This is a genomic window from Streptomyces sp. NPDC001678 (assembly GCF_042892945.1).
Taxonomy (GTDB): Bacteria; Actinomycetota; Actinomycetes; order Streptomycetales; family Streptomycetaceae; genus Streptomyces.
The window spans coordinates 1-57,671 of record NZ_JBIAUP010000016.1 but is presented as its reverse complement, the minus strand read 5'-3'; the positions used below and the strand labels follow the sequence as shown (position 1 = coordinate 57,671).

The following is a 57,671-nucleotide window of genomic DNA, read 5'->3' as shown; positions in this document are numbered from 1 at the left end:
GCCCTGATCGACCTCGATGCCGACGCTGATCTTGTTTCCGTACTGCCCCAGCTGCCGGGGCTGCTGGCGGCAGGCGACGCCCAGTTCGTCGTGCGTGACGGCGCGGTGCGGGTGGGCCGCCTGGCCCGCGTCGCCGTCCCGGAGCCGGACGCTCCGGCAGCGGTACGCACATGGGACACGGCGGGCACGGTGCTGATCACCGGTGGCACGGGTGGCCTGGGCGGCCTGCTGGCCCGGCATTTGGTGGTCGAGCGCGGTGTGCGGCACCTGTTGCTGGCGAGCCGTCGTGGCCCGGCGGCGCCGGGGGCGACGGAACTGGTCGACGAACTGGCCGCCCTCGGCGCGGAAGTGACCGTCGAGGCGTGCGACACGGCGGACCGGGATGCCGTCGAGCGCCTGCTGGCCGGGATCCCGGCTGATCGTCCGCTGACCGCCGTGGTCCACACGGCCGGTGTCCTCGACGACGGTGTCATCACTTCCCTCACCCCGGACCGGCTCTCGGCCGTCATCCGCCCGAAGGCCGACGCGGCCTGGCACCTCCACGAGCTCACCAAGGGCCTCGACCTGGCCGCGTTCGTCCTCTTCTCGTCGGTCTCCGGCGTGATGGGCGGCGCCGGACAGGCCAACTACGCGGCGGGCAACGTTTTCCTGGACGCCCTCGCCCACCACCGCCGTCTTCTCGGTCTTCCCGCCCAGTCCCTCGCGTGGGGCGCGTGGGCGCAGTCGAGCGGTATGACGGGCGCGCTGTCGCAGGCCGACATGCAGCGCATCGCGGCCTCCGGAGTGCCCCCGCTGACGGTCGAACAGGGCCTGGCGCTGTTCGACGCCGCCGTCGGCCTCGACGAGCCGTACGTCGTCCCGATCGGCCCCGCCCGCCGCGACGGGCGCGCCCCGGGCGTCGTACCCCCGCTGCTGCGCGGCCTGGTCCGAGGCGGCCGGCGAACGGCCGCGACGGCGGCGGGCGGCGCCGGTACGGCGGCCGCCCTCAGCCTCCGGCTGTCCGGGCTGGGGGAGGCGGACGCGCTCCGCTCGATGACCGACCTCGTACGGACCGAGGCGGCCGCCGTCCTCGGGCACACCTCGGCACGGCAGGTCGAGGCGGGCCGGGAGTTCCGCGAGCTCGGCTTCGACTCCCTGACGGCGGTGGAGCTCCGCAACCGGCTCACCACCGCCACCGGCCTGCGGCTCACCGCGACCCTGATCTTCGACTACCCCACCCCGGCCACCCTCGCCAGCCACCTCATGGCCGAGCTGCTCGACCAGCACGAGGACAGCGGCGCCGGCATCCCTGCCACGGCCCCCGCCGTCGCCGACGACCCCATCGCCATCGTCGGCATGGCCTGCCGGATGCCCGGAGGCGTCCGGTCGCCCGAGGACCTGTGGCGGATGCTCGCCGAAGGCCGCGACGGCATCGCCGGCTTCCCCACCGACCGTGGCTGGGACCTCAAGGCGCTCTTCGGCACGGACCCGGAGAACCGGGGCGGCAGCGCGACCCGGCGCGGCGGATTCCTCCAGGACGTCGCCGACTTCGACGCCGGGTTCTTCGGCATCTCGCCGCGCGAGGCCCTGGCCATGGACCCGCAGCAGCGGCTGCTGCTGGAGACGTCCTGGGAGGCGTTCGAACGGGCCGGTATCGACGCGACGGCCCTGCGCGGCAGCCGGACGGGCGTCTTCGTCGGCACCACGGGCCAGGACTACGCCACGCTCGTCATGAACTCCCGCGAGGACGTCGAGGGCCACGCCAGCACAGGCCTCGCCACCAGCGTCATCTCCGGCCGGATCTCGTACACCTTCGGGCTGGAGGGCCCGGCGGTGACGGTCGACACGGCCTGCTCGTCGTCGCTCGTCGCTCTCCACCTCGCCGCCCAGTCCCTCCGCAGCGGCGAGAGCTCCCTCGCCCTCGCCGGCGGTGTGACGGTCCTGTCGACGCCGATGACCTTCTCGGGCTTCAGCCGCCAGGGCGGCCTGGCGACGGACGGCTACTGCAAGGCGTTCGCGGACGCGGCCGACGGCACTGGCTGGTCCGAGGGCGCGGGCGTGCTGGTGCTGGAGCGGCTGTCGGACGCGAAGCGTCTCGGTCACCGGGTGCTGGCCGTGGTGCGGGGTTCGGCGGTGAACCAGGACGGCGCGTCGAACGGTCTGACGGCGCCGAACGGTCCGTCGCAGCAGCGGGTGATCCGCCAGGCGCTGGCGAGCGCCGGCCTGTCGGCGACTGATGTGGACGCGGTGGAGGCGCACGGTACGGGTACGACGCTGGGTGACCCGATCGAGGCGCAGGCGTTGCTGGCGACGTACGGTCGTGAGCGGGACGCGGACCGGCCGTTGTGGCTGGGTTCGGTGAAGTCCAACATCGGCCACACGCAGGCCGCCGCCGGTGTCGCCGGGATCATCAAGATGGTCATGTCGATGCGGCACGGTGTCCTGCCGAAGAGCCTGCACATCGACGAGCCGTCGTCGCATGTGGACTGGTCGGCGGGTGCGGTGGAGCTGCTGACGGAGGCGCGGGCGTGGCCGGAGGTGGGGCGTCCGTGGCGTGCGGGTGTGTCGTCGTTCGGCCTCAGCGGCACGAACGCGCACATCATCGTCGAGCAGGCTCCCGAGTCCGTTGCCGAGCGTGATGCTTCGCCGGGTGGCCCGGTGCCGTGGGTGGTGTCGGCCAAGTCGGAGGAGGCGCTGGCGGAGCAGCTGCAGCGCCTGACGTCCTCAGCGGCCGACGATGCCGTTGACGTCGGTTTTTCGCTGGCAACGGGAAGGGCGGTCCTCGACCACCGCGCGGTCCTGCTGGCAGGGGACGAGGTGGCTCGCGGGGTCGCCGCGGACCGGTCCCTGGCGTTCCTGTTCTCGGGTCAGGGGTCGCAGCGGCTGGGGATGGGGCGGGAGTTGTACGCCCGGTTCCCGGTGTTCGCGGGGGCGCTGGACGAGGTGGTGGCTCGTTTCGACGGGTTGCGTGAGGTGATGTTCGGTGAGGATGCCGAGGCGCTGAACGGGACGGGTTTCACTCAGCCGGCGCTTTTCGCACTTGAAGTGGCGTTGTTCCGGCTGGTGGAGTCGTGGGGAGTGCGGCCGGACTTCGTGGCGGGGCATTCGATCGGTGAGATCGCTGCCGCGCACGTCGCCGGTGTGTTCTCTCTTGAGGACGCGTGTTCCCTCGTCGCGGCGCGGGCCCGCTTGATGAACGCGCTGCCTTCCGGTGGTGCGATGGTGGCTGTGCAGGCGTCCGAGGACGAGGTCACTCCTCGTCTCACCGCCGGTGTCTCGATCGCTGCCGTCAATGGCCCGGACGCTGTCGTCGTCGCGGGTGAGGAGTCGGCTGTTCTGCGGATCGCGGAGGGCCTGGCGGCCGAGGGTCGTAAGACCCAGCGGCTGTCGGTGAGCCATGCGTTCCATTCGCCGCTGATGGATCCGGTGCTGGAGGACTTCCGCCGGGCCATTGAGGGGCTGTCCTTCCAGGCCCCGACTATTCCTCTTATCTCCAATGTGACGGGTGAGCTCGCTGTGGCCGAGCTCGTCGCCACCGCCGACTACTGGGTGCGGCATGTCCGCGAGGCCGTGCGTTTCGCCGACGGTGTCCGTGCGTTGAGTGAGGCGGGCGCTACCGCCTTCCTCGAGCTCGGCCCCGACGGTGTCCTCACCGCCCTCGCCCAGCACACGCTCGACGCCACCGAGGCGACTGTCTCCGTCCCGGCCCTCCGCAAGGACCGCCCCGAGGAGACCGCCCTCCTCACCGCCCTCGCCCGGCTCCATGTGTCCGGCGTCGACGTCGCGTGGGCCGAGCTGTTCGCGGGGACCGGCGCCCGGCGCGTCGATCTGCCCACGTACGCCTTCCAGCACGAGCGCTTCTGGCCCCGCCCCGCCGCACTCACCGGCGACGTCTCGTCCGTCGGCCTGGTGCCCGCACGGCATCCGCTCCTGGGCGCCGCGGTGCCGCTGGCCGACTCCGACGGGGTGCTGTTCACGAGCCGGCTCTCCCCGGAGACCACCGACTTCCCCGTATCGGCCTTCCTGGAGCTGGCCGTTCGCGTCGGCGACGAAGTGGACTGCGACCGCGTCACCTCTCTGACCGTCCACACGCCCCTGGCCCTCACCGGTGAGTCCGCGCTGGCGCTCCAGGTGTGGACGGGCGCGCCGGACGCGACAGGGGCTCGCGCCATCCGCGTCCACTCCCGCCCCCAGGACGCCCTCGACGACCCGTGGACCGAGCACGCCTCCGGCATCCTCGACTCCGGCGAGCAGATCGTGCCCTTCGACGCGTCCATCTGGCCGCCCGCCGACGCCGTCGCCGTCGACACGGGTGACGAGTCCACCACCCTCTGGACCCGTGGCGACAAGGTCTACGTCGAGGTGAAGCTGACCGGCGAGGCCGCGTCCGACGCCCCCTACTACGGCATCCACCCCGCCCTGCTGGAATCCCTCGCTCAGGCAGCGGAATTCGCGGGCCTGGACGGCGAGGAAGAGCTGTCCCCGCTGTCGTGGTCGGGGGTCTCGCTGCACGCGGCCGGCGCCTCGGCCGTACGGGCCCGCCTCACGCGGACCGCCGGGGACTCGGTGTCGGTCGCGGCGGTGGACACCACCGGCGCTCCCGTGCTGTCGGTGGAGACGCTGACGCTCCGCCCCCGGCCGGTCGCCGACGCCCCCACCGGGGCCGGCGCGGAGCAGGGCGCCTTGCTGCGCCTGGAGTGGATCCCGGTGCCCGACGCCGCCCCCCGGCAGGCGCTTCGGTCCGTGACGCTCGGCAGCGACGGGATCGCTTCCCTGACCGACGTACCGGCCGGCACCGACCTCGTCGTGGTGCCCGTCGCAGCCGTCGGCGACGAGGACGTACCCGCCGCCGTGCACCGGCTGACGGCCCACGCCCTCCAGCTCGTTCAGGACTGGCTCGCCGACAACCGGCACGCCGCTTCCCGCCTCCTCTTCGTCACCCGGGACGCCATCTCCGCCGGCGTGGCGAATACGGACGCCGTTCGTGATCCGGCGGCCGCCGCGGTGTGGGGCCTGGTGCGCTCGGCGCAGTCGGAGCACCCCGGACGGTTCGTCCTCCTCGACCTCGACCTAGACCTCGACGAGGCCGCCGACCTCGCCCCGCTGCTGCCCGCTCTGCCGGGGCTGCTGGCGGCAGGCGACGCCCAGTTCGTCGTGCGTGACGGCGCGGTGCGGGTGGGCCGCCTGGCCCGCGTCGCCGTCCCGGAGCCGGATGCTCCGGCAGCGGTACGCACATGGGACACGGCGGGCACGGTGCTGATCACCGGTGGCACGGGTGGCCTGGGCGGCGTACTGGCCCGGCACCTGGTGGTCGAGCGCGGTGTGCGGCACCTGTTGCTGGCGAGCCGCCGTGGCCCGGCGGCGCCGGGGGCTGCGGAGCTGGTCGACGAACTGGCCGCCCTGGGCGCCGAGACGACGCTCGTCGCCTGCGACACGTCCGACCGCGCCGAGGTGAAGGGCCTGCTGGCCGGGGTCCCGTCCGCCCGTCCGCTGACCGCCGTGATCCACACGGCCGGTGTCCTCGACGACGGCATCGTCACGTCCCTGACCCCGGACCGCCTCGCGACCGTCCTGCGTCCGAAGGCCGACGCCGCCTGGCACCTCCACGAGCTCACCAAGGACCTCGACCTCGCCGCCTTCGTCCTCTACTCCTCCATCTCCGGTGTGATGGGCAGCGCGGGCCAGGCCAACTACGCGGCGGGCAATGTCTTCCTGGACGCCCTCGCCCACCACCGCCGTCTTCTCGGCCTTCCCGCCCAGTCCCTGGCGTGGGGGGCGTGGGCGCAGGGGAGTGGTATGACGGGTGCGCTGTCGCAGGCCGACATGCAGCGGATCGCGGCCTCCGGAGTGCCGCCGCTGACGGTCGCGCAGGGTCTGGCGCTGTTCGACGCGGCCGTCGGCCTCGACGAGCCGTACGTCGTCCCGATCGGCCCGGCCTCCGGAGCCCGGCGGGCCCAGGGCGAGGTGCCGCCGCTGCTGCGCGGCCTGGTGAAGGGCGGCCGACGGATGGCCTCGGCTGCCGGGGACAGTGCCGCGACGGCCGCCGGGCTCGCGCGACAGTTGAGGGAAATACGGGAAGAAGAGCGCGTACGTTTCGCCGTGGAGCTCGTCAGGGCGGAGGCGGCACGAGTGCTCGGGCACGCCTCGCCCGAGGCGATCGGGGCGAAGAAGGGGTTCCAGGACCTGGGCTTCGACTCCCTGACCGCCGTCGAGCTCCGCAACCGGCTGACGGCCTCCACGGGCCTGCGGCTGCCCGCCACCTTGACCTTCGACTACCCCACCCCCGTTTCCCTGGCCGAACACCTCGTCTCGCAGCTCGTGGGCGAGGACGGCCCCGACACCTCCTCCTCCCTCCTCGCGGAGCTCGACCGCCTCGACTCCGCCCTCGCTTCCACGGAACCTGACGCTCTCACCAGGGCGGCCGTCTCCAACCGGCTGCTGACGATGCTGGAGAAGTGGCGGGGGAGCGAGGCCGAGGCCGCCGCCACCGAGGTGGCCGAGCGGATCGGCTCCGCCAGTGAGGACGAGATCTTCGACTTCATCGACAACGAGCTCGGCCGTCTGGGCGATCGCTGATCCGGCCTCATTCTTCACACGGAAGGTTCCACGCAATGTCGAACGACAGCAAGCTCGTTGACTACCTCAAGTGGGTCACGGCAGATCTGCACCAGACCCGCCAACGGCTGCTGGAAGTCGAGGCCGGAAAGCAGGAGCCCATCGCCATCGTGGGCATGTCCTGCCGGCTGCCGGGCGGGGTGCGGTCCCCGGAGGACCTCTGGCGGATGCTGCACGAAGGACGTGACGGCATCACGCCCTTCCCGACCGACCGTGGCTGGAACCTCGACGCCCTGACGGGCGACGGCGGTGACGGTGGCGCCAGCGTCACCGCCGAGGGCGGTTTCGTCGACGCGGCCGGCTTCGACGCCGACTTCTTCGGCATATCGCCGCGCGAGGCCGTGACGATGGACCCGCAGCAGCGGCTGCTGCTGGAGAGCTCCTGGGAGGCGCTCGAGCGTGCGGGCATCGCCCCGGCCTCCCTCCAGGGCAGCAAGACGGGCGTCTTCGTCGGCACCAACGGCGTGGACTACGCGGGCGTCGTGATGAACTCGCAGGAGGACGTGGAGGGCCACGGCGGCACCAGCCTGGCCGGCAGTGTCCTCTCCGGACGCGTCTCGTACACCTTCGGGCTGGAGGGTCCGGCGGTGACGGTCGACACGGCGTGCTCGTCGTCGCTCGTCGCCCTCCACCTCGCCTCCCACGCGCTGCGCAACGAAGAGTGCTCGCTGGCGCTCGCCGGCGGTGTGACGGTCCTGTCGACGCCCATGGGCTTCTCGGGCTTCAGCCGCCAGGGCGGTCTGGCGACGGACGGCCGCTGCAAGGCCTTCGCGGACGCCGCCGACGGCACGGGCTGGTCGGAGGGCGTCGGCGTGCTCGTCCTGGAGCGCCTGTCGGACGCGAAGCGCAACGGGCACCGGATCCTGGGCGTGATACGCGGATCGGCGGTGAACCAGGACGGCGCGTCGAGCGGCCTGACGGCGCCGAACGGTCCGTCGCAGCAGCGGGTGATCCGCCAGGCGCTGGCGAGCGCCGGGTTGTCGATGGCCGATGTGGACGCGGTGGAGGCGCACGGCACGGGCACCACTCTGGGTGACCCGATCGAGGCGCAGGCGTTGCTGGCGACGTACGGTCGTGAGCGTGACGCGGACCGGCCGCTGTGGCTGGGTTCGGTGAAGTCCAACATCGGTCACACCCAGGCCGCCGCCGGTGTCGCCGGCATCATCAAGATGGTCATGTCGATGCGGCACGGCGTCCTGCCGAAGACGCTGCACGTCGACCAGCCCTCCACCCACGTGGACTGGTCGGCGGGTGCGGTGGAGCTGCTGACGGAGGCGCGGGCGTGGCCGGAGGTGGACCGGCCGTGGCGTGCGGGCGTGTCGTCGTTCGGCATCAGCGGCACGAACGCGCACGTCATCGTCGAGCAGGCCCCGGCGGACGAGCCCGCCGAAGAGCCGGCGTCGGCCCCGGCGGCGCCGTCGCCGACCGTGGTGCCCTGGCCGGTGTCCGGCAAGACCGAGGCCGCCCTGGCGGCGCAACTGGAGCGGATCACGGCCCTGGTGGGCACGGACTCCCCGGCGGACATCGGCCACTCGCTGGCCACCGGCCGTTCCCACCTCACCCACCGCGCCGTGCTGCTGGCGGGCGGCGACGAGGCTCATGAGGTCGCGCGCGGCGTCACCGGGGACGTCGAGGGCAAGCTGGCGTTCCTGTTCTCGGGTCAGGGGTCGCAGCGGCTGGGGATGGGGCGGGAGTTGTACGCCCGGTTCCCGGTGTTCGCAGGTGCACTGGACGAGGTGGTGGCTCGTTTCGGCGGGTTGCGTGAGGTGATGTTCGGCGATGACGCCGAGGCGCTGAACGGGACCGGCTTCACCCAGCCCGCGCTTTTCGCGCTCGAGGTGGCGTTGTTCCGGCTGGTGGAGTCGTGGGGAGTGCGGCCGGACTTCGTCGCGGGGCATTCGATCGGTGAGATCGCCGCCGCGCACGTTGCCGGTGTGTTCTCTCTTGAGGATGCGTGTTCCCTCGTCGCGGCGCGGGCTCGGCTGATGAACGCGCTGCCTTCCGGTGGTGCGATGGTCGCCGTCCAGGCGTCCGAGGACGAGGTCGTGGGGCGGCTGGTCGAGGGCGTGTCCATCGCGGCCGTCAACGGTCCGACGGCCGTCGTCATCGCCGGTGACGAGGACGCCGCCCTGGCCATCGCCGCAGGTTTCGCCGCCGAGGGCCGTAAGACCCAGCGGCTGTCGGTGAGCCACGCTTTCCACTCGCCGCTGATGGACCCGATGCTGGAGGACTTCCGCCGGGCCATTGAGGGCCTGTCCTTCCAGGCCCCGACTATTCCTCTTATCTCCAATGTGACGGGTGAGCTCGCTGCGGCCGAGCTCGTCTCGACCCCCGAGTACTGGGTGCGGCATGTCCGCGAGGCCGTGCGTTTCGCCGACGGTGTCCATGCGTTGAGCGAGGCGGGCGCTACCGCCTTCCTCGAGCTCGGCCCCGACGGTGTCCTCACCGCCCTCGCCCAGCACACCCTCGACGCCACCGAGGCGACCGTCTCCGTCCCGGCCCTCCGCAAGGACCGCCCCGAGGAGACCGCTCTCCTCACCGCCCTCGCCCGGCTCCACGTGTCCGGCGTCGAGGTCGACTGGGCGGCCTGGTACGCGGGTACGTCCGCCCGCCAGATCGACCTGCCCACCTACGCCTTCCAGCACGAGCGCTTCTGGCCCCGCCCCGCCGCCCTCACCGGCGACGTCAGCGGTGCCGGGCTGATGCCCGCCGAGCACCCCCTCCTCGGTGCCACGCTCGCCCTCGCGGACTCCGAGGAAGTGCTGTTCACCGGCAAGCTGTCGCTGCGCACCCACCCGTGGCTGGCCGATCACGCCCTGGGCGACACCTCGCTGTTCCCCGGCACCGGGTTCCTGGAACTGGCCCTGCGCGCCGGCGACCAGGTCGGTTGCGACCGAGTGGAGGAGTTCACGCTCCTCGCCCCGCTGGTGCTGTCCGAGGACGGCGCGGTCCTGCTCCAGGTGCTGGTCGGCGCGCCCGACGAGACGGGCGCCCGTACCCTGACCGTCCACTCCCGCGCGGACGACGCCCCCGGCCGCCCGTGGACCGAGCACGCCACCGGCACGCTGACGACGGGCGAGCGCGTCGCCGGCTTCGACACGACGGTCTGGCCGCCGCAGAACGCGGTGGTCGTCGACCTTGAGGAGTTCTACGGGCGGACCGAGTACGGGCCCGTCTTCCAGGGGCTGCGGTCGGTGTGGCTGCGCGAGGGCGAGGTGTTCGTCGAGGCCGCGCTGCCCGCCGACGCCGCCGGGGACGCCGGTGCCTTCGGCCTTCACCCGGCCCTGCTGGACGCGGTCCTGCACGCCCACGGCTTCGCCGGCGTGGGCGACGAGCAGAACCTGCTGATGCCGTTCGGCTGGAGCGGTGTGTCGCTGCACGCCGGCGGGGCGTCCGTGGTGCGGGCCCGGCTGGTGCGGGCCGGCGACGAGTCGGTGTCCATCGCGGTCGTCGACGTCGAGGGTGCCCCGGTGCTGTCGGTGGACTCCCTCGCCTTCCGCGCCCGGTCCGCCGCCGTGTCCCCTGCCGCCGCCGTGCGCAGCGCCGAGCACGACGCGCTCCTGTCGCTCGACTGGATCCCCGCCCCGGACGTGGACGCGGCCTCGGACGTCAAGGCCGTGTCGCTGGCCACCGACGAGCTGGGCGTGGGCGCGATCGTCGCCTCCCTGTCCGATCTCGACGGCGACGAGGACCTGGTCCTGGTGCCTCTCTCCGGCACCGCCGACGGCGCCGACGTACCGGCTGCCGCACACGACCTGACGGCCCGTGTCCTCCACCTCCTCCACGACTGGCTCACCCAGCGGCACTCCGACCGCTCCCGTCTCGTCTTCGTCACCCGTAACGCCGTGTCGGCCGACGAGGGCGAGGCCGTGGGGGACCTCGCCGCGAGTGCCGTGTGGGGTCTGGTGCGCTCGGCGCAGTCGGAGCACCCCGGGCGGCTCGTCCTCCTCGACCTCGACGAGGCCGCCGGCCTCGCCCCGCTGCTGCCCGCCCTGCCGGCTCTGCTCGCCACGGACGACGCCCAGTTCGTCGTGCGCGACGGCCTCGTCCGCGTGGGCCGCCTCGCCCACCTGAGCGCGGCCGCCGGGCTGCTGCCGCCCGCCGGGGTGCCGTGGCGGCTGGACACGGCCGCCAAGGGCAGCCTGGACGGACTGCTGCTCGCTCCGTGCCCCGAGACGCTGGCGCCCCTCGCGCCCGGACAGGTCCGGGTCGGGGTCGAGGCCGCCGGTGTGAACTTCCGCGACGTGCTGAACGCCCTGGGCATGTACCCCGGTGAGGCGGGGCTGCTGGGCGCCGAGGCCGCCGGTGTCGTCGTCGAGACGGGGCCCGAGGTCACCGGCCTGGCGGTGGGCGACCGGGTCATGGGCATGGTGCCCGGTGGCTTCGGCACCACGGCCGTCGTCGACGAGCGGTTCCTGGCCCGGGTGCCGGAGGAGTGGACGGCGGCGGAGGCGGCGTCGGTGCCGCTGGTGTTCCTCACCGCCCTCTACGCGCTGAAGGACCTGGCCGGGCTGCGGGCCGGGCAGTCGATCCTGATCCACGCGGGCGCCGGCGGTGTCGGCATGGCCGCGATCCAGCTGGCCCGGCACCTGGGCGCCGAGGTGTTCGCCACCGCCAGTGAGGCCAAGTGGGACACCCTTCGTGAACTGGGCGTCCCCGACGACCACATCGCCTCCTCCCGGACCACCGACTTCGAGCGGCGTTTTCTCGCGACCACGGGCGGACGCGGCGTCGACGTCGTCCTCAACGCCCTGGCCGGCGAGTTCGTGGACGCCTCCCTCCGCCTCGTGGCCCCCGGGGGCCACTTCCTGGAGATGGGCAAGACCGACGTCCGCGACCCCCGGTCCGTGACCGGGACCGACGGCGCCGAGGTGCGGTACCGGGCCTTCGACCTCGCCGAGGCCGGCCCGGACCGGATCCAGGGGATGCTGTCCGAGCTGCTCGGGCTGTTCGCCGAGGACGCGCTGAGGCCGCTGCCCGTCGCCACCTGGGACGTCCGCCGGGCGCGCGAGGCCTTCCGCCACATGAGCCAGGCCCGCCACATTGGCAAGATCGTCCTCACCATGCCCCGCGCCTGGGACCCCGAGGGCACCGTCCTCATCACCGGCGGCACCGGCGGTCTCGGCGGTGTACTGGCCCGCCATCTCGTCGCCGAACACGGCGTCAAGCACCTGCTGCTGGTCAGCCGCGGCGGCCAGGAGGCCCCGGGCGCGGCGGAGCTCCGCGAGGAGCTGACCGCCGCGGGTGCCGAGGTCACCGTCGCCGCCTGCGACGTGGCCGACCGCGACGCGCTCGCCGCCGTGCTGGCCGCGGTCCCGGCCGCCCACCCGCTGACCGCGGTGATCCACACGGCGGGCATCCTCGACGACGGTGTCGTCGCCTGGCTGACCCCGGAGCGCCTCTCCTCCGTCATGTCCCCGAAGGTGGACGCGGCCTGGCACCTCCACGAGCTCACCAAGGATCTCGACCTCGCCGCCTTCGTCCTCTTCTCCTCGATCGCCGGGGTCACCGGCGCCGCCGGACAGGGCAACTACGCCGCCGGCAACGTCTTCCTCGACACCCTCGCCCGGCACCGTACGGCCCTGGGCCTCGCCGCCCAGTCCCTGTCGTGGGGCGCCTGGACGCAGTCGACCGGTATGACGGGCGCGCTGTCCGAGGCCGACATGAAGCGCATCGCCTCGTCCGGGGTGCCGCCGCTGACCATCGAGCAGGGCCTGGCGCTGTTCGACGCCGCCGGGATCTGCGACGCCGCCCACCTCGTCGCCATCGGAGCCGTCTCCGGCCCCGTCCGGGTGGCCGGGCCGGTCCCGCCCGTCCTGCGCGGCCTGGTGAAGACCACCCGGCGCGCCGCCGCGACCACCGCCGCCGGCGCCGGCACGGCCGCCGTGCTCACCCGCCGGCTGGGGGAGCTGCGCGAGGACGAGCGCCTCCGCTTCGTCGTCGACCTCGTACGGGCCGAGGCGGCGGCCGTTCTCGGCCACGCCTCCGCCAAGGCCGTCGACGACCGGCGTGAATTCCACGACCTGGGCTTCGACTCGCTGACCGCCGTCGAGCTCCGCAACCGGCTCAGCACCGCCACCGGCCTGCGCCTCTCCGCGACCCTCGTCTTCGACTACCCCACGCCCACCGCGCTCGGCGAACACCTGCTGGCCCTGCTGCTGGACGAGCACGACAACGCCGACACGCCCGCGCACACCGGCGCCACCGCCCTCGACACCGCCGACGACCCGATCGTCATCGTCGGCATGGCGTGCCGGCTGCCGGGCGGCGTGAACTCGCCGGAGGACCTGTGGCGGCTCGTCGCCCAGGGCGGCGAGGGCATCTCCGACTTCCCCACCGACCGCGACTGGGACCTCGACACCCTGCTGGGCGGCGACGACCGGGACGGCGGCCGGGGCCGCAGCGCCACCTCGCGGGGCGGCTTCCTCCACGGCATCGCCGACTTCGACGCCGACTTCTTCGGGATCTCCCCGCGCGAGGCCCTCGCCATGGACCCGCAGCAGCGGCTCCTCCTGCAGACCTCGTGGGAGGCCTTCGAACGGGCCGGGATCGACCCCACCTCGCTGCGCGGCAGCCGCACCGGCGTGTTCGTCGGCACCGGCGGCCAGGACTACACGATGCTGGTGATGAACTCCGACGAGGACGTCGAGGGCCACACCAGCACCGGTCTCGCCGCGAGCGTCGTCTCCGGACGCGTCTCGTACACCTTCGGCCTGGAGGGCCCGGCCGTCACCCTCGACACCGCGTGCTCGTCCTCACTGGTGGCCCTCCACTGGGCCGCGCAGGCCCTGCGCTCGGGCGAGTGCACGCTGGCGCTGGCCGGCGGTGTCACCATCATGTCCACCTCCGTCGGCTTCCCGGGCTTCACCCGCCAGGGCGGGCTCGCCGAGGACGGCCGCTGCAAGGCCTTCTCGGACTCGGCCGACGGCACGGGCTGGTCGGAGGGCGTCGGCATGCTCGTCGTCGAGCGGCTCTCCGACGCCCGCCGCAACGGCCACGAGGTCTTGGCCGTCCTGCGCGGCTCGGCCATCAACCAGGACGGCGCCTCCAACGGCCTGACCGCCCCCAACGGCCCGTCCCAGCAGCGCGTCATCCGTCAGGCCCTCGCGAGCGCCGGGCTGTCGACGGCCGACGTCGACGCCGTGGAGGCGCACGGCACGGGCACGACGCTGGGCGACCCGATCGAGGCACAGGCCGTGCTGGCCACCTACGGGCAGGGCCGCGCCGAAGGACAGCCGCTGCTGCTGGGCTCGGTGAAGTCCAACATCGGCCACACCCAGTCGGCCGCCGGTGTCGCGGGCGTCATCAAGATGGTCATGGCGATGCGCCACGGGACCCTGCCGAAGTCCCTGCACATCGACGCGCCGTCCTCGCACGTCGACTGGACGGCCGGTGACGTCCGGCTGCTCACGGAGGAGCAGGCCTGGCCCGAGACGGGCCGGCCCCGCCGGGCGGCCGTGTCGGCGTTCGGCATCAGCGGCACCAACGCCCACACGATCCTGGAGCAGGCCCCGGAGCCGGAACAGGAGCCGGAGGCGAGGACCGAAGGCGCGCAGGCCCCGTCCATCGCGATGACGGCCGTTCCGTGGCCCGTCTCGGCCAAGTCGGCCGACGCGCTGGACGCCCAGCTGGAGCGGCTGCGCGCCTGGGTGGCCGAGCGGCCGGAGCTGACGCCCGCCGAGGTCGGTTTCTCGCTGGCGGCCGGCCGGTCGTCCTTCGACCACCGCGCGGTGCTGCTGACCGGCGCCGACGGCCGGACGGCCGAGGCGGCGCGCGGTACCGCCGCCTCGGGCGGGTCGCTGGCCGTGGTGTTCTCCGGCCAGGGCTCGCAGCGGGTCGGGATGGGCCGGGAGCTGTACGCCCGGTTCCCGGTCTTCGCGGAGGCGCTGGACGCGGTGACGGCGCTGCTGGACACGGAGCTGGAGCGTCCGCTGCGCGAGGTGATGTTCGAGGGCGACGCGGCCGTGCTGGGCGAGACCGGTTTCACTCAGCCCGCGCTCTTCGCACTCGAAGTGGCGCTGTTCCGGCTGGTGGAGTCCTGGGGAGTGCGCCCGGACTTCGTGACCGGCCACTCCATCGGTGAGATCGCGGCGGCGCATGTCGCGGGAGTGTTCTCGCTGGAGGACGCGTGCAAGCTCGTCGCCGCCCGCGCCCGGTTGATGAGCGAACTGCCCGCCGGTGGCGCGATGGTCGCCGTCCAGGCCTCCGAGACCGAGGCCGAGGCCCTGCTGACCGCGGGCGTGTCCATCGCCGCCGTCAACGGCCCCGACTCCGTCGTCATCGCCGGTGAGGAGGCGGCGGTCCTGCGGATCGCCGAGGGCCTGGCCGCCGAGGGTCGCAAGACCCAGCGGCTGGCGGTCAGCCACGCCTTCCACTCGCCGCTGATGGACCCGATGCTGGAGGACTTCCACCAGGCCGTCGCGGACCTGACGTTCGGTGATCCCCGGATTCCGCTGATCTCCAATGTGACGGGCGGCGTGGCCGCGCCGGGCATGCTGCGCTCGGCGGACTACTGGGTGAGCCACGTCCGGGAGGCCGTGCGCTTCGCCGACGGCCTCCGTACCCTCACCGCCGAGGGTGCGACCGCCTTCCTGGACCTCGGCCCCGACGGCGTTCTCGCCGCCCTGGCCCACCGTGCCCTGCCGGAACGGACCGGGGCCACGGCCCCCGTGGTGGCGCCCGCCCTGCGCAAGGGCCGCCCCGAGGAGACCACGCTCGTCACCGCGATGGCCGAGCTGTACGCGGCGGGCGTCGACGTCGAGTGGACCGCGCTGTTCGACGGCACGGGCACCCGGCGGGTCGAGCTGCCCACGTACGCCTTCCAGGGCCGCCGTTTCTGGCCCCGGCCCGCGGCCGCAGGCCCGGTGGACTCCGCCGGCGACCCGGTCGACCAGCGGTTCTGGGCCGTCGTCGAGGGCGAGGACCTCGACGTCGACGGCCTCGCCGCCGACCTCGACGTCAGCGCCGAGGCCCTCGGCGCCGTCCTGCCCGCCCTGTCCACCTGGCGCCGCAACCGGCGCGGCCAGGCCATGCTGGACGCCGTGCGCTTCCGCGAGGCCTGGAAGCCGCTGTCCGGCAACGCGCCCGGCCGCCGCCCGGCGGACACCTGGCTCGTCGTCGCCCCGGCCCGCACGGCCCTCGCCCCCGCCGACGAGGCGTGGACGACGGCCGTGACCGAGGCCGTCGGCACCGACACGGTCCGCCTCGACGTCGACCTCGCCCCCGGGGCCGGTGCCCCGGACCGGGCGGCCCTGGCGGAGCTGCTGCGCGAACAGGCCACCGACGGCACGGCCTTCGCGGGCGTGATCTCCCTGCTCGCGCCGTTCACGGACGGCGCGGTCGCCACGACCGCCACCCTCCTCCAGGCCCTGCGCGACGCGGACGTCACGGCCCCGCTGTGGTGCGTCACGCGCGGCGCGGTCTCCATCGGCCGCTCGGACAGGATCACCGCCCCCGAACAGGCGGGCGTCTGGGGCCTGGGCCGGGTGGCGGCCCTGGAGTACCCGGCGGAGTGGGGCGGCCTCGTCGACCTGCCCGAGGACCTCGACGCCCGGACCGCCCACCGCCTCGCGGGCGTCCTGACCGGCTCCGACGGCGAGGACCAGATCGCCGTGCGCTCCTCCGCCGTCTACGGCCGCCGGCTGGCGCAGGCCCCCGCGGGCGCGCCGGACGACGGCTGGGAGCCCAAGGGCACCGTACTGATCACCGGCGGTACGGGCGGCCGCGGCGGACGGATCGCCCGCCGGCTGGCCGAGGAGGGCGCGCACCACCTCGTGCTCGTCGGCCGCCGGGGCGAGGAGGCGCCCGGCGCCGCCGGACTCGCGGCGGAACTGCGCGAACTGGGCGCGAAGGTCACCTTCGCCGCCTGCGACGTGGCCGACCGCGACGCGCTCGCGGCCGTGCTCGCCGCCGTCCCCGAGGACGCGCCGCTGACCGCCGTGGTGCACGCGGCCGGCGCCGTCGACGACGGCGTACTGGCCGACCTCACCCCCGAACGGTTCGCCGCCGTCCACCGCACGAAGGTCGCCGGAGCCCTCCACCTGGACGAGCTGACGCGCGACCACGATCTCGCGGCCTTCGTCCTGTGCTCGTCCGTCGCGGGCAGCCTCGGCAGCGCGGGCCGCGCCACCCTCGCCGCCGCCGACGCGGTCCTCGACGCCCTGGCCGCCCGGCGCCGCGCTGAAGACCTCGCCGCGACCTCCCTGGCCTGGGGCGCCTGGATCGGTGACGAACCGTCGGACGACGGACAGCCGGACGGCGCACAGCCCGCCGGGAACCCCCGGCAGCCGTACCCCGCCGTCCACCCGGACCTGGCGATCGCCGCCGTACGGCAGGCCGTCACCCGGCCCGAGTCCGGTCTCGTCCTCCTCGACCTCCAGCAGCCGCGCATCCTCGACACCCTCCTCGGCGTACGGGACCGCTCCCTGCTCAAGGACCTGCCGGGCATCCGCACCGCCCGTCCGGAGGCCACCGCTTCCCGTGCCGAGAGCGACTCGGCCGGCTCCGCCCTGCGGCAGCGGCTGCGGCGACTGCCCGCGCACGAGCGGCTCGAACCGCTGGTCGCCATGGTCCGCACGCACGTGGCGGCCGTCCTCGGCCACGCCGACGCGGCGGCCGTCGAATCCGACCGGAAGTTCCGCGACCTCGGCTTCGACTCGCTGACCGCGATCGAACTGCCCAACCGGATCAACCTGGCCACGGGCCTCCACCTGTCGGCCACGACCGTCTTCGACTACCCCACGTCCACGGCGCTCGCCGAACACCTCCTCGCCCAGCTGTCCGACGGAACCGGGGGAGAGGACGAGCCCGGCACCGACGGCGGCGGCCTGCCGGAGGCGTTCTCCCTCGCCGATGATCCCGTAGCGATCGTCGGCATGGCCTGCCGTCTGCCCGGCGGCGTGGCCTCGCCGGAAGACCTGTGGCGACTGGTCTCCGAAGGACGCGACGGCATCAGCCCCTTCCCCGCCGACCGCGGCTGGGACCTGGAGACCCTGCGCACCGGCGGCCCCGGCGGCCGGGGCCGCAGCGCCACGCTGGAAGGCGGCTTCCTCGACGGCGTCGCCGGCTTCGACGCCGGGTTCTTCGGCATCTCCCCGCGCGAGGCCCTGGCGATGGACCCGCAGCAGCGGCTGCTGCTGGAGACGTCCTGGGAGGCGTTCGAGCGGGCCGGCATCGCCCCCGAGAGCCTCCACGGCAGCCGGACCGGCGTCTACGTCGGCACGAACGGCCTGGACTACGCCCAGCTGGTGCTCAACTCCCGCGAGGACGTCGCCGGCCACACCGGTACCGGCCTCGCCAGCAGCGTGATCTCCGGGCGGATCTCCTACACCTTCGGCCTGGAGGGCCCCGCCGCCACGCTCGACACCGCGTGCTCGTCGTCGCTCGTGGCCCTCCACTGGGCGGCGCAGGCCCTGCGCGACGGCGAGTGCTCGCTGGCCCTGGCCGGCGGTGTCACCGTGATGACGACCCCGGCGAGCTTCGCCGGCTTCACCGTCCAGGGCGGCCTGGCCCCCGACGGCCGCTGCAAGGCCTACTCGGACGCCGCCGACGGCACCGCCTGGTCCGAGGGCGTCGGCATGCTCGTCCTGGAGCGGCTGAGTGACGCCCGGCGCAACGGTCACCCGGTGCTGGCGGTGGTGCGTGGTTCGGCGGTCAACCAGGACGGCGCGTCCAACGGCATCACCGCCCCCAACGGGCCGTCCCAGCAGCGCGTCATCCGCCAGGCCCTGGCCAACGCCGGGCTGAAGGCGGCGGACGTCGACGCGGTCGAGGGCCACGGCACGGGCACGCCGCTCGGCGACCCCATCGAGGCCCAGGCCCTCCTCGCCACCTATGGCCAGGAGCGTCCGGCCGACCGGCCGCTGCTGCTCGGTTCGCTCAAGTCCAACATCGGTCACGCGCAGGCGGCGGCGGGTGTGGCGGGCGTCATCAAGACCGTGCTGGCACTGCGGAACGGCGTCCTGCCGAAGACACTCCACCTCGACGAGCCGTCGTCGCACGTGGACTGGTCGGCGGGTGCGGTGGAACTGCTGACGGAGGCGCGGGCGTGGCCGGAGGTGGGGCGGCCGTGGCGTGCGGGCGTGTCGTCGTTCGGCATCAGCGGCACGAACGCACATGTGATCGTGGAGCAGGCGCCCGAGCCGGTTGCCGAGGCCGGTGTTCCGTCGGACGGGCCGGTGCCGTGGGTGGTGTCGGCCAAGTCCGAGAGCGCGCTGACCGAGCAGGTGGAGCGTCTGGCCTCCGTGCCGGGCGAGCCTGTTGACGTGGGCTTCTCGCTGGCGGCGGGGCGGTCGGCCTTCGACCACCGCGCGGTGCTGCTGGCGGGGGACGAGGTGGCTCGTGGAGTCGCCGTCGACCGGTCGCTCGCGGTGCTGTTCTCGGGCCAGGGCTCGCAGCGCGCGGGCATGGGCCGGGAGCTGTACGAGCGGTTCCCCGCCTTCGCGGAGGCCTTCGACGCGGTGGCGGCGCTGCTGGACGCGGAACTGGACCGTCCGCTGCGCGAGGTGATGTTCGGCGACGATGTGGATGCGCTGAACGAGACCGGTTTCACTCAGCCGGCGCTTTTCGCGCTCGAGGTGGCGTTGTTCCGGCTGGTGGAGTCGTGGGGAGTGCGGCCGGATTTCGTGGCGGGGCATTCGATCGGTGAGATCGCTGCCGCGCACGTCGCGGGTGTGTTCTCTCTTGAGGACGCGTGCATCCTTGTCGCGGCGCGGGCTCGGTTGATGAGCGCGCTGCCTTCCGGTGGTGCGATGGTGGCCGTCCAGGCGTCCGAGGACGAGGTCACTCCTCGTCTCACCGCCGGTGTCTCGATCGCTGCCGTCAATGGCCCGGACGCTGTGGTCATCGCCGGTGAGGAGTCGGCTGTTCTGCGGGTCGCGGAGGGTCTGGCGGCCGAGGGTCGTAAGACCCAGCGGCTGTCGGTGAGCCATGCGTTCCATTCGCCGCTGATGGATCCGATGCTGGAGGACTTCCGCCGGGCCATCGACGGACTGTCCTTCCAGGCCCCCACGATCCCCCTGATCTCCAACGTGACGGGTGAGGTCGCTGCGGCCGAGCTCGCTGCCACCCCCGAGTACTGGGTGCGGCACGTCCGCGAGGCCGTCCGTTTCGCCGACGGTGTCCGTGCGTTGAGCGAGGCGGGCGCTACCGCCTTCCTCGAGCTCGGCCCCGACGGTGTCCTCACCGCCCTCGCCCAGCACACCCTCGACGCCGACCGGGATCTGCTTTCCGTCCCGGCCCTCCGCAAGGACCGCCCCGAGGAGACCGCTCTCCTCACCGCCCTCGCGCAGCTCCATGTGGCGGGCGTCGAGGTCGACTGGGCGGCCTGGTACGCCGGTACGTCCGCCCGGCGCGTCGATCTGCCCACGTACGCCTTCCAGCACGAGCGCTTCTGGCCCCGCCCCGCCGCGCTCAGCGGTGATGTGACGTCGGCGGGTCTGGTGCCCGCGGACCACCCCCTCCTCGGCGCCGCGGTGTCGCTCGCGGAAGCCGGCGGGGTGCTGTTCACCAGCCGGCTCTCGCTGCTGGTGCACGGCTGGCTCACCGACCACACGGTGGGCGAGGCGGTCGTCATGCCCACCGCCGGGTTCGTGGAGCTCGCGGTGCGCGCGGGCGACCAGGTCGGCTGCGACCGGGTCGAGACGCTGACCGTGACCAAGCCGCTCGCGCTCACCAACACTTCCGCGCTGGCGCTCCAGGTGTGGATCGGCGCGCCGGACGAGGCCGGGGCCCGCCCGATCCGCGTTCACTCCCGGCCCGAGGACGCCCTCGACCAGCCGTGGACCGAGCACGCCACCGGTGTCCTCGCCTCCGGCGAGCGGGTCGCGGACCTGGACGTCTCCACCTGGCCGCCCACCGGCGCCACGGCCGTCGACCTGGACGGCTTCTACGACGCCACGCACTACGGCCCGGCCTTCCAGGGCCTGCGGGCGGTCTGGGTCCGCGGCGACGAGGTGTTCGCCGAGGCCGGGCTGCCCGGTGATTCCGCCGACGACGCCCGGTACTTCGGGCTCCACCCGGCGCTGCTCGACGCGGTCACCCACGCCGCCGGGTTCGCGGGCGGCGCGGACGAGGACGTCATCCCGCAGGCCGCCCAGTGGAGCGGGGTCTCCCTCCACGCCGCCGGCGCCTCCGTGCTGCGCGCCCGGATCGCCCGTACCGGCGAGGACACCGTGTCCCTCGCGGTGGTCGACGCCGATGGCGCGCCCGTTCTCTCGGCGGAATCCCTGACGCTCAGTGCTCCTTCGACGGAGATCACCGCTGCCCGGGGACGCGATCCGCTGTTCCGGGTGGACTGGGTCCCGGCGCCCGAGGTACGCGCCGACCGGAGCGTACGGTCGGTGACGCTCGGCACCGGTGCCGACGGGACCGTGTCCCTGGCGGGCGTCGAGGGCGACGAGGACCTGGTCCTCGTCCACCTCTCCGGCACCGCCGATGACGCCACCGACGTCCCCGCCGCCGTGCACGCCCTGACCGGCCGGGTCCTCCGGCTCCTCCAGCAGTGGCTGGCCGACGACCGGTACGCCGCCTCGCGGCTCGTCTTCGTCACCCGCGGCGCCGTGTCCGCCGGGGCGGGCGACGCCGTCGCGGACCTGGCCGCCGGTACGGTCTGGGGCCTGGTGCGCTCGGCGCACGCGGAGCACCCCGACCGGTTCGTGCTGGTGGACCTCGACGCCGACGCCGGCCTGTCCTCGCTGCTCCCGGTCCTGCCGGGCCTGCTGGCCAGCGGCGACGGCCAGTTCGTGGTGCGCGGCGGCGAGGTGCGGGTGGGCCGGCTGGCCCAGCTGCCCGCCACCGAGGCCCCGGCCCCGGCCGCCGGCGAGGCGCCCTGGCCCGCCGACGGGACCGTGCTCATCACCGGTGGTACGGGCGCCCTGGGCGGGCATCTCGCCCGGCGGCTCGCCTCCTCCGGCGTACGGCACCTGCTGCTGACCAGCCGGCGCGGCCCCGCCGCGCCCGGCGCCGCGGAACTGGCCGAGGAACTGCGGGCGCTGGGCGCGGAGCCCGTCGTCGCCGCCTGCGACACGGCGGACCGCGCCGCGACCCGCGAACTGATCGCGTCGATCCCCGCCGGACAGCCGCTGACCGCCGTGATCCACACGGCCGGTGTCCTCGACGACGGTGTGATCACCTCCCTGACCCCGGACCGGCTCTCGGGCGTCCTGCGCCCGAAGGTCGACGCCGCGTGGCACCTCCACGAGGTGACCCGGGAACTGGGCTGCGACCTCGCCGCCTTCATCACCTTCTCGTCCGTCGCGGGCACCATGGGCAGCCCCGGCCAGGGCAACTACGCGGCCGCCAACGTCTTCCTGGACCTCCTCGCCCGGCACCGCCGGGACCAGGGCCTCGCCGGGATGTCGCTGGCGTGGGGGCCGTGGGCCCAGGACGCCGGTATGACCAGCAAGCTCAGCGAGGCCGACGTCCAGCGGATGCAGAGCGGCGGCATGCCGCCGCTGACGGTCGAACAGGGCCTCCACCTTTTCCTTTCCTCCCTCGGCTCCGACGAGCCGCTGGTGGTGCCGCTGGGCCTGGCCGCCGGGACCATGCGGCCCGTGGGCGACGTGCCGCCGCTCTTCCGCGGCCTGGTCAAGGGCGGCCGGCGCGCCGCCGCGACCGCCGCGGGCGGCTCCGGCACCCCCGCCTCGTTCACCCGGCGACTGCTGGAGATGCCGGAGGCCGACCGCGTACGGCACGTCGTCGACCTCGTCCGCACCGAGGCGGCGGCCGTCCTCGGCCACGCCTCCGTCGAGGAGATCGGCGAGCGGCGCGACTTCTACGAGCTGGGCTTCGACTCCCTGACCTCGGTGGAGCTCCGCAACCGGCTCGGCTCCGCCACCGGACTGCGACTGCCCGCGACCCTCGTCTTCGACAGCAAGACCCCCGCCGACCTGGCGGCCTGGCTGCGCAGCGAGCTCGCCTCGCAGCCCGGCCCGGACGGCACCGTGGAGGGGGAGGGACTGCGGATCCCGTCCGGCGAGCCGGAGATCGACTCGCTGGAGCGGCTGTTCCTCGACGCGATGACCAACGGCAAGATGCCGGAGGCCCAGAAGATGCTGGCGACCGTCGCGGCGCTGCGCCCGACGTTCGAGGCGACGGCCGAGCTGGAGGACCTGCCCCTGCCGGCGACCCTCGCCGAGGGCCCGGACGGGCCGAAGCTGATCTGTGTGAGCGCGCCCACCGCCAACGGCGGCGTCCACCAGTACGCCAGGCTCGCCGCGCACTTCCGGGGCCGGCGGGACGTGTCGGCGCTGCCGCTGATCGGCTTCGCCACCGGTGAGCGGCTGCCCGCGACGCCCGAGAGCGCCACGCGGGTGATCGCGGAGAGCGCGCTGCGGGCGAGCGACGGCGCCCCGTTCGTCCTGGTGGGCCACTCCTCCGGGGGCTCGTTCGCCTACGCGGCCGCCGGGCTGCTGGAGAGCACCTGGGGCATCCGGCCGGAGGCCGTGGTCCTGCTGGACACCCTCAGCATCCAGCACAACAGCGACGAGGGCGTCGACTACGCGGGCATGATGCGGCTCAACTTCGCGGGCCGCGACGCCTCCCCGGTGCGGATGACGAACTCCCGGCTCTCGGCGATGGGCCGCTGGATGGTCCTGCTGAACCGGCTGGAGGTGCGGCCGACCACCGCGCCCGTCCTGATGATCCAGTGCGACCGGCAGCTGCTGGGTACGGAGTCGGAGGCGCTCGGCACCGGCGGGGAGACCGGCCGGACCCAGCAGCCGCTGATCCCGTCGGCGCACGTCCGCATGGTCGACGCCGACCACCTCTCGATGGTCCGGGAGGACTCCGCCGCCACGGCCGCGATCATGGAGGACTGGCTGGGGGCGATCACCGGCGCCTGACCCACGACCACGGCGGGCGGCCTCCGGGCCGCCCGCCGCGGCGTCCGCTGAAACGTCCCCTCGCGCCCGCATCTAGGGAAACCCGCAGTCGACCTCGATCAGGATGGCCTTGAAAAGGGTCAGACGTGAGTGTCGGCAGTCGGCAGTCCGCTCCCCAAGACCGGCAGATCAGCGAGGGGTTGACATCCTGATGTCGAATGAGGGCAAGCTCCGCGAGTACCTCAAGCGTGCCATCGCCGACCTTCACGAGACCCGCGAGGAACTCGGCGAGACCCGGCGACGGCAGCGCGAGCCCATCGCGATCGTCGCCATGGGCTGCCGCTACCCCGGCGGCGTCCGCACGCCCGAGGAGCTGTGGGAGCTGGTCGAGGGCGGCGTCGACGCCATCACCGCCTTCCCCGCCAACCGCGGCTGGGACCTCGACGGGCTCTACGACCCCGACCCCGCCCACCAGGGCACCAGCTACGCCCGCGAAGGCGGCTTCCTCCACGACGCCGGCGAGTTCGACCCCGCCTTCTTCGGCATCTCGCCCCGCGAGGCGACGGCCATGGACCCCCAGCAGCGCCTCCTGCTGGAGACCGCCTGGGAGGTCGTCGAACGGGCCGGCATCGACCCGGCGTCCCTGGCCGGCACCCGCACCGGCGTCTTCGTCGGCACCGGCCCCGGCGGCTATGACCCGGGCGCCGTCTCCCTCGGCGCCGTCCACCGCACCGACGAGGTCGGCGGCCACCTGCTGACCGGCAACGCCATCAGCGTCGCCTCCGGCCGCATCTCCTACGTCCTCGGCCTCGAAGGCCCCGCCCTCACCGTCGACACCGCCTGCTCCTCCTCCCTGGTCGCCCTCCACCTCGCGGTGCACTCCCTGCGCCAGGGCGAGTGCACGATGGCCCTCGTGGGCGGCGCCACGGTGATGTCCACGCCGCAGATGTTCGTCGAGTTCTCCCGGCAGCGCGGGCTCGCCCCCGACGGCCGGTGCAAGCCCTTCTCCGCCGGCGCCGACGGCACCGGCTGGAGCGAGGGCGTCGGCCTGCTGCTCGTGGAGCGGCTGTCGGACGCGCGGCGCAACGGCCACCCCGTGCTGGCGGTCATCCGCGGCTCGGCCGTCAACCAGGACGGCGCCTCCAACGGACTGACTGCCCCCAACGGGCCCTCCCAGCAGCGCGTCATCCGCCAGGCCCTCGCCAACGCCGAACTCACCGCCCCCGAGATCGACGTGGTGGAGGCCCACGGCACGGGCACCACCCTGGGCGACCCCATCGAGGCCCACGCCCTGCTCGCCACCTACGGCCAGCAGCGCCCCGCCGACCGGCCCGTCCTCCTCGGCTCCCTCAAGTCCAACATCGGGCACACGCAGGCCGCCGCCGGTGTGGCCGGTGTGATGAAGATGGTCCTGGCCATGCGCCACGGCCTCCTGCCCAAGACCCTCCACCTCGACGAGCCGACCCCGCACGTCGACTGGACGTCCGGCAACGCCCGGCTGCTGACCGGCCAGGAGGCCTGGCCGGAGACCGGCCGGCCGCGCCGGGCCGCCGTCTCGTCGTTCGGCGTCAGCGGCACCAACGCCCACGTCATCATCGAAGCGGCCCCGGCGCCGGAGCCCGCCGAAGCCGGGGACGACACCACCCCGCCCGCCCCCGTCGTACGGCCCGCCGCGCTGCCCTGGGCCCTGTCCGCCCGCTCCGAGGAGGCCCTGCGGGCCCAGGCCGTCCGCCTCGCCCGGCACCTGCGCGCCCACCCCGGCCTCGACCCCGCCGACGTGGCCCACTCCCTCGCGGCCGGCCGGCCCCTGATGGAGCACCGGGCGTTCGTCGTGGCCGACGGCCGCGAGGAGGCCCTGGCCGGGCTCGACGCCCTCGCCGAGGGCCGGACCGGAAGCGGCCTCGTCACCGGCACCGCCGCCAAGACCCCCACGGCGTTCCTCTTCGCCGGGCAGGGCTCGCAGCGCGTCGGCATGGGCCGGGAACTCCACCGCACCCACCCGGTGTTCGCCGAGGCCTTCGACGCGGTGTGCGCCGAACTCGACCCGCTGCTGGACCGCCCGCTGCGCGAGATCGTCTTCGCCGGGGAGGGCACGCCCGAGGCCACGCTGCTGGACCGCACCGGCTGGACCCAGACCGCCCTGTTCGCCGTCGAGGTCGCCCTCCACCGGCTCGTCGAATCCTGGGGCGTGACCCCGCAGTTCGTCGGCGGCCACTCCATCGGCGAGCTGTCCGCCGCCCACGTGGCGGGCGTCCTCTCCCTCACCGACGCCGCCCGGCTCGTGGCCGCCCGCGCCCGTCTGATGGAGGCGCTGCCCGAGGGCGGGGCGATGGCGGCCGTCGAGGCCACCGAGGACGAGATCCGCGCCTCCCTCACCGGCCTCGAGGACCGGGTCTCCGTCGCGGCGGTCAACGGACCGCGCTCCGTCGTCGTCTCCGGCGACGAGGAGACCGTCACCCGCGTCGCCGCCCACTGGGAGACCGAGGGCCGCCGCACCAAACGACTGCGGGTCAGCCACGCCTTCCACTCGCCGCGCATGGACGCCATGCTGGACGACTTCCGGCGCGTCGCCGAAAGCCTCACCTACCACGCCCCGCGCGTCCCCGTCGTCTCCACCGTCACCGGCGCGCTCGCCGGCGCCGACGAGCTGACCTCCCCCGAGTACTGGGTGCGCCAGGTCCGCGCGACCGTCCGCTTCGCCGACGCCGTACGCGCCCTGGAGGCCGCGGGCGCGACGGCCTTCGTCGAGATCGGCCCGGGCGGGGTGCTCACCCCCCTGGTCGAGGGCTGCCTGGCCGCCGCCGACACGGCCGTGGCCGTACCCCTGCTGCGCGGTGACCGCCCCGAGACCCGCGCCCTCGTCGAGGGCCTCGCGACGGCCTCGGCGCGCGGCGTCCGCGTGGACTGGGCCGCCTCCCTCGCCGGCGCCGGCGCCACCCGCGTCGAACTGCCCACCTACGCCTTCCAGCGGCAGTGGTACTGGCTGAACGCCTCCGACGCCCCCGCCGGGACCGGCACGGCACCCACCCCGGCCGACGCCGTCGACGCCGACTTCTGGGCCGCGGTCGAACGCGAGGACACCCGCACCCTCTCCGACGTCCTCGCGCTCGACGCCGACGAGGCCGCCACCACCCTCGGTGGCATCCTGCCCGCCCTCGCCTCCTGGCGCCGCCGCCGCACCACCCGCGCCACCGTCGACGGCTGGAGCTACCGCACCACCTGGACCCAGATCACCACCGGCACCGACCGCACCCCCGCCGGCCGCTGGCTCCTCGCCGTCCCCGCCGGAGCGGAAACGGACGGCTGGGCCGACGCGCTCACCGGCCCGGGCGGCCTGCGCGCCGACGAACTGACCCTCACCGGCGACGACACCGCCGACCGGGACGCCCTCACCGCCGCCCTGGCCGAAGGCCCTGTGGCCGGTGTGCTGTCCCTGCTCGCCCTCGACGAACGCCCCCACCCGGAGCACCCGTCCGTACCGCTCGCCCTCACCACGACCACCGCGCTCCTGAACGCCCTGGAAGCCGCCGACGCCGCCGCGCCGCTGTGGTGCGCCACCCGGGGCGCCGTGGCCGCCGACGCCACCGAGGCGTCGGCGAGCCCCACCCAGGCACAGATCTGGGGACTCGGCCGCGTGGCCGCCCTCGAACACCCCGGCACCTGGGGCGGACTGATCGACCTCCCGCAGGATGCCGACGCGCGAGCCGTCTCCGCCCTGCTCGGCGTGCTCGCCGACGGCCGCGAGGACCAGGTCGCCATCCGGCCCGCCGGAACCCTCGCCCGCCGCCTGGAACGCGTCCCGGCCGGCCCCGACGACACGGACGCCGCCTGGCCCGGCCACGGCACGGTCCTGATCACCGGCGGCACGGGCGCGCTCGGCGCCCGGGTGGCCCGCACCCTCGCCGAGGCCGGGGCCGAACACCTGCTGCTCACCGGCCGGCGCGGCGCGGACGCCCCCGGCGCCGACGCCCTCCGTGCCGAACTGGAGGAACTGGGTGCCCGCGTCACCCTCGCCGCCTGCGACGCCGCCGACCGCGACGCGCTCGCGGCCCTCCTCGCCGGCATCCCCGACGACACCCCCCTCACGGGCGTCGTCCACGCCGCCGGCGTCCTGGACGACGGCGTCCTCGCCACCCTCACCCCCGAGCGCTTCGCGACGGTCCTGCGCCCCAAGGCCGACGCCGCCCGCCACCTCCACGAACTGACCCAGGGCCAGGACCTGGGGATGTTCGTGCTGTTCTCCTCCATCACCGGCGTCATCGGCAACGCCGGCCAGGCCAACTACGCCGCCGCCAACGCCTTCCTCGACGCCCTCGCCGAACAGCGCCGCCACCAGGGCCTGCCCGCCACCTCCGTGGCCTGGGGCCCCTGGGCGGGCGACGGCATGGCCACCGACGACGCCCTCGCCGGACGCATGAGCCGCGACGGACTGCGCCCCATGGCCCCCGCACCGGCCCTCGCCGCCCTGCGCCGCGCCGTCGCCCGGGGCACGGCGCAGACCACCGTCGCCGACATCGACTGGGCCCCCTACGCCGCCACCCTCACCGCCACCCGCCCCTGCCCCCTGATCGACGGCGTGCCCGAGGCACGCCGGGCAGGCGAGGCCGGCCGCGCCCCGGGCGCGGCACCCGGCGGCTCGCCGCTGCGCGACCGCCTCGCGGGCCGCCCGGCCGCCGAACAGGAGCGCGTGCTCGTCGACCTGGTCCGCGAGGAGATCGCCAAGGTCCTCGGCCACGCGTCCCCCGACGGCATCGACGCGGGACGCGCCTTCCGCGACCTGGGCTTCGACTCCCTGACGGCCGTCGAACTGCGCAACCGGCTCTCCGCCGCGACGGGGGTGCGGCTGCCCGCCACCCTGCTCTTCGACCACCCCACGGCCGCCGCCGTGGCCGCGCTCCTGCGCACCGAGGTGCTGGGCGCGACGGACACCTCCCTCGGACGGGCCGCCGTGGCCGCCGACCCGGACGAGCCCGTGGCGATCGTCGGCATGGCCTGCCGCTTCCCCGGCGGCGCCAACTCCCCGGAGGACTTCTGGCGGCTCCTCGCCGAGGGCGCCGACGGCATCACCCCCTTCCCCGAGGACCGCGACTGGGACACCGAGGGCCTCCACCACCCCGACCCCGACCACCCGGGCACCAGCTACGTCCGCGAGGGCGGCTTCCTGACGGACGCGGCCGGGTTCGACGCCGGGTTCTTCGGCATCTCGCCGCGCGAGGCGCTGGCCATGGACCCGCAGCAGCGGCTCCTGCTGGAGACCACCTGGGAGGTCCTGGAACGGGCCGGCATCGACCCGACGTCCCTGCGCGGCAGCCGCACCGGCGTGTTCGCCGGCACCAACTCGAACGACTACCAGACCATCCTCGACGGCACCCGCGACGAGGTCGCCGGCCACCTGCTGACCGGCAACGCCATGAGCGTGGTCTCCGGCCGCGTCTCCTACACCTTCGGCTTCGAGGGCCCGGCCGTCACCGTGGACACGGCGTGCTCGTCGTCGCTGGTCGCCCTGCACATGGCCGCGCAGTCGCTGCGCCAGGGCGAGTGCACGCTCGCCGTCGCGGGCGGTGTGACGGTCATGTCCACCCCGTACTCCTTCGTGGAGTTCTCCCGGCAGCGCGGCCTGGCCGCCGACGGCCGGTGCAAGCCCTTCGCGGCCGCCGCCGACGGCACGGGCTGGAGCGAGGGCGTCGGCCTGCTGCTGGTGGAGCGGCTGTCGGACGCGCGGCGCAACGGCCACCCGGTGCTGGCGGTCGTGCGGGGCTCGGCGGTCAACCAGGACGGCGCTTCGAACGGTCTGAGCGCTCCGAACGGTCCGTCGCAGCAGCGGGTGATCCGTCAGGCGCTGGCCAATGCGGGCCTGGACGCGACCGACGTCGACGCCGTGGAGGCCCACGGTACGGGCACCACCCTGGGTGACCCGATCGAGGCCCAGGCACTCCTCGCCACCTACGGCCAGGACCGTGCCGCGGACCGGCCGCTGTGGCTGGGCTCGGTGAAGTCCAACATCGGGCACACGCAGGCCGCCGCCGGTGTCGCGGGCGTGATGAAGATGGTCCTGGCCATGCGCCACGGCCTCCTGCCGAAGAGCCTCCACATCGACGAGCCCACCCCGCACGTCGAGTGGACCGACGGTGCCGTCGCCCTGCTCGCCGAACCCACCGAGTGGCCCGGCGGCGACCGGCCGCGCCGGGCCGGCGTGTCCTCCTTCGGCATCAGCGGCACCAACGCCCACATCATTCTCGAACAGGCCCCCGCCGAGGAGCCCGTCTCCGGCTCCGGGGTCCCCGACGCCACCGTGCCGTGGCTGCTCTCCGCCCGGACCGCCGACGCCCTCCACGACCAGGCCCGTCTGCTGGCCGAGTACGTCCGTGCCGCCGAGGCGCCCGACGCCGCCGGCATCGCGCACGCGCTGGCGACCGGCCGCGCCGCCCTGGAGCACCGGGCCGCCGTCGTCACCGGCGGCGCCGACACGGGCGAACTCCTCGCCGCGCTCGACGCGCTGGCCGCCGCTCTGCCCTCGCCGCACGTCCTCGACGGCACCGCCGAGGGCGACCGGGGACCGGTGTTCGTCTTCCCCGGCCAGGGCTCCCAGTGGGCCGGCATGGCCCTCGAACTCCTCGACACCTCCCCGGCCTTCGCCGAACGCCTCGCCGAGTGCGGCGCCGCGCTGTCTTCGTACGTCGACTGGTCGCTGCCGGACGTCCTGCGCGGCGCCCCCGACGCGCCGTCCCTCGACCGGGTGGACGTCGTCCAGCCCGCGCTGTTCGCCGTGATGGTGTCGCTGGCCGCGCTGTGGCGCGCGCACGGCGTCGAGCCCGCCGCCGTCCTCGGCCACTCGCAGGGCGAGATCGCCGCCGCCTGCGTGGCCGGCGCCCTCACCCTGGACGACGCGGCCCGCGTCGTCGCCCTGCGCAGCCAGGCCATCGCCCGCGCCCTGTCCGGCGACGGCGGCATGGTGTCCGTCGCCCAGCCCGCCGACGCCGTGCGGGAGCGCATCCGCGCCTGGGGCGAGCGGGTGTCCGTCGCCGCCGTCAACGGCCCGGCCTCCGTGGTCGTCTCCGGCGCCCCCGACGCCCTCGACGAACTCCTCGCCGACTGCGAGCGCGACGGCGTCCGCGCCCGGCGCGTCCCCGTCGACTACGCCTCCCACTCCGCCCAGGTCGAGCGGATCCACGACGAACTGCTGACCCTCCTGGCCCCCGTCGCCCCGCGCCCCGCCGAGATCCCCTTCTACTCGACGGTCACCGGCGAGCCCGTCGACACCACCACGCTCGACGCCGCCTACTGGTACCGCAACCTGCGGCGGACCGTGGAGTTCGAGGCGGCCACGCGGGCGCTGCTGAGCGCCGGGCACCGGTCCTTCATCGAGGTCAGCCCGCACCCGGTGGTCATCGCCGGAGTGCAGGAGACCGCCGCCGACACCGGTGTGACGGCCGCCGCGACGGGCACCCTGCGCCGCGAGGACGGCGGGCCCGCCCGCTTCCGGACCGCGCTCGCCGACGCCTGGACGCACGGCGCCCCCGTCGACTGGTCCACGCTGTTCACCGGTGCGGCCATCACGCGGGCCGAGCCGCCCACGTACGCGTTCCAGCGGCAGCGGTACTGGCCGCGCGTCGTCGAAGGCGCCGGCAACGTCGCCACCGCCGGGCTGGAGTCGCCCGAGCACCCGATGCTCGGCGCGGCCGTGGAACTCGCGGGCGGCGACGGGATGGTGGTCACCGCGCGCTGGTCCGCGCGCACCCACCCCTGGCTCACCGACCACGCCGTGTCGGGCACCGTCGTCGTACCCGGCGCCGCCCTCGTCGAGGCCGTGATCCGCGCCGGTGACGAGCTCGGCTGCGGCCACGTCGACGAACTGACCCTCCACGCCCCCGTCGTCCTGCCCGAACGCGGCGAGGTCCGCGTGCAGATAGCCATCGGCGCCGCCGAGGAGTCCGGGCACCGCCCCGTGACCCTCCACGCCCGCACCCTCGACCCCGGCGCCGACACCGCCGAGGGCACCTGGACCGAACACGCCACCGGCACCCTCGCCCCCGCCGCCCCGGCGGCGCCGCAGGAGCTCACCTCGTGGCCCCCGCAGGGCGCCGAGGCACTCGCCGTGGACGGCTTCTACACCACGCTCGCCGAGCGGGGCTACGGCTACGGCCCGGTCTTCCAGGGCGTACGAGCCGCCTGGCGGCACGGCACGGACGTGTACGCCGAGGTGGAGCTCCCCGAACGCGCCCGCACCGACGCGGCCCGCTTCGGCCTCCACCCCGCCCTGCTGGACGCCGCCCTCCACCCGGCCGGGCTCGGCCCGCTCACCGTCGAGGACGGCCGCCCCGGCATGCCGTTCTCCTGGACCGGCGTCACCCTCCACGCCACCGGCGCCACCCTGCTGCGCGTACGGATCGCGCCCGCCGGGCCGGACGCCGTCACCGTGACCATGGCCGACGGCACCGGCCGCCCGGTCGCCACCGTCGAGCGGCTGACCGTACGCCCCGTACCGGCCGCGCTCCTCGACCCGGCCGCCCACGCCGCCCGCGAGGCGCTGTTCCACGTGGAGTGGACTCCGCTGACGGGCTCGCGGACCGCTGACGCGGGTCGTGCTGACGCCGGCCCCGTCGACGCCGGCCACGTCGGCACCGACCGCCCCGGCACCAGCCACGCCGAGGGCCGGCCCGCCGCCTGGGCCCTGATCGGGCCCGACCCCGACAACGCGGTCGCCACCGCCCTCGCCGCCGCCGGCGTGGCCGTGACCGCGTGGGACGGTCTCGCGGCCCTGGCCGCGTCCGCCGGGCCCGTGCCCGACGTGATCGCGGCCCTCGCCACTGACGGCCGTCCGGACGACGCGCCGGCCGCCGCGCTCGAACGCGCCCTGACCCTGGTCCAGACGTGGCTCGCCGACGAGAGGTTCGCCGGCACCCGCCTCGTCGTCCTCACCCGGAACGCCGTCGCCACCCACACCGGCGAGGACGTCCGGGACCTGCCGGCCGCCGCCGTACGCGGCCTGCTGCGCTCGGCGCAGTCGGAGCACCCCGGCCGGATCGTCCTCGCCGACGTCGACGCGCACGCCGCCTCCTGGCTGCCGCTGCCCGCCCTCGTGGACGCCGACGAACCCCAGCTGGCGCTCCGCCAGGGCACCGCGTACGCGCCCCGCCTCGTACGCACCCACGCCCACGCGCCCCTGCCCGTCCCCGACGGCGAGGGCCCGTGGCGGCTGGACATCCCGGAGAAGGGCACCGTCGACAACCTCGCGCTGACGCCCTGCCCGGACGCCGCCGGCCCCCTGGAGCCCGGCCAGGTCCGCATCGCCGTCCGCGCCGCCGGCCTGAACTTCCGCGACGTCCTCAACTCCCTCGGCATGTACCCCGGCGGCGCCAAGTACCTCGGCTCCGAGGCGGCCGGCGTCGTCGTCGAGACCGGGCCCGGCGTCGACGGGATCGCCGTCGGAGACCGCGTCATGGGCATGGTGCCCGGCGGCTTCGGCCCGCTGGCCGTGGCCGACCACCGCGTCCTCGCGCCCGTACCGCGCGGCATGTCCTTCGAGCAGGCGGCCGCCGTCCCCGTCGTGTTCCTCACCGCCTACTACGCCCTGCGCGACCTCGCCGGCCTCACCGCCGGGGAGACCGTCCTCATCCACGCCGCCGCCGGCGGCGTCGGCATGGCCGCCGCGCAACTGGCCCGCCACTGGGGCGCCGACGTCCTCGGCACCGCCAGCACGTACAAGCAGGAACTGCTGCGCGCCGAGGGCTGGCCCGCCGACAGGCTGGCCTCCTCCCGCACCCTCGACTTCGAGGACCGCTTCCGGGGGACCACCGGCGGCCGGGGCGTGGACGTCGTCCTCAACTCCCTCGCCGGGGACTTCGTCGACGCCTCGCTGCGCCTGCTGCCCCCCGGCGGGCGGCTGATCGAGATGGGCAAGACCGACATCCGTGACGCCGACGAGGTCGCCCGGGACCACGAGGGCGTCGCCTACCGGGCGTTCGACCTGATCGAGGCCGGGCCCGAGCGCATCCACGAGATGCTCGCCGAACTCGTCGCCCTGTTCGAGGACGGGACGCTGCGGCCGCTGCCCGTCACCACCTGGGACGTCCAGCACGCCCGCGAGGCCTTCCGCTTCGTGTCCGAGGCCCGCCACGTCGGCAAGGTCGTCCTCACCGTGCCCCGCCCCTGGGACCCCGACGGCACCGTGCTGATCACCGGCGGCACCGGCGAACTCGGCGGCCTGCTGGCCCGCCACCTCGTCACCCACCACGGCACCCGGAACCTGCTCCTCACCAGCCGGCGCGGCACGACCGCCCCCGGCGCCCCCGAACTGTGCGACGAACTGCGGTCCCTGGGCGCCCACGTCACCGTCGCCGCCTGCGACACCGCCGACCGCGACGCGCTCGCCGCGCTGCTGGCCGGCATCCCCGACGGACAGCCGCTGACCGCCGTCGTGCACGCCGCCGGCGTCCTCGACGACGGCGTGATCACCTCCCTGACCCCCGACCGGCTCACCGGCGTCCTGCGCGCCAAGGCCGACGCCGCCCGCCACCTCCACGAGCTCACCGCGCCCCACGAGCCCGCCGCCTTCGTACTGTTCTCCTCGGCCGCCGGCGTCTTCGGCTCCGCCGGCCAGGGCAACTACGCCGCCGCCAACGCCTACCTCGACGCCCTCGCCCAGCACCGCCGCGTCCAGGGCCTGCCCGCCACCTCCCTCGCCTGGGGACTGTGGGCACAGGCCAGCGAGATGACCGCCCACCTCGACGACGGCGACCGCGCCCGGGCCCGGCAGTCCGGCGCGCTGACCCTCTCCACGGCCGACGGCCTCGCCCTCTTCGACGCCGCGCTCGCCGCCCGCAGGCCCCTGCTCGTCCCCGTCCGCATGGACGGCGCCGCCCTGCGCAACCGCCGCCCCGCCGAACTCCCCGCCCTGCTGCGCGGCCTGTACCGGGGCAGCACCGCACGCCGCGCGGCCGGCGCCGAACGCCCCGCCTCGGGCACCGACGCGCTCCGGCAGCGGCTCGCGGGCCTGCCCGCCACCGGCCGCCGCGCCCACCTGCTGGAACTGGTCAGCGGCTGCGTCGCGGCCGTCCTGGGCCACACGGACACGAGCCTCGTCCACGCCGAACGGGCCTTCCGCGACCTGGGCTTCAACTCGCTCACCTCCGTCGAGCTCCGCAACCGGCTCGGCACCGCCACCGGGCTGCGCCTCCCGGCCACCCTCGCCTTCGACTACCCGGCCCCCGCCGCTCTCGCCGCCTACCTCGACGGCGAGCTGTCCGACGGCCTCCCCGACGGCCCCACCGCCGACGACACGAGCGTCGCGTCCGTCGCCTCCGCCGCCGACGAGCCGATCGCCGTCGTGGGCATGGCCTGCCGGCTGCCCGGCGGCGTCCGCTCGCCCCAGGACCTGTGGGAGCTGCTGGCCTCCGGCACCGACGCCATCGCCGGCTTCCCCGAGGACCGCGGCTGGGACCCCGAGGCGGTCTACGCCCCCGTGCCCGAGGGGACCGGCTCCTCCCGCACCCGCGAAGGCGGCTTCCTCTACGACGCGGCCGAGTTCGACGCGGGATTCTTCGGCATCTCGCCGCGCGAGGCGCTGGCCATGGACCCGCAGCAGCGGCTCCTGCTGGAGACCGCGTGGGAGACCTTCGAACGCGCGGGCATCGACCCCAGGTCCGTACGCGGCAGCCGCACCGGCGTCTTCGCCGGACTGGCCTCCAGCGACTACGTCGCCCGCGTTCCCGAGATCCCCGAGGAACTCGCCGGGTACGTGAACAACGGCAACGCCATGAGCGTCGTCTCCGGCCGCGTCGCCTACGCCCTGGGCCTGGAGGGCCCGGCGGTGACCGTGGACACGGCGTGCTCGTCGTCGCTGGTCGCCCTGCACATGGCCGCGCAGTCGCTGCGCCAGGGCGAGTGCACGCTCGCCCTGGCCGGCGGTGTGACCGTCATGTCCTCGCCGCGCCTGTTCACCGACTTCGCCCGCCAGCGCGGCCTCGCCGGCGACGGCCGCTGCAAGCCCTTCGCGGCGAGCGCCGACGGCACCGGCTTCTCCGAGGGCGTCGGCCTGCTGCTGGTGGAGCGGCTGTCGGACGCGCGGCGCAACGGTCACCCGGTGCTGGCTGTCATCCGTGGCAGCGCGGTCAACCAGGACGGCGCGTCCAACGGCCTGAGCGCGCCCAACGGCCCGTCCCAGCAGCGCGTCATCCGTCAGGCACTGGCCAACGCGGGTCTGAAGGCCGCCGACGTCGACGCGGTGGAGGCGCACGGTACGGGCACCACCCTGGGCGACCCGATCGAGGCGCAGGCGCTGCTGGCCACGTACGGTCAGGACCGTGCCGCGGACCGGCCGCTGTGGCTGGGCTCGGTGAAGTCCAACATCGGGCACACGCAGGCCGCCGCCGGTGTCGCGGGCGTGATGAAGATGGTCCTCGCGATCCGCAACGGCATGCTGCCGCTGAGCCTCCACATCGACGAGCCCTCCCCGCACGTGGACTGGAGCGCGGGCGCGGTGAGCCTGCTGGACCGGGCCGTCGACTGGCCCGAGAACGACCGCCCCCGCCGGGCCGGCGTGTCCTCCTTCGGCATCAGCGGCACCAATGTCCACGTCATCCTCGAACAGGCCCCCGCCGACACGGAGATGCCCACCGAGGCCGAGACGCCCGCCGCCACCGTGCCCTGGCTGCTGTCGGCCCGCAGCGAGCGCGGACTGCGCGGCCAGGCCCGCGCCCTGCTCGCCCACCTGGAGCGGCACCCCGACGCGACCCCGGCCGACCTCGCGTTCTCCCTCGCCACCCGGCGCTCCACGCTCGAACACCGGGCCGTGGTCGTCGGCGCCGGCCGCGAGGCGCTCACCGAGCGGCTGCGCGCCCTCGCCGAGGGCGAGCCCGCCACCGCCACCGTCCACGGCGGCTTCACCGGCTCCCGCGAGCGCAAGGCCGTCTTCGTCTTCCCCGGCCAGGGCTCCCAGTGGGCCGGCATGGGCACCGAACTGCTCGCCACCTCCACCGTCTTCGCGGACCGCATGGCCGCGTGCGAGCGCGCCCTCGCCCCGTACGTCGACTGGTCCCTGACCGCGGTCCTGCGCGGCGACGCGGACGCGCCGGGGCTCGACCGCGTGGACGTGGCCCAGCCCGCGCTGTGGGCGGTCATGGTCTCCCTCGCGGAGGTGTGGCGCGCCCACGGCGTCCGCCCCGCCGCCGTCCTCGGCCACTCCCAGGGCGAGATCGCCGCGGCCTGCGTCGCCGGGGCGCTGTCCCTGGAGGACGGGGCCAAGGTCGTCGCCCTGCGCAGCCAGGCCATCGCCGGGGAGCTCTCCGGCCACGGCGGCATGGTGTCCGTGACCACCTCGCACGCCGACGTCACCGACCGCCTCGCCCGCTGGGGCGACAAGCTGTCCGTCGCCGCCGTCAACGGCCCCTCCACCGTCGTCGTCTCCGGCGACGACACGGCCCTCGACGAACTCCTCGCCGAATGCGCGGCCGACGGCGTCCGCGCCAAGCGGATCCCCGTCGACTACGCCTCCCACTCCGCCCAGGTCGAACGGATCCACGACACCCTCCTCGCCGACCTCGACGGCCTTACGCCCGTCCCGGCCGACGTGCCGTTCTTCTCGACCGTCACCGGCGACTGGCTCGGCGACGACGAGCACCTGGACGCCGCCTACTGGTACCGGAACCTGCGCCGCACCGTACGGCTGGAGGACGCGCTGCGGGCCCTCCTCGCCCAGGGCCACGACGTGTTCGTCGAGTGCAGCCCGCACCCCGTGCTGACCGTGGGCATCGAGGACACCGTCGCCGACGCCGAGGCCGACGCCGTCTCCATCGGCTCGCTGCGCCGCGACGACGGCGGGGCCGAGCGCATGCTGACCTCCCTGGCCGAGGCGCACGTCCACGGCCTGCCCGTCGACTGGACCGGCGCCGTCGCGGGCGGCCGCCCCGTCGAGCTGCCCACGTACGCCTTCCAGCGCGAGCGCTTCTGGCTGGAGCCGTCCGGTCACGTCGACCCGGCGGGCCTGGGCACGGCCGTGGCCCTCGCCGCCGACGGCGCCGTCCTCACCGGCACCGTCGGCCTCGCCTCCCACCCCTGGCTGGCCGGACACACGGTCCACGGCTCCGCCGTCGTCCCCGGCACGCTCCTGCTCGAATGGGCCGTGCGCGCGGGCGACGAGGCCGGCTGCGGCACGGTCCACGAGCTCACCGAACACCTGCCGGTCGCCCTCCCGGAGCGGGGAGCCGTCGACGTCCAGGTGGCCGTCGGCGCGGCGGACGGCGACGGGCCGCGCCCGGTCACCGTGCACACCCGTCCGGGCGGCACGGACGCACCGTGGACGCGGAACGCCACCGGCACCCTGACCACCGCACCGGCCGCCCCCGCCGCCCCGATGCCCGCCGCCTGGCCGCCCGCGGCCACGCGCCCGGTCGAGCCGGACGCCCTCCTCGACACCCTCGCCGCCCACGGCCACGACCACGGACCGGCGTTCCGCACGGTCCGCGCGCTGTGGCAGGGCGACGGTGAGCTGTACGCCGAGGTCGCCCTGGCCGACGACGACCGGGCGGGCGCCTCCGGCTTCCGTCTCCACCCGGCCCTGCTCCAGGCCCTCCTGACCCTGCGCGACCCCGAGGGCACGCCCGCGCCGCCGTCCGCCTGGCGGGGCGCCACCGTCCTCGCCACCGGCGCCGACCGCCTCCGGGTGCGGCTCGCCCCGGCGGGCGACGACGACACCGTCTCGCTGACCGCGTGGGACACCACGGGCACGCCCGTGGCCGTCGTCGACGCCGTGACGACGCGGGAGCTCACCGCCGACCGGCTCACCACCACGGGCACGGCACGCCACGACGCGCTCCACCGGGTGAGCTGGATGCCGCTCGCCCTGGAAGGCCCGTCGGAGGCCGCGGACTTCGCCGTCCTCGGCGACACGGCCCCGGTGGCGGCGCTGGAACGGTCCGGGGCGCCCGTCCGCGCGTACCCCGACCTCACCGCCCTCGGCGCGGCCCTCGACGCCGGGGAGCAGACACCCCGGACGGTGCTGCTGCGCCTCGCCCCCGAGGGATCCGAGGACGTGCCCGGAACCGCCCACCGGGTGGTCCGGGACGGCCTCGCCCTCGTCCGGTCCTGGCTCGGCGACGAGCGGTTCGCCGGCTCCCGGCTCGTCCTCGTCACCGAAGGCGCCATCGCCACCGGGCCCGAGGACGCGGTGCCCGCCCCGGCCGGGGCCGCCCTGTGGGGCCTGGTCCGCTCCGCACAGACCGAGCACCCCGGGCGCTTCGTCCTCGCCGACCTCGACGGCGACGACCGCTCCACCGCCGCCCTGGCCCCGGCCCTCGCCGCGGCCGAAGCGGCGGGGGAGACCCAGCTGGCCGTCCGCGGCGGCACGGTGACCGTCCCGCGCCTGGTCCGCACGGACCCGGCCGGCCTCGCGGACACCCCCGTCTGGGAGTGGAACCCCACCGGTGAAGGCACCGTGCTGATCACCGGTGGCACGGGAACGCTCGGCGGCCGCATCGCCCGGCACCTCGCCGCCCGGCACGGCGTCCGCCACCTCCTCCTCACCGGCCGCCGGGGCCCCGACGCCCCGGGCGCCCGGGAACTGCGCGAGGAACTGGCCGCCCTGGGCGCGCAGGCCACCGTCGTCGCCTGCGACGCCGCCGACCGCACCGACCTCGCCCGCGTGCTCGCCGCCATCCCGGCCGCGCACCCGCTCACCGCCGTCGTCCACGCCGCGGGCGTCCTCGACGACGGACTGCTGGAGAACCTGACCGCCGAACAGGCCGAGCGCGTGCTGCGGCCCAAGGCCGACGCCGCGTGGCACCTCCACGAGCTCACCCGCGAGGCCGGGCTCTCCGCCTTCGTCCTCTTCTCCTCCTTCGCCGGCGTCGCCGGCGGCATGGCCCAGGCCAACTACGCCGCCGCCAACGCCTTCCTCGACGCCCTCGCCCACCACCGCCGCGCCCAGGACCTGCCCGCCGTGTCCCTCGCGTGGGGATACTGGGAAGAATCGAGTGGAATGACGGCCACTCTGGACGACGTGGACCTCGACCGCTTCGCCCGCTCCGGCATGCTGCCGATGCCGACCGGCCAGGGACTGGCCCTGCTCGACGCCGCCTCCGGCGTCGACAGCGCCCTCCTCGTGCCCGTCCGGCTCGACCCGCGCGCCCTCGCCGCCTCCGCCCCCGCCGGCGTCCCCCCGCTGCTGCGCACCCTCGTCCGTACGCCCGTCCGGCGCGCCGCGACCGGCGGCGGGGACGGCGCCCGCGAGGCGGGGATCGCCGAACGGCTGGCCGGGCTCAGCGCGCCCAAGCAGGAAGCACTGCTGCTGCGGCTCGTCGCCGGGCACGTCGCCACCGTCCTCGGCCACGGCTCCGCCGACGCCGTCGACGCCGAACGCGGCTTCCTCGACCTGGGGATGACCTCGCTCACCGCCGTCGAACTGCGCAACCGGCTCAACGCCGAGACCGGGCTGCGCCTGCCCACCACGGCGATCTTCGACCACCCGACCCCGCTCGGCCTCGTCCGCCACCTCCGCGAACGGCTCGACCTCGCCACCGGAGCCGACGACGCGGGGGAGGCCACGGCCGTCTTCGCCGAACTCGGCCTCCTGGAAGCCGCCGTGGCCGCGAGCGAACTGGACGGCGAGGCCCGCACCAGGCTCCTCCAGCGCCTGAAGTCACTCCAGTGGAAGCTCGACGCCGCCGACGACGGCACGACGGCCGAGGACACCTCGTCCGCCGACGCCGCCGCCTCCGACCTCGAAGCCGCCGAGACCGACGACGAGATGTTCGACCTCATCGACAAAGAACTCGGCCTCGCCTGACAAGCCCAGTCAGTCGAAAAACACCATTTTCCGGACTGGGAGGAAGCAAGAACCATGACCAGCAGCACCGAAGACAAGCTCCGGGACTATCTCAAGCGCGTCACCGCCGACCTGCGGCGAGCCAAGCAGCGGCTGGAGACCGTCGAGGCCAAGGACAGCGAGCCCATCGCCGTCGTCGGCATGGCCTGCCGCTTCCCCGGCGGCGTCGCCTCCCCCGAGGACCTGTGGCGGCTCGTCGACAGCGGCGTCGACGCGGTCGGCGACATCCCCACCGACCGCGGCTGGGACTTCGACGCCCTCTACGACCCCGAGCCCGGCAAACCGGGGAAGAGCTACGTCCGCCAGGGCGGCTTCCTCACCGGAGCGGCCGACTTCGACGCGGAACTCTTCGGCATCGCCCCCCGCGAGGCGCTGGCCATGGACCCCCAGCAGCGACTGCTCCTCGAATCGGCCTGGGAAGCCGTCGAACGCGCCCGCATCAACCCCGCCTCCCTGCGCGGCAGCGACACCGGCGTCTTCGTCGGCGGCGCCGACACCAACTACGGCTCGCTCGCCTCCCGCACCGACGAGACCGAGGGCCACCTGCTCACCGGCGGCGCCACCAGCGTCCTGTCCGGCCGCATCGCCTACACCCTCGGCCTCGAAGGCCCGGCCGTCACCGTGGACACGGCCTGCTCCTCCTCCCTCGTCGCCCTCCACCTCGCCGTCCGCGCCCTGCGCTCCGGCGAATGCTCCCTCGCCCTGGCGGGCGGCGTCGCCGTGATGCCCACCACCAGCCTCTTCACCGAGTTCTCCCGCCAGCGCGGACTCGCCCCCGACGGCCGCTGCAAGCCCTTCGCCGACGCCGCCGACGGCACCGGCTGGGCGGAGGGCGTCGGCGTCCTCCTCGTCGAACGCCTCTCCGACGCCCGTCGCAACGGCCACCGCGTCCTCGCCGTCGTCCGCGGCACCGCCGTCAACCAGGACGGCGCCAGCAGCCGCCTCACCGCCCCCAACGGCCCCTCCCAGCAGCGCGTCATCCGCGCCGCCCTCACCAACGCCCAGCTCACCCCCGACCAGGTCGACGCCGTCGAGGCCCATGGCACCGGCACCACCCTCGGCGACCCGATCGAGGCCCAGGCCCTCCTCGCCACCTACGGCCAGGACCGGCCCGCCGGGCAGCCGCTGCGCCTCGGCGGCATCAAGTCCAACATCGGCCACGCCCAGGCGGCGGCCGGCGTCGCCGGCGTCATCAAGATGATCATGGCCATCCGGCAGGGCGTCCTGCCGCGCACCCTCCACGTCGACGAGCCCACCTCGCACGTGGACTGGTCGGCGGGCGCCGTCGAACTGCTCACCGAGCGCCTCGACTGGCCCGCCACCGGCCGCCCGCGCCGCGCCGCCGTCTCCGCCTTCGGCATCAGCGGCACCAACGCCCACGTGATCCTGGAGCAGGCCGAACCCGAGCCGGAACCCGAGCGGGCCACGGCACCGGCCGTGACGCCGGGAGTGGTGCCCTGGGTGCTGACCGGCAAGACGGAGGAGGCCCTGCGCGCCCAGGCCGCCCGCCTGCTGGACCACACCGGCGGGAACCCCCTGGACACCGGCCACTCCCTGGTCGCGACCCGGGCCGGCCTCCCGCACCGCGCGGTCGTCCTAGGCGACGGCCCCGAAACCCTCACCCGCGCCCTGACGGCACTCGCCTCCGGCGAGCCCGACGCAGGCCTCGTCCAAGGCGCGACCACCCCGGGCCGGACGGCCTTCCTCTTCTCGGGGCAGGGCTCCCAGCGCCTGGGCATGGGCCGCGAACTGCACGGCCGCTTCCCGGCGTTCGCCGAAGCGTTCGACGCCGCGTGCGCCGCACTGGACGAGCACCTGGGCCGCTCCCTCCGCGACATCGTCTGGGGCGAGGACCAGGACCTCCTCGACCAGACCGTGTACGCCCAGGCCGGGCTGTTCGCGGTAGAGGTGGCGTTGTTCCGGCTCGTGGAGTCCTGGGGCGTCCGTCCCGAGTACGTCGCCGGGCACTCGCTCGGCGAGATCACCGCCGCCCACGTCGCGGGCGTCCTCCCGCTCGCCGACGCGTGCGCCCTCGTCGCCGCCCGGGGCCGCCTGATGCAGGCCCTGCCGCGGGGCGGGGCCATGGCCGCCCTCCGCGCCACCGAGGACGAAATCCTGCCGCTGCTGACGGACGACGTGTCGATCGCCGCCGTCAACGGCCCGTCCTCCGTCGTGATATCCGGCGGCGAGGACGCCGTCGAACGCATACGCACCCACTTCGCCACCGAAGGCCGCAAGACCAGCCGACTGCGGGTCTCCCACGCGTTCCACTCCCCGCTGATGGAACCCATGCTGGACGACTTCCGCACCACCGTCGCCGGCCTGACCTTCGCCCGCCCGGACCTGACCGTCGTCTCCAACGTCACCGGCGGCCTCGCCACCGACGACCAACTGCGCTCCCCGGACTACTGGGTCCGCCACGTCCGCGAGGCCGTCCGCTTCGCCGACGGCATCCGCACCCTCCACGCGGAAGGCGTCACCCGCCTCCTGGAACTCGGCCCCGACGGCACCCTCTCCGCCATGGCCCGGGAAACCCTCCCCGACGAGACGCTCGCCGTCCCCGCCCTCCGCAAGGACCGCCCGGAGGAACCGGCCCTCCTCACCGCCCTCGCCCACCTCTCCACCCAGGGCACGGACGTCGACTGGACCGCCCTCTTCGCCGGGACCGGGGCACGCCGGGTCGACCTCCCCACGTACGCATTCCAGCACCGCCGCTACTGGCCCGAGCCCGCCCCCGCCACCGGCGACGTCGGCACCGCCGGCCTCGAAGCGACCGACCACCCGCTGCTGAGCGCCGCCGCCTCCGTCGAACTCCCCGACGGCGGCGACGGCCTGCTGCTCACCACACGCCTGTCGGTACGCACCCACCCCTGGCTCGCCGACCACATGGTCCTGGGCTCCGTCCTCCTGCCCGGCACCGCCTTCGTCGAACTCGCCATCCGAGCCGCCGACGAGGTCGGCTGCGACCGCATCGAGGACCTCACCCTCGCCGCACCCCTCGTCCTCCCCGAGGACGGCGGCGGCGTCCAGCTGCAACTGCACATCGGCCCCGCCGACGACTCCGGCCGCCGCACCCTCACCGCCCGCTCACGCCCCGAAGGCGACGGCGAACGCCCCTGGACCCGCCACGCCACCGGCGTGCTCGGCGGCACGGGCGAGGAGGAGCGGCAGGCCGCCGCCCTCGACGTCACCACCTGGCCGCCCACCGGCGCCGAGCCCGTCGAACTGACCGGCCTCTACGACCGGATGGCCGTCGGCGGCTTCGACTACGGCCCGCTCTTCCAGGGCCTGCGCAGCGCCTGGCGGCGCGGCGACGAGATGTACGCCGAGGTGTCCCTGCCCGCGACCGGCGAGGGCGACGCCGCGGCCTACGGCATCCACCCCGCACTGCTGGACGCGGCCCTCCACGTCACCGCCTTCAACGGCATGGAGCGGGGCGTCCTGCCCTTCTCCTGGGAAGGCGTCACCCTCCACGCGTCCGGCGCTTCCGCGATCCGCGTCCGGGTCGTCCGCACGGGCGACGACTCGGTGTCCGTGACCGTCGCCGACGCCGAGGGCGGCCCCGTCGCCTCGGTCGACACGCTCGTCCTGCGGGCGGTCTCGACCGACCGCGCCGACCGGCTCACGGGCGCGGGCGCCACGGCAGCCGTAGGACGGGACTCCCTGTTCCAGCTGCGATGGACACCCGCACCCCAGCGCGCGACACGGACGGGCGCCGCACCGGACCGGATCGCGGTCGTGGGCACGGGCGCGGAGGCGTTCGCCGCCGCCGACACCGAGCGCTACGTCCACCGTACGGACCTGACGGCGCTGGCCGAGGCCGGCGACGTGTCCGGCACGGTCCTCGTGCCCGTGGCGGGCGACGGCTACCCGGACGCCGTCGTGGAATCCGTCCACACGGTGACGGCCCGGGTCCTGGAACTCGTACAGCAGTGGCTGGCGGACGAGCGGTTCGCCGGGGCGCGGCTGGTGTTCCTCACCCGGGGCGCCACGTCCGGCAACGACCTCGCCGCGGCGGCCGCGTGGGGCCTGGTGCGCTCGGCCCGCTCCGAGCACCCGGAGCGCTTCGGCCTGCTGGACCTGGAGGGCGACGAGACGGCCTGCCGCACCGCGCTCCCGCAAGCCCTTGCCCTGACCACCGACGAGCCGCAACTCCTCCTCCGCGACGGCGAGATCCTCACCGCGCGACTGGCCCGGGCCACACCCCAGGAGACCACGGCCTCCCCCTGGAAGGCCGACGGCACCGTCCTCGTCACCGGCGGCACGGGCGGCCTCGGCCGCGCCGTCGCCCGCCACCTGGTCACCGCGCACGGCGTACGCGACCTCCTCCTCGTCAGTCGCAGCGGCCCCGCCGCCGAGGGCGCCGAAGAACTGGCCCGCGAACTGACCGACCAGGGCGCCCGGATCACGGTCGAGGCCTGCGACGTCACGGACCGGACGGCCGTGGACGACCTGGTGGCACGGCACCGCATCACGGCCGTCGTGCACACCGCCGGCGTCCTCGACGACGGCGTGGTGGAATCCCTGACGCCGGAGCGGCTCGCCACCGTCCTCCGCCCGAAGACCGACGCGGCCTGGCACCTCCACGAGGCGACCAGGGACCTCGACCTCGACGCCTTCATCACCTTCTCCTCCGTCTCCGGCGTCTTCGGCGGCCCGGGCCAGGCCAACTACGCGGCGGGCAACGCCTTCCTCGACGCGCTCGCCCAGCACCGGCGGGCCACCGGCCGCACCGCCGTCTCCATGCCGTGGGGTCCCTGGACCCAGGACGGCGGCATGACCGGCACCCTGTCGGACGTCGACATCCGGCGCATCGCCCGCTCGGGCATGCCCGAACTCACCCCCGCGGAAGGCGTCGCCCTGTTCGACGCCGCGCTGACGGTGGACGACGCCGTCGTCCTGCCCGTCCGCTTCGACCTCCCCGCCCTGCGGGCCCAGGGCGACGCCCCCGCGCTCCTGCGCGGCCTGGTCCGCGGCCGCGCGCGCCGCTCGGCGGCGACGGCCTCGGCCGCGGCCGCCGGACTCGTGGGCCGGCTGACCGGGCTGGGCCCGGTCGAGCGCCGAGAGGTGCTCCAGGACCTGGTCCGCGGCCAGATCGCGGTGGTCCTGGGCCACGCGGACGCGGACACGGTGAAGGCGTCACGCGCCTTCCAGGACCTCGGCTTCGACTCGCTGACGGCCGTCGAACTCCGCAACCGGCTGAACGCGGCCACGGGCCTGCGCCTCTCGGCCACCGTGGTCTTCGACTACCCGACCCCGGAGGCCCTGGTCGGTTTCCTGCTGGACGAACTGTTCGGCACCGAGCCGGAAGCAGCGCCCCAGGCCGCCGCCGTGGGTACCCTGCCGGCGGTGGCCGACGACCCGGTGGTGATCGTCGGGATGAGCTGCCGCTTCCCGGGTGGCGTGTCGTCCCCGGAGGATCTGTGGCGGCTGGTGTCGGACGGCGTCGACGCGGTCTCCGGCTTCCCGACCGACCGCGGCTGGGACGTCGAGGCCCTCTACAACCCCGACCCCGAGGTGCCCGGCACCTCCTACACCCGCTCCGGCGGCTTCCTCCACGAGGCGGGCGAGTTCGACCCGGCGTTCTTCGGGATGAGCCCGCGTGAGGCCCTGGCGACGGACTCGCAGCAGCGGCTGCTGCTGGAGGCGACGTGGGAGGCGATCGAGCGCGCGGGCATCGACCCGCTGGCCCTGCGCGGCAGCAGGACCGGTGTCTTCGCCGGCGTGATGTACAACGACTACGCGAACATGCTGGTCGGCGACCAGTTCGAGGGCTTCCGGGGCAACGGCAGCGCCGCCAGCATCGCCTCGGGCCGGGTGTCGTACACCTTCGGCCTGGAAGGCCCGGCCGTCACGGTCGACACGGCCTGCTCGTCGTCGCTCGTCGCCCTCCACTGGGCGGCGCAGGCGCTGCGTTCGGGCGAGTGCTCGCTGGCGCTGGCCGGTGGCGTGACGGTGATGTCGACGCCGACGACGTTCGTCGAGTTCTCCCGTCAGCGCGGCCTCGCGGCGGACGGCCGCTCCAAGGCCTTCGCCGACGCCGCCGACGGCGTCGGCTGGGCGGAAGGCGTCGGCATGCTGGTCCTGGAGCGGCTGTCGGACGCCCGGCGCAACGGCCACCGGGTGCTGGCCGTCCTGCGGGGCTCGGCGGTCAACCAGGACGGCGCGTCGAACGGTCTGACGGCGCCGAACGGCCCGTCGCAGCAGCGCGTGATCCGCCAGGCGCTGGCGAGCGCCGGCCTGTCGGCCGCTGATGTGGACGCGGTGGAGGCGCACGGTACGGGTACGACGCTGGGTGACCCGATCGAGGCGCAGGCGCTGCTGGCGACGTACGGTCAGGACCGGCCGGAGGACCGGCCGCTGTGGCTGGGTTCCGTGAAGTCCAACATCGGTCACACACAGGCCGCCGCCGGTGTCGCCGGGATCATCAAGATGGTCATGGCGATGCGGCACGGCGTCCTGCCGCACACCCTCCACATCGACGAGCCGTCCACGCACGTGGACTGGTCGGCGGGTGCTGTGGAGCTGCTGACCGCGCCCGTCGAGTGGACGGCCGCGGAAGGCGGCCGGCGACGGGCGGGTGTGTCGTCGTTCGGCGTCAGCGGGACGAACGCCCACGTGATCCTGGAGCAGGCCGAGGCGGAGCCGGAGCCGGTGGATGCCCCGGAGCCGGGCGCGGTCGTGCCGTGGGTGCTGTCCGGCAGGACCGAAGCGGCCCTGCGGGATCAGGCGTCGCGTCTTCTGGCACATGTCGACGCACATGCCGACGGGCGGCGTCCCGTGGACGTGGGTTTCTCGCTGGTGTCCAGCCGGTCGAGCTTCGAGCATCGTGCGGTGGTGCTGGGCGCGGACGCGGAGTCGCTGGCGGGGGCGCTCGCGGCGCTGGCGTCGGGTGAGCCCGGTGCCGGCGTGGTCGAGGGCTCGGCGGGTTCGGAAGGCTCGGGCAGGACGGCGGTGCTGTTCTCGGGTCAGGGGTCGCAGCGGTTGGGGATGGGGCGGGAGCTGTACTCCCGCTTCCCGGTGTTCGCCGAGGCGTTCGACGCGGTGTGCGCGGGGCTGGACGAGCACTTGGACCGGTCCCTGCGGGATGTGGTCTGGGGTGAGGACGAGGATCTGGTCAACCAGACCGTCTACACCCAGGCCGGGCTGTTCGCGGTCGAGGTGGCGCTGTTCCGGTTGGTGGAGTCGTGGGGCGTACGTCCGGACTTCGTGGCCGGGCACTCGATCGGCGAGGTCGCGGCGGCACACGTCGCCGGAGTCTTCTCCCTGGCGGACGCGTGTGCGCTGGTGGCGGCTCGCGGCCGGCTGATGCAGGAGCTGCCCGCCGGTGGTGCGATGGTCGCCATCCAGGCGACGGAGGACGAGGTCCTGCCGCTGGTCGCGGACGACGTCACGATCGCGGCCGTCAACGGCCCGTCGTCCGTGGTGGTCTCGGGCGTGGAGGAGGCGGTCGTAAGGATCGCCGGGCACTTCGAGTCCGAGGGCCGGAAGACCAGCCGTCTGCGCGTCTCCCATGCCTTCCACTCGCCGCTGATGGCACCGATGCTCGGGCGGTTCCTGGAGGTCGTGGAGCGCCTGTCCTTCGGCACCCCGGCCATCCCGGTCGTCTCCAACCTCACCGGCGAGACCGCCACCGAGGCGCAGCTGACCTCTCCCGCCTACTGGGTCCGCCACGTTCGCGAGGCCGTCCGCTTCGCCGACGGGATCCGCACCCTCCAGGCCGAGGGCGTGACCCGCTTCCTGGAGCTGGGCCCGGACGGTGTGCTGACCGCCATGGCCCGCGAGTCGCTGGCCGACGAGGGCGCCGTGCTCGTGCCCGTCCTGCGCAAGGACCGGCCCGAGGAACTGACAGCGCTCACCGCCCTGGCACAGCTGCACGTCTCCGGTGCCGCCGTGGACTGGGCCGCCGTGTACGCGGGGACGGGCGCCCGGCGCGTGGACCTGCCGACGTACGCCTTCCAGCACCAGCGGTTCTGGCCGACGGGCACGATCGCACGCGCCGGGGACGTCCGCTTCGCGGGCCTGGGCTCCGCCGACCATCCGCTGCTGGGTGCGGCGGTGGAGCTGGCGGGCTCCGACGGCTTCCTCTTCACGGGGCGTCTGTCGCTCCAGACCCACGCCTGGCTGGCCGATCACGCCGTGCTGGGTTCGGTGCTGGTGCCGGGTACGGCGTTGGTGGAGCTGGCGCTGCGGGCCGGTGACGAGGTCGGTTGCGCGGGGCTGGAGGAGCTGACGCTGGCCGCGCCGCTGGTCCTGCCCGAGCAGGGCGGCGTCCAGGTGCAGGTCCGCGTCGGCGAGCCCGACGAGACGGGCCGCCGCGCCGTGACCGTCCACTCGCGCGAGGGTGACGGAGGTGACGAGCCGTGGACGCTGCACGCCGACGGTTTCCTCACCGCCGAGGACGCCGAACCGCAGATTTTCGATGCCGTGACCTGGCCGCCGGCGGGTGCCGAGCCGGTCGACGTCACGAGCAGCTATGAGGAGTTCGCGGAGGCGGGCTTCGACTACGGCCGGGTGTTCCAGGGCCTCCGGGCGGCCTGGAAGCTCGGTGACGACGTGTTCGCCGAGGTGGCGCTGCCCGAGGACGTGGACGGTGGCGCGTACGGTCTGCACCCGGCGCTCTTCGACGCCGTCCTGCACGCCTCCGCCGTCACCGGCTCCGAGGACCGCCGCGGCGTCCCGTTCTCGTGGACCGGGGTCTCGCTGCACGCCACGGGCGCGTCCGCGGTACGGGCCCGTATCCGCGCCGCCGCCGACGGCGGGCTGTCCATCGCCGTGGCGGACACGGCCGGTGCCCCGGTCGCGTCCGTGGAGTCGCTGGTGGTCCGGCCGATCGCGGCCGACCAGCTCCGCACCGCCGACCGCGACTCGCTCTTCGCCCTCGACTGGACCCCGGTCCAGGTCGCGGACGCCGAAGCCGTACCGTACGCGGACCTCGCGACGCCGACCGATGACGACGCTGCCGTTCCGGCCGTCGTCGTGGCCTCGGTGACGGCGGCGACCAGCGCCGACGACGATGTGGTGGACTCGGTCCACGCCGCGACCGCGCGCGCTCTCGAGCTCATCCAGTCGTGGCTCGGTGAGGAACGATTCGCTTCCTCGCGCCTGGTGTTCACCACCCATGGGGCCGTCGCGGGCGACGACCTGGCGGGTGCGGCCGTCTGGGGTCTGGTGCGCTCGGCGCAGCTGGAGAGCCCGGGCCGGTTCGGCCTGGTGGATCTCGGCGATGACACCGCCGCGTCCGTCCTGCCGCAGGCGCTGGCCGTGGACGAGCCGCAGCTGCTGATCCGTGGCGGCGAGGTGCTGGCCGCGCGGCTGGCCCGCGTCACGGCGGAGCCGGCGGACGGGTTCTCCTGGCGGGCCGACGGTACGGTCCTGGTCACGGGTGGTACGGGCGGTCTGGGCCGGATCGTCGCCCGGCACCTGGTGAGCGCGCACGGCGTGCGCGGCCTCCTGCTGGTCAGCCGTAGCGGCCTCGCCGCCGAGGGCGCCCAGGAGCTGGTGGCGGAGCTGGCCGCCGAGGGCGCCGACGTGGCCGTGGAAGCGTGCGACGTCGCGGACCCGGCCGCCGTGGCCGATCTCGTCTCGCGGCACCGGATCACGGCCGTGGTGCACACCGCCGGTGTGCTCGACGATGGAATCGTCGCTTCCCTCACCCCGGATCGCGTATCCGCCGTCCTGCGGCCGAAGGTCGACGCTGTCTGGAACCTCCACGAGGCCACCAAGCACCTCGACCTCGACGCCTTCGCCGTCTTCTCCTCCGTCGCCGGTACCTTCGGCAGCCCCGGCCAGGCCAACTACGCGGCAGGCAACGCCTTCCTCGACGCACTCGTCATGCGCCGCCGTGCCGAGGGACTCGTCGGCGCGTCGCTCGCCTGGGGCCCGTGGGCCCAGGACAGCGGTATGACGGGCACGCTGACCGAGGCCGACGTCCAGCGGATCGCGCGTTCCGGTATGCCGGTGCTGTCCGTGGAGCAGGGCCTCGCGCTCTTCGACGCCGCCCTGCCGGCGGCCGTGGCGCGGCCGGCGCTGCTGCCCGTACGCCTGGACCTCGCGGCCCTGCGGGCGGGGGGCGAGGTGCCCGCGCTGCTGCGCGGCCTCGTCCGCACCCGCGTCCGGCGTACGGCCGGCGCGGGCACCGCTGTCGCCTCCGGGCTGGTCCGGCGGCTGGCGGCGGTCTCCGAGACCGAGCGGCGCGACGCGCTGCTGGACCTCGTCCGTACACAGATCGCCGTCGTGCTGGGCCACGCGGACGCGGACACGGTGGATCCGTCGCGGGCCTTCCAGGACCTCGGCTTCGACTCCCTGACCGCCATCGAGCTCCGCAACCGGCTCGGCAAGGCGACGGGCCTGCGGCTGCCCGCGACGGCGGTGTTCGACTACCCCACCGCCCGGGCCCTGGTGGGTCATCTGTACGACGAGCTCTTCGGGGCGGAGCCGGAGGCTTCGCTCCAGGCCGTCGGCGCGCTGCCGGCGCTCGTCGACGATCCGGTGGTGATCGTCGGAATGAGCTGCCGCTTCCCGGGCGGGGTCGCGTCCCCGGAGGACCTGTGGCGGCTGGTGTCGGACGGCGTGGACGCCGTCTCCGGCTTCCCGACGGACCGCGGCTGGGACCTCGACGACCCGGACCGTGAGAGCGCCGTCGCCACCCGGTCCGGTGGATTCCTCCACGACGCGGGCGAGTTCGACCCCGAGTTCTTCGGGATGAGCCCCCGCGAGGCCCTGACCACCGACGCCCAGCAGCGGCTGCTGCTGGAGACGACGTGGGAGGCCCTGGAGCGGGCCGGAATGGACCCGGCCACGCTGCGCGGCAGCCGGACCGGTGTCTTCGCGGGCGTCATGTACCACGACTACGCCCAGCTCCTCTCCGGGCGTGAGTTCGAGGGCTACCAGGGCAGTGGCAGCGCGGGCAGTGTGGCGTCGGGCCGGGTGTCGTACACCTTCGGCTTCGAGGGCCCGGCGGTGACCGTCGACACGGCCTGCTCGTCCTCGCTCGTCGCCCTGCATCTGGCGGCTCAGGCGCTGCGTTCGGGTGAGTGCTCGCTGGCGCTGGCCGGTGGTGTGACGGTGATGTCGACGCCGCTGACCTTCGTCGAGTTCTCCCGCCAGGGCGGGCTCTCCGCCGACGGCCGGTGCAAGGCCTTCGCGGACGGCGCCGACGGCGTCGGCTGGGGTGAAGGCGCCGGCATCCTCGTGCTGGAGCGCATGTCGGACGCCCGTCGCAACGGTCACCGGATCCTGGCGACCGTGCGGGGCTCGGCGGTCAACCAGGACGGTGCGTCGAACGGTCTGACGGCGCCGAACGGTCCGTCGCAGCAGCGGGTGATCCGCCAGGCGCTCGCCAGCGGCGGGCTGTCCACCGGCGATGTCGATGTCGTCGAGGCACATGGCACGGGTACGACTCTGGGTGACCCGATCGAGGCGCAGGCGCTGCTGGCGACCTACGGCCAGGGACGGCCGGAGGACCGGCCGCTGCTGCTCGGCTCGGTCAAGTCCAACCTCGGTCACACGCAGGCGGCGGCGGGCGTTGCCGGGATCATCAAGATGGTCATGGCGATGCGGCATGGCGTTCTTCCGCAGACGCTGCACGTCGACGAGCCGTCGTCGCACGTGGACTGGTCTGCGGGCGCCGTGGAACTGCTGACGGAGCAGACGGTCTGGCCGGAGGGCGAGGGGCCGCGCAGGGCGGGTGTGTCGTCGTTCGGCATCAGCGGGACGAACGCCCACGTGATCCTGGAGCAGGGCGAGCCCGAGTCGGAGCCCGAGCTTGTGGACGCTCCGGAGTCGGGTGCCGTGCTGCCCTGGCTGCTGTCGGGCAGGACCGAGGCGGCCCTGCGGGACCAGGCGGCACGCCTGCTGACCCATCTCCAGGAGCGGCCGGAGCTGCGGCTCACCGATGTCGCGCACTCGCTGGTGACGAGCCGGGCGCTCTTCTCCCACCGGGCCGTGCTGCTGAGCGCGGACCGGGACGAGGTCCTGCGCTCCCTGTCTGCGCTCGCGGCCGGCCGGTCGGACGAGCACGCGGAGGGAACGACGCGCTCCGGCAAGGTCGCCTTCCTCTTCTCGGGCCAGGGGTCGCAGCGGCTCGGCATGGGCCGGGAGCTGTATGCCCGTTTCCCGGTGTTCGCTGCGGCGTTCGACGCGCTGTGCGCCCGACTGGACGACCACCTGGGCCTGGACCTGCCGCTCCGCGACGTCGTCTGGGGCGACGACCCGGAGGCGCTGAACCGGACCGTGTACGCCCAGACAGGGCTCTTCGCCGTCGAAGTGGCGCTCTTCCGGCTGCTGGAGTCCTGGGGCGTACGCCCGGACCAGCTGCTCGGCCACTCCATCGGCGAGATCGCGGCCGCGCACGTCGCGGGTGTCTTCTCGCTGGACGACGCCTGCCGGCTCGTCGCGGCTCGCGGCCGGCTGATGCAGGCCCTGCCCTCGGGCGGCGCCATGCTGGCCGTACGGGCCACCGAGGACGAGGTCCGGCCGCTGCTGACGGACGACGTCGCGATCGCGGCGGTCAACGGACCGTCGTCGGTGGTGGTCTCGGGTACGGAAGAAGCCGTCCTGGAGATCGCTTCCCGCTTCGAGGCCGACGGCCGCAAGACCACCCCGCTCCGGGTCTCGCACGCCTTCCACTCGCCGCTCATGGAGCCGATGCTCGCGGACTTCCGCGCCGTCGCCGAGAGCCTGACGTACGGCACCCCGACCGTCCCCCTCGTATCGAACCTGACCGGCGAACCCGCCACCGACGAACAGCTCCGCTCCCCGGAGTACTGGGTGCGGCACGTCCGGGAGGCGGTCCGCTTCGCCGACGGCGTGCGGACGCTGTGGGCGGCGGGCGTACGGTCGTTCCTGGAGCTCGGGCCGGACGGCTCCCTGTCCGCCCTGGCGACGGAATCGACCGTGGAGCCGACCGACGCCGAGGCCGTCTTCGTCCCCGCCCTGCGCAAGGGCCGGGACGAGGAGCGGGCGCTCCTCGACGCCGTCGCCCGCCTCCACGTTCTCGGCGCGGACGCCGACTGGACCGCGCTCTTCGCCGGTACCGGGGCACGCCGCGTCGACCTGCCGACGTACGCGTTCCAGCGCGAGCGGTACTGGCCCACGGGCGTGCAGGCCCGCGCCGGCGACGTACGCTTCGCGGGCCTGGGCCCGGCGGGACACCCGATGCTGGGCGCCGCCCTCGAACTCGCCGACGCCGACGGCTACCTGCTCACCGGCCGGCTGTCCGTGCAGTCCCAGCCGTGGCTCGCGGACCACGTCGTCCAGGGCGCTGTGCTCGTCCCCGGCACCGGACTGCTCGAACTGGCCGTCCGGGCCGGTGACGAGGTCGGCTGCGACCTCGTCGAGGAACTCACCCTCACCGCACCCCTGCTGCTGCCCGAGCAGGGCGGGGCGGTACAGATCCAGGTGCGCGTCGGCGCACAGGACGCGACGGGGCGCCGCAGCCTCGGCGTCCACTCCCGGCCGGAGGGCCGGGTCCTCGACCCCTGGACCCAGCACGCCACCGGCGTGCTCGCCTCGGGAGCCATGACCCCGGACATGGACACCTCGGCGGCCTGGCCCCCGGCGGGTGCCGAGCCGCTGCCCGTCGAGGGCGCGTACGAGACGTTCGCGGAGTACGGCTACGGCTACGGCCCGGTGTTCCAGGGCCTGCGGGCGGCGTGGCGGGTCGGCGATGAGCTGTTCGCCGAGGTGGCGTTGCCGGAAGGCGTCGATGGTGGGGCGTTCGGTCTGCACCCGGCGCTGCTGGACGCGGCGATGCACGCCGCGATCCTCACCGGCGCGGGTGACGGCGAGACCAGGATTCCCTTCGCGTGGACCGATGTGGCGCTGCACGCGGTGGGCGCCTCGGCGGTCCGGGTACGCCTGTCCCGCGAGGGCGACGGCGCGCTGTCGCTGGCGGTCTCCGACGTGACGGGCCGACCGGTGCTCACGGTGGGCTCCGTGGCGGGCCGGCCGGTCTCGGCCGAGCAACTGGACGCCGGAGGACGTACGGGCCGCCCGCTGTACGGGATCGAGTGGTCCGGTGCGGCGGTGGCGGACGGTGCCACGGTGTCGTGGGCGCCGTGGGAGACGGTCGCCGATCTAGATGCGGTGCCGGATGTGGTGGTGCTGGACTGTGGCGTGACGGCGTCGGAGGGCGATGTGCCCGACGGCGTACGGACGGTGCTGCGCCGGGTGTTGGACGCGGTGCAGGAGTGGCTGTCCGACGAGCGTTTCGCGGGTTCGCGGTTGGCTGTGGTCACGCGGAACGCGGTGGCTGTGGCTGATGGTGTGGCGTTGGATGTGGTGCAGGCTCCGGTGAGGGGTCTGGTGCGTTCGGCGCAGGCGGAGAACCCGGGGCGGTTCGTCCTGGTGGACGTCGATGGTGAGCCGGGGGAGACGCTGGTCGCGGCGCTGGCTTCGGGCGAGCCGGAGTCGGCGGTGCGTGGTGGCGAGGTGTTGGTGCCGCGCCTGGTGCGTCTGGCGCCTGCGTTTGAGGCAGCGGATGTCTCCCTCGATGTCGAGGGTGGGGTGCTGATTACCGGTGGTACGGGTGGTCTGGGTGCTGTTGTGGCCCGTTACCTGGTCGCCGAGCGTGGTGTCCGGTACCTGACGCTGACGAGCCGTCGGGGCCTTGAGGCCCCGGGTGCGTCGGAGTTGGTGGCGGAGCTGACTGCGATGGGTGCTGACGCGCGCGTCGTCGCGTGTGATGTGTCCGATCGTGTGGCGCTGGCCGCTGTGGTGGACGGAATCACCACCGACCGGCCCCTCACCGCCGTGGTCCACGCTGCCGGAATCGGCGACAACGGCCTCGTCGGAGCACTCACCCCCGAGCGCATCGACACCGTGCTCGCGCCCAAGGCCGATGCCGCCTGGTGGCTGCACGAGCTGACCCGTGAGATGGAGGACCTGAGGGCCTTCGTCACCTTCTCCTCGGCCGGCGGGCTCGTCCTCGCCGCGGGGCAGGGCAACTACGCGGCCGCGAACGTCTTCCTCGACGCCCTGGCGCAGCAGCGCCACGCCGAGGGGCTGCCCGCGACGTCGATGGCCTTCGGCCTGTGGGACGTGGGCGCCGGGCTCGGCAAGTTCCTGAGCGACATCGACCGCAAGCGCATGGCCACCCAGGGCGTGCCCGTGTTGTCGCACGAGGCCGGTCTGGAGCTGTTCGCGGCCGGGCTGAGGTCGTCGCGGCCCGCGGTCGTCCCCATCCACGTCGACGCCGCCGCCCTGCGCACCCGTACGGACGAGGTCCCCGCCCTCCTGCGCGGCCTCGCCCCCGGGATCCGGCGTGCCACGGCCGCCGACGCGACAGTCGTCACGGCCACCGGCCTGCGGGCACGCCTGGCCGGACTCACCGACGGCGAGCGAAACCGCACGGTGCTTCAGATCGTGCGCGGTCAGGTGGCGGCTGTTCTGGGGCATGGGTCGGCCGAGGCGATCGGGCCGGACCGGGCGTTCCAGGAGCTCGGTTTCGACTCCCTCGCGGCGACCGAGCTGCGCAATCAGCTCAACCGCGTCACCGGTCTGCGTCTCCCCGCCACGCTCGTCTTCGACCACCCCAACTCCCGCGCCGTCACCGACCACATCCTCACCCTGGTCGCCGACCAGGACGGGACGGTGGCGGGCGCGGTGACCGTGGCCGACGGCGGCCGGCGTCCCCTGGACGACGAACCGATCGCCATCGTCGGCATGGCCTGCCGCTACCCTGGCGGCGTCGCGTCGCCCGAGGACCTGTGGCGGCTGGTCGTCGACGGCGTCGACACCGTCTCCGACCTGCCCGTCGACCGCGGCTGGAACGTCGAGGACCTCTACGACCCCGAGCCGGGCAGGGAGGGCAAGAGCTACACGCGCCGCGGCAGCTTCCTCCACGACGCGGCCGACTTCGACCCCGGGTTCTTCGGCATCTCGCCCCGCGAGGCCACCTACATGGACCCGCAGCAGCGACTCCTCCTCGAGGTGTCCTGGGAGGCGATGGAACGCGCCGGCATCGACCCGGCCACGCTCAAGGGCAGCAGGACCGGCGTGTTCGCCGGCGTCATGTACCACGACTACGCCCTGAACGTGTCGCCCTCGGGCACCAGCGGAGGCAGCGTCGTCTCCGGCCGCGTGTCCTACACGTACGGTTTCGAGGGCCCGGCGGTGACGGTCGACACGGCGTGCTCGTCGTCGCTCGTCGCCCTGCACCTGGCGGTGCAGGCGCTGCGCTCGGGCGAGTGCTCGCTGGCGCTGGCCGGCGGTGCGACGGTGATGTCGACGCCGGGCATGTTCATCGAGTTCAGTCGTCAGCGCGGGCTCTCCGCGGACGGCCGCTGCAAGGCGTTCGCCGGTGCGGCCGACGGCGTCGGCTGGTCCGAGGGCGCGGGCGTCCTCCTCGTCGAGCGGCTCTCCGACGCCCTGCGCAACGGCCACGAGGTGCTCGCGGTCGTGCGGGGCACGGCAGTGAACCAGGACGGCGCGAGCAACGGCTTCTCCGCACCCAACGGCCCCTCGCAGCAGCGGGTGATCCGCCAGGCCCTGGAGAACTCCGGCCTCGCGCCCACCGACGTCGACGCGGTCGAGGCGCACGGTACGGGCACGACGCTGGGTGACCCGATCGAGGCGCAGGCGCTGCTGGCGACCTACGGCCAGGACCGGCCGGAGGGCCGGCCGCTGTGGCTGGGCTCGGTGAAGTCCAACATCGGTCACGCGCAGGCGGCGGCGGGTGTCGCGGGCGTCATGAAGATGGTCATGGCGATGCGGAACGGCCTGCTGCCGAAGACCCTGCACGTGGACGAGCCCTCGCCGCACGTCGACTGGTCGGCCGGTGCCGTGGCACTGCTGACCGAGCCGACCGCGTGGCCCGAGACCGGACACCCGCGGCGCGCGAGCGTCTCGGCCTTCGGCATCAGCGGCACGAACGCGCACGTGGTCCTGGAACAGGGACCGCGGCCCGAGACCCCCGAACCGGAAGGCGACTCCGCCGGCACCGTGCCGTGGCTGGTCCACGCCGCCACGCCGGAGGCGCTGCGCGACCAGGCCGGCCGACTCCGGTCGTTCGTCGCGGCCCGCCCGGAGCTCACCCCGTTCGAGGTGGCGCACTCGCTGGCCACGACCCGGTCGGCCCTGGAGTGCCGCGCGGCCGTCGTCGGCACGGACCGCGCCGAGCTGCTCGACGGCCTGGAGGCCCTCGCGCGCGGCGAGTCCGTACCCGCCGCCTTCACGGCCTCCGCGCGGAGCAACGACTCGACGGCCGTGCTGTTCTCGGGTCAGGGGTCGCAGCGGTTGGGGATGGGGCGGGAGTTGTATGCCCGGTTCCCGGTGTTCGCTGCGGCGTTCGATGCGGTGTGTGCGGGGCTGGACGAGCATCTGGAGCGTCCGCTGCGGGATGTGGTCTGGGGTGAGGACGAGGAGCTGATCAACCAGACGGTGTTTGCCCAGGCCGGTTTGTTCGCGGTCGAGGTGGCGTTGTTCCGGTTGGTGGA

At 74.6% G+C, this 57,671-nt stretch carries 4 protein-coding genes (1 of these 4 running past the window's edge); all 4 read left to right on the top strand.

Annotated features, from left to right (window positions below):
- Positions 1-6,555: the 3' portion of an SDR family NAD(P)-dependent oxidoreductase gene (locus tag ACFYZR_RS27285; protein ID WP_391914934.1), read on the top strand. The gene continues 3,960 nt to the left of window position 1, outside the view; the window shows 6,555 of its 10,515 coding nt (coding positions 3,961-10,515); the start codon falls outside the window, past its left edge; its stop codon occupies positions 6,553-6,555.
- Between the two features lie 35 nt (positions 6,556-6,590).
- A complete protein-coding gene (locus tag ACFYZR_RS27280) occupies positions 6,591-23,435 on the top strand; it encodes a type I polyketide synthase (protein WP_391914770.1) in 16,845 nt (5,614 codons plus the stop codon).
- Positions 23,436-23,622: 187 nt separating this feature from the next.
- A complete protein-coding gene (locus ACFYZR_RS27275; RefSeq protein ID WP_391914932.1) occupies positions 23,623-40,194 on the top strand; it encodes a type I polyketide synthase in 16,572 nt (5,523 codons plus the stop codon).
- A gap of 54 nt (positions 40,195-40,248) precedes the next feature.
- Positions 40,249-57,671 (top strand): SDR family NAD(P)-dependent oxidoreductase (locus ACFYZR_RS27270; protein ID WP_391914768.1); only part of this gene is annotated, 17,423 nt, incomplete at its 3' end.

Excerpts from the sequence above, each read along its gene's own strand:
- ACFYZR_RS27280 (WP_391914770.1), top strand. The coding sequence starts at position 6,591 with ATGTCGAACGACAGCAAGCTCGTTGACTACCTCAAGTGGGTCACGGCA.